The sequence below is a fragment of the Hymenobacter sp. genome (assembly GCF_036387835.1).
Classification (GTDB): domain Bacteria; phylum Bacteroidota; class Bacteroidia; order Cytophagales; family Hymenobacteraceae; genus Hymenobacter.
This window is the reverse complement of sequence record NZ_DASVSY010000088.1, coordinates 1-57,671: the sequence shown is the minus strand read 5'-3', so window position 1 is coordinate 57,671 and position 57,671 is coordinate 1. Positions and strand designations below refer to the sequence as shown.

At 57.2% G+C, this 57,671-nt stretch carries 43 protein-coding genes (1 of these 43 running past the window's edge); 25 read left to right on the top strand and 18 right to left on the bottom strand.

Annotated elements, in window-relative coordinates:
• Both VF639_RS17180 and VF639_RS17175 read right to left on the bottom strand, forming a co-directional pair.
• Positions 1 to 587: the 5' portion of an ATP-grasp domain-containing protein gene (locus VF639_RS17180; protein WP_331147163.1), read on the bottom strand. The gene continues 439 nt to the left of window position 1, outside the view; the window shows 587 of its 1,026 coding nt (coding positions 1–587); it begins with the start codon at positions 585 to 587; its stop codon lies beyond the left edge, outside the window.
• A 74-nt stretch (positions 588 to 661) separates the two neighbouring features.
• The gene (locus VF639_RS17175) at positions 662 to 1,366 is read right to left on the bottom strand and encodes an alpha/beta hydrolase-fold protein (RefSeq protein WP_331147162.1); all 705 of its coding nucleotides are present in this window, start codon (positions 1,364 to 1,366) and stop codon (positions 662 to 664) included.
• Positions 1,367 to 1,511: 145 nt separating this feature from the next.
• On the opposite strand from VF639_RS17175, the gene VF639_RS17170 reads away from it, so the two are divergent.
• Entirely contained in the window at positions 1,512 to 3,023 is a 1,512-nt protein-coding gene (locus VF639_RS17170; protein WP_331147161.1) for an alpha/beta hydrolase-fold protein, read from the top strand.
• 607 nt (positions 3,024 to 3,630) lie between these two features.
• On the opposite strand, the gene VF639_RS17165 is transcribed toward VF639_RS17170, so the two are convergent.
• The 4 genes from VF639_RS17165 to VF639_RS17150 form a co-directional block, all read right to left on the bottom strand.
• Positions 3,631 to 4,260 (bottom strand): ATP-binding protein, encoded by a 630-nt coding sequence (locus VF639_RS17165; RefSeq protein WP_331147160.1) that lies wholly within the window; start codon positions 4,258 to 4,260, stop codon positions 3,631 to 3,633.
• A gap of 214 nt (positions 4,261 to 4,474) precedes the next feature.
• A complete protein-coding gene (locus VF639_RS17160; RefSeq protein ID WP_331147159.1) occupies positions 4,475 to 5,350 on the bottom strand; it encodes an SDR family NAD(P)-dependent oxidoreductase in 876 nt (291 codons plus the stop codon).
• 162 nt (positions 5,351 to 5,512) lie between these two features.
• Positions 5,513 to 6,739 (bottom strand): hypothetical protein, encoded by a 1,227-nt coding sequence (locus VF639_RS17155; RefSeq protein ID WP_331147158.1) that lies wholly within the window; start codon positions 6,737 to 6,739, stop codon positions 5,513 to 5,515.
• Between the two features lie 251 nt (positions 6,740 to 6,990).
• On the bottom strand, positions 6,991 to 7,419 hold the full coding sequence (locus tag VF639_RS17150; protein ID WP_331147157.1) for a DUF3127 domain-containing protein: 429 nt from the start codon (positions 7,417 to 7,419) through the stop codon (positions 6,991 to 6,993).
• Between the two features lie 145 nt (positions 7,420 to 7,564).
• Here VF639_RS17150 and VF639_RS17145 point away from each other — a divergent pair, with 145 nt between their 5' ends.
• Entirely contained in the window at positions 7,565 to 8,548 is a 984-nt protein-coding gene (locus VF639_RS17145) for an isoaspartyl peptidase/L-asparaginase family protein (protein ID WP_331147156.1), read from the top strand.
• Between the two features lie 285 nt (positions 8,549 to 8,833).
• Here VF639_RS17145 and VF639_RS17140 read toward each other — a convergent pair whose 3' ends face one another.
• Together VF639_RS17140 and VF639_RS17135 are read right to left on the bottom strand one after the other, a co-directional pair.
• The gene (locus VF639_RS17140; protein ID WP_331147155.1) at positions 8,834 to 9,784 is read right to left on the bottom strand and encodes a cyanophycinase; all 951 of its coding nucleotides are present in this window, start codon (positions 9,782 to 9,784) and stop codon (positions 8,834 to 8,836) included.
• 189 nt (positions 9,785 to 9,973) lie between these two features.
• Positions 9,974 to 11,788, bottom strand: a complete 1,815-nt coding sequence (locus VF639_RS17135) for a M1 family metallopeptidase (protein ID WP_331147154.1) — start codon at positions 11,786 to 11,788, stop codon at positions 9,974 to 9,976.
• A gap of 364 nt (positions 11,789 to 12,152) precedes the next feature.
• On the opposite strand from VF639_RS17135, the gene VF639_RS17130 reads away from it, so the two are divergent.
• The 3 genes from VF639_RS17130 to VF639_RS17120 all read left to right on the top strand — a co-directional run bounded on the left by VF639_RS17130 (position 12,153) and on the right by VF639_RS17120 (position 16,022).
• Positions 12,153 to 13,937 (top strand): L,D-transpeptidase family protein, encoded by a 1,785-nt coding sequence (locus VF639_RS17130; protein ID WP_331147153.1) that lies wholly within the window; start codon positions 12,153 to 12,155, stop codon positions 13,935 to 13,937.
• A gap of 447 nt (positions 13,938 to 14,384) precedes the next feature.
• Positions 14,385 to 15,098 carry a helix-turn-helix domain-containing protein gene (locus VF639_RS17125; RefSeq protein ID WP_331147152.1) on the top strand — a complete coding sequence of 238 codons (714 nt, stop codon included), beginning with the start codon at positions 14,385 to 14,387 and terminating at the stop codon, positions 15,096 to 15,098.
• Between the two features lie 756 nt (positions 15,099 to 15,854).
• Positions 15,855 to 16,022, top strand: a complete 168-nt coding sequence (locus tag VF639_RS17120) for a hypothetical protein (RefSeq protein WP_331147151.1) — start codon at positions 15,855 to 15,857, stop codon at positions 16,020 to 16,022.
• Positions 16,023 to 16,199: 177 nt separating this feature from the next.
• Here VF639_RS17120 and VF639_RS17115 read toward each other — a convergent pair whose 3' ends face one another.
• Positions 16,200 to 16,697, bottom strand: a complete 498-nt coding sequence (locus tag VF639_RS17115) for a hypothetical protein (RefSeq protein WP_331147150.1) — start codon at positions 16,695 to 16,697, stop codon at positions 16,200 to 16,202.
• 202 nt (positions 16,698 to 16,899) lie between these two features.
• Complete coding sequence (locus VF639_RS17110) at positions 16,900 to 18,330, bottom strand: DEAD/DEAH box helicase (RefSeq protein ID WP_331147149.1); 1,431 nt, start codon at positions 18,328 to 18,330, stop codon at positions 16,900 to 16,902.
• A gap of 93 nt (positions 18,331 to 18,423) precedes the next feature.
• On the opposite strand from VF639_RS17110, the gene VF639_RS17105 reads away from it, so the two are divergent.
• Together VF639_RS17105 and VF639_RS17100 are read left to right on the top strand one after the other, a co-directional pair.
• Complete coding sequence (locus tag VF639_RS17105) at positions 18,424 to 18,723, top strand: hypothetical protein (protein WP_331147148.1); 300 nt, start codon at positions 18,424 to 18,426, stop codon at positions 18,721 to 18,723.
• The gene (locus tag VF639_RS17100; protein WP_331147147.1) at positions 18,714 to 19,226 is read left to right on the top strand and encodes an NUDIX hydrolase; all 513 of its coding nucleotides are present in this window, start codon (positions 18,714 to 18,716) and stop codon (positions 19,224 to 19,226) included. The genes VF639_RS17105 and VF639_RS17100 overlap by 10 nt, the downstream gene beginning before the upstream one ends.
• A gap of 143 nt (positions 19,227 to 19,369) precedes the next feature.
• Here the strand turns inward: VF639_RS17100 and VF639_RS17095 are convergent, their stop codons facing one another.
• Complete coding sequence (locus VF639_RS17095; protein WP_331147146.1) at positions 19,370 to 19,930, bottom strand: hypothetical protein; 561 nt, start codon at positions 19,928 to 19,930, stop codon at positions 19,370 to 19,372.
• A gap of 241 nt (positions 19,931 to 20,171) precedes the next feature.
• Between VF639_RS17095 and VF639_RS17090 the strand changes: the two genes are divergently transcribed.
• The 8 genes from VF639_RS17090 (at position 20,172) to VF639_RS17055 (ending at position 30,180) form a co-directional block, all read left to right on the top strand.
• Entirely contained in the window at positions 20,172 to 20,390 is a 219-nt protein-coding gene (locus VF639_RS17090; protein WP_331147145.1) for a hypothetical protein, read from the top strand.
• On the top strand, positions 20,387 to 21,280 hold the full coding sequence (locus VF639_RS17085; protein ID WP_331147144.1) for a UDP-2,3-diacylglucosamine diphosphatase: 894 nt from the start codon (positions 20,387 to 20,389) through the stop codon (positions 21,278 to 21,280). Before VF639_RS17090 ends, VF639_RS17085 begins: the two co-directional genes overlap by 4 nt.
• A gap of 239 nt (positions 21,281 to 21,519) precedes the next feature.
• Positions 21,520 to 22,542: a glycosyltransferase family protein gene (locus VF639_RS17080; protein ID WP_331147143.1), complete on the top strand. Its 1,023-nt coding sequence runs from the start codon at positions 21,520 to 21,522 to the stop codon at positions 22,540 to 22,542.
• A 145-nt stretch (positions 22,543 to 22,687) separates the two neighbouring features.
• Positions 22,688 to 24,169: a GH1 family beta-glucosidase gene (locus VF639_RS17075; RefSeq protein WP_331147142.1), complete on the top strand. Its 1,482-nt coding sequence runs from the start codon at positions 22,688 to 22,690 to the stop codon at positions 24,167 to 24,169.
• A gap of 202 nt (positions 24,170 to 24,371) precedes the next feature.
• Complete coding sequence (locus tag VF639_RS17070; RefSeq protein ID WP_331147141.1) at positions 24,372 to 25,424, top strand: hypothetical protein; 1,053 nt, start codon at positions 24,372 to 24,374, stop codon at positions 25,422 to 25,424.
• A complete protein-coding gene (locus tag VF639_RS17065) occupies positions 25,417 to 26,262 on the top strand; it encodes a class I SAM-dependent methyltransferase (RefSeq protein ID WP_331147140.1) in 846 nt (281 codons plus the stop codon). The genes VF639_RS17070 and VF639_RS17065 overlap by 8 nt, the downstream gene beginning before the upstream one ends.
• 67 nt (positions 26,263 to 26,329) lie before the next feature.
• Positions 26,330 to 28,516: a choice-of-anchor I family protein gene (locus VF639_RS17060; protein WP_331147139.1), complete on the top strand. Its 2,187-nt coding sequence runs from the start codon at positions 26,330 to 26,332 to the stop codon at positions 28,514 to 28,516.
• Between the two features lie 197 nt (positions 28,517 to 28,713).
• Entirely contained in the window at positions 28,714 to 30,180 is a 1,467-nt protein-coding gene (locus VF639_RS17055; protein ID WP_331147138.1) for a 3' terminal RNA ribose 2'-O-methyltransferase Hen1, read from the top strand.
• A 253-nt stretch (positions 30,181 to 30,433) separates the two neighbouring features.
• Here VF639_RS17055 and VF639_RS17050 read toward each other — a convergent pair whose 3' ends face one another.
• A complete protein-coding gene (locus VF639_RS17050) occupies positions 30,434 to 32,329 on the bottom strand; it encodes a glycoside hydrolase family 97 protein (RefSeq protein ID WP_331147137.1) in 1,896 nt (631 codons plus the stop codon).
• Between the two features lie 411 nt (positions 32,330 to 32,740).
• Between VF639_RS17050 and VF639_RS17045 the strand changes: the two genes are divergently transcribed.
• The gene (locus tag VF639_RS17045; protein WP_331147136.1) at positions 32,741 to 34,726 is read left to right on the top strand and encodes an OmpA family protein; all 1,986 of its coding nucleotides are present in this window, start codon (positions 32,741 to 32,743) and stop codon (positions 34,724 to 34,726) included.
• 307 nt (positions 34,727 to 35,033) lie between these two features.
• On the opposite strand, the gene tnpA is transcribed toward VF639_RS17045, so the two are convergent.
• Complete coding sequence (gene tnpA, locus VF639_RS17040) at positions 35,034 to 35,495, bottom strand: IS200/IS605 family transposase (RefSeq protein WP_331147135.1); 462 nt, start codon at positions 35,493 to 35,495, stop codon at positions 35,034 to 35,036.
• 217 nt (positions 35,496 to 35,712) lie between these two features.
• Positions 35,713 to 36,261: a hypothetical protein gene (locus VF639_RS17035; RefSeq protein ID WP_331147134.1), complete on the bottom strand. Its 549-nt coding sequence runs from the start codon at positions 36,259 to 36,261 to the stop codon at positions 35,713 to 35,715.
• Positions 36,262 to 36,310: 49 nt separating this feature from the next.
• Between VF639_RS17035 and VF639_RS17030 the strand changes: the two genes are divergently transcribed.
• The 4 genes from VF639_RS17030 to VF639_RS17015 all read left to right on the top strand — a co-directional run bounded on the left by VF639_RS17030 (position 36,311) and on the right by VF639_RS17015 (position 43,120).
• Positions 36,311 to 39,091 carry a polynucleotide kinase-phosphatase gene (locus VF639_RS17030; RefSeq protein ID WP_331147133.1) on the top strand — a complete coding sequence of 927 codons (2,781 nt, stop codon included), beginning with the start codon at positions 36,311 to 36,313 and terminating at the stop codon, positions 39,089 to 39,091.
• 291 nt (positions 39,092 to 39,382) lie between these two features.
• Positions 39,383 to 40,468 (top strand): alpha/beta hydrolase, encoded by a 1,086-nt coding sequence (locus VF639_RS17025; RefSeq protein WP_331147132.1) that lies wholly within the window; start codon positions 39,383 to 39,385, stop codon positions 40,466 to 40,468.
• 297 nt (positions 40,469 to 40,765) lie between these two features.
• Positions 40,766 to 41,821, top strand: a complete 1,056-nt coding sequence (locus VF639_RS17020; protein WP_331147131.1) for an SDR family oxidoreductase — start codon at positions 40,766 to 40,768, stop codon at positions 41,819 to 41,821.
• 234 nt (positions 41,822 to 42,055) lie between these two features.
• Positions 42,056 to 43,120: an arabinan endo-1,5-alpha-L-arabinosidase gene (locus VF639_RS17015; protein ID WP_331147130.1), complete on the top strand. Its 1,065-nt coding sequence runs from the start codon at positions 42,056 to 42,058 to the stop codon at positions 43,118 to 43,120.
• A gap of 21 nt (positions 43,121 to 43,141) precedes the next feature.
• On the opposite strand, the gene VF639_RS17010 is transcribed toward VF639_RS17015, so the two are convergent.
• From VF639_RS17010 to VF639_RS17000, 3 genes are all read right to left on the bottom strand, one after another.
• The gene (locus tag VF639_RS17010) at positions 43,142 to 43,336 is read right to left on the bottom strand and encodes a hypothetical protein (RefSeq protein ID WP_331147129.1); all 195 of its coding nucleotides are present in this window, start codon (positions 43,334 to 43,336) and stop codon (positions 43,142 to 43,144) included.
• 49 nt (positions 43,337 to 43,385) lie between these two features.
• Positions 43,386 to 45,098 carry a M28 family metallopeptidase gene (locus tag VF639_RS17005; RefSeq protein ID WP_331147128.1) on the bottom strand — a complete coding sequence of 571 codons (1,713 nt, stop codon included), beginning with the start codon at positions 45,096 to 45,098 and terminating at the stop codon, positions 43,386 to 43,388.
• A 97-nt stretch (positions 45,099 to 45,195) separates the two neighbouring features.
• Positions 45,196 to 46,149 (bottom strand): gliding motility protein GldB-related protein, encoded by a 954-nt coding sequence (locus tag VF639_RS17000; RefSeq protein WP_331147127.1) that lies wholly within the window; start codon positions 46,147 to 46,149, stop codon positions 45,196 to 45,198.
• 292 nt (positions 46,150 to 46,441) lie between these two features.
• Here VF639_RS17000 and VF639_RS16995 point away from each other — a divergent pair, with 292 nt between their 5' ends.
• Positions 46,442 to 46,909 carry a hypothetical protein gene (locus VF639_RS16995; protein WP_331147126.1) on the top strand — a complete coding sequence of 156 codons (468 nt, stop codon included), beginning with the start codon at positions 46,442 to 46,444 and terminating at the stop codon, positions 46,907 to 46,909.
• A gap of 70 nt (positions 46,910 to 46,979) precedes the next feature.
• On the opposite strand, the gene VF639_RS16990 is transcribed toward VF639_RS16995, so the two are convergent.
• Positions 46,980 to 47,222, bottom strand: coding sequence for a hypothetical protein (locus VF639_RS16990; protein WP_245118307.1), 243 nt, complete (start codon positions 47,220 to 47,222; stop codon positions 46,980 to 46,982).
• 489 nt (positions 47,223 to 47,711) lie between these two features.
• Here VF639_RS16990 and VF639_RS16985 point away from each other — a divergent pair, with 489 nt between their 5' ends.
• The 4 genes from VF639_RS16985 to VF639_RS16970 all read left to right on the top strand — a co-directional run.
• A complete protein-coding gene (locus VF639_RS16985) occupies positions 47,712 to 53,846 on the top strand; it encodes a carboxypeptidase-like regulatory domain-containing protein (protein ID WP_331147125.1) in 6,135 nt (2,044 codons plus the stop codon).
• A 137-nt stretch (positions 53,847 to 53,983) separates the two neighbouring features.
• On the top strand, positions 53,984 to 54,649 hold the full coding sequence (locus VF639_RS16980) for an HAD family hydrolase (RefSeq protein WP_331147124.1): 666 nt from the start codon (positions 53,984 to 53,986) through the stop codon (positions 54,647 to 54,649).
• Between the two features lie 94 nt (positions 54,650 to 54,743).
• Complete coding sequence (locus tag VF639_RS16975; protein WP_331147123.1) at positions 54,744 to 55,721, top strand: ADP-ribosylglycohydrolase family protein; 978 nt, start codon at positions 54,744 to 54,746, stop codon at positions 55,719 to 55,721.
• Between the two features lie 915 nt (positions 55,722 to 56,636).
• Positions 56,637 to 57,671: sugar transferase (locus VF639_RS16970; RefSeq protein ID WP_331147122.1), on the top strand; the 1,035-nt coding region annotated here is incomplete at its 3' end.

Genomic DNA, 57,671 nt, shown 5'->3' with positions numbered 1-57,671 from the left:
TCTTTGCCGCCGATGCAGTAGCAGCGGAAGTAGTCGGTGAAATCCACCGCTTCCTGAAGCAGCATCACCAGCTGGCCGGTTTCGTCGTAGGCGCGGTGGAAATCATGAATGTTATCGAGCTTGTACACGCTCTTCCAGCCGCCCCCGGAGTGGGGCTTCATATAAGCCGGAAAGCCGATTTTGGCGAAAGCCTCGTCCCAATTGGTCAATTCCAGGTTGCGAAACGAGTTGTGGCTAGTATCGGTGGGACGCTCTTTGGAAGGCAGCAGCAGGGTGCGCGGCACCGGCACGCCGAGCTGCACGGCCAACGCATTATTGAAGAACTTCTCGTCGGCGCTCCACCAGAACGGGTTGTTGATAACCGCCGTGCCCGTTAAAGCGGCATTTTTGAGGTAGGCCCGGTAGAAGGGCACATCCTGCGAAATCCGGTCTATGATAACAGCGTAATCGGTTGGTACGGCCTGCTCCACCTGGTTGATGCTAACAAACTCCGCCGCGAAGCTGCCGCCTGCTTTCTGGTTTACGCGGTCCACGAAGGCTTGTGGGAAGGTGTTTTCCTGTCCGAAAAGAATGCCGATTTTTTTCATAAGCTGAGCCCGAAAGGAAGAGTTCGGGCAGGGTTAAAGTGGAAAGTACAAGCGGAAATCCGCCAAATAAACTCTTAAATCTGTGACAAATATCGTGGAAACATCTCCCGCCACACCGGCCAGTCGTGGGTGCCGAAGGGGTTTACATCCAGCCAGTGCCGAATGCCTTTGCGGTGCAAAATATCCGACATCTGGTAATTCGAGTTTTTACAGAAGTCGTGTTCGGCGGTGCCAAGCACAATATTCATCTGGTAAAAATGCTCGTTTTGCGCATCCGGCATGAAGTCGGGCGGGTTGTTGTAGTAGACGTTCTCGTCGTAGTAACCATCCAGAAACTGCCGGATATCGAAGGCGGCGCCCATGGTGAACAGGTGGGCCACTTGCTCGGGATGGCGGAAGGCGAAGTTCATGGCATGAAAGCCACCGAAACTGCAACCGGCCACGCCTATTTTGTCGACTTGGCACTCGCGCTGCAACATGGGCACCAATTCCTGGCTCACCATCCGGTCGTAGCGAATGTGATTTTGCACGCGCTCGGCCGGATGCAGATGTTTGCCGTACCAGGTGTGCTTATCGACGCCATCAAGGCAGTAGAACTTGAACTTGTGTTTGTTGGCAAACCACTGCACGGCTTCTATGAGCTTGAAATCCTTGGCCTCGTAGTAGCGCCCCATGGAAGTAGGGAAGAGTACGATGGGGTAGCCAAGGTCACCGAAGACCAGCATCTCCACCTCATGGCCGAGGTTGTGCGAATAAAAGGGGCGGTAAGCTTCCTGCAAAATTGGGTTGGCTTAGGTGAACAACAACAATAAGAAAAGAATAAGTTGAAACTTATTGAAAATCTCTGCGCTATTCTTTTTTCCGCCTAAACGGCTAATACCAACGTGGAGGTTATTGTAACCATCAACAATTTTACTTTTGTGGATGTATTTGCCAATTGATTCTGAGCGCCGCAGCGCCCTGCAAGTAGTGCGCGACACCACGCTGCATTCCCGTTTCTTGGGTCGCCCCGTCGTGCTGGAGGTGGTGCTGCCGCCTGGCTACGACCCCGCCGCGCCTACCCGCTACCCCGTACTCTACCTCAACGACGGCCAGGATTTGCGGCGTCTGCGTTTGCCCGCCACGCTTCGGCAGCTCTACCGGCAGCGCCAGTTAGAGCCGTTTGTGCTAGTGGCCATTCATGCCCACGAGCGTATTCAGGAATACGGCACGGCCGCGCAGCCCGACTACCTCGGCCGGGGCAGCCGGGCCGGCCGGTACACCGAGTTTGTGTTGCACGAGCTGCTGGCTCACGTTCGGCAGCACTATTACGTTTCCTCCGACCCCAACCAAACCGTGTATGCCGGCTTCTCTTTGGGTGGCCTCACTGCCTTCGACTTCGTGTGGCACCACCCCGAAGTAGCCACGCGGGCCGGGGCCTTCTCCGGCTCGTTCTGGTGGCGCCGCCGGGCCATAGAAGATGGCTACACCGACGCCGACCGCATCATGCACCGCCTCGTGCGGGCCCGCCCCGCGTACCTCGACCACCGCTTCTGGCTGCAAACCGGCACCCTCGACGAAACCAACGACCGGAACCACAACGGCATCATCGACTCCATTGAAGATACCCTCGACCTGATGGCGGTGCTGGTTCGCCAGGGCCTGCCCGATGCCCGCATTCGCTACGTGGAAGTAGCTGGCGGCCGCCACAATCAGCATACGTGGGGCCACCTGCTGCCCGACTTCCTGCATTGGGCCTTCGGCACGCCGGGCACCCGGCCGCCGCTGCCCGTATTGCAGGTCGACAAAAGCCCGCTGACCAGCCCCTGGACTAATCGGCAACGGCTCAACCGGCGGCGGCACCACGGCAGTAAGGTTTTTTCTCAGTACTTAGAGGCCTCGGTTCAACCCATTGCCCCTATGTCGTCTTTTCTTCGCCCTGTCGCCGGCCAGTACAACGAGTACTATGACACCTACATTAGTTTAGTGCCTGAGGGCACCGACCCCTTAGTACAGCTCCAGCAGCAACCCCAAGTGTTGCGGCGCCTCATCAGCCACCTCACCGACGAGCAGGCTCTCTTTGCCTACGCGCCCGAAAAATGGAGCATCAAGGAAATGCTGGTGCACATACTTGATACGGAGCGCATTTTCGCCTACCGGGCCCTGCGTATCGCCCGCGGCGACCAGCAGCCTCTCGCCGGCTTCGACCAGGATGAGTACGTGCCCCTGTCAGGAGCCAACGACCGTACCTTGGAAAGCATTCTGAAGGAGTACGACACCGTGCGAGCTGCCACGCTGAGCTTGTTTGAGTCGTTTCAGCCCGGCGCCTACGACCGGATGGGGGTGGCCAGCGGCTTCCCGGTGAGCGTGCGGGCTTTAACCTTTATTTTGCCGGGGCACGAAGCTCACCATCTGCATATATTGCAGGAGCGGTACCTGCCACATTTGCCGGCGTAGCAAGCAACACGCCGCCCGCAGACTGCGTTATTTCTTTTACCTCACATTCCTAAAACCCTCACACCATGGCTAAAGCGCAAGACGCCCGCAAAGAAAAAAAGAAAGAGCCTGTTAAAACTACAAAGGAAAAAAAGGCGGCTAAAGAAGAGAAAAAGCAAACTCGCGCCCGGAAACAGGAATAACGTAAATAGTGGAAAGGCCTAAACTAAATTTATTGTTTAGGCCTTTTTATTCATTTCCAATGATATGTAATATCGAGAAAACATAGAGCAAGAGTAGTAAAACGAATAGGATATAAAATTTTATAAAACACTTGAAGGTCAGGGATTTGAAGGCAGGAAAGAATGAAGACCAGTTTTTTAGGCTAAGAAACTGCCGGGTAAATTCTAGAACGAATAAAACCATCTACAATTATTAGCCCTGAGAATTATTAGCCCTGAGAAAATAATAAAAAGATACTTGGGAGGTTGAAGTTTTTTGAATAGAGAATAATTGATTTGCTCTAATTGTTGTTGAGAATAAAAACTTCCTGGAAATAGAAAGAGAAAATTTAGCTACTACGCGCTGGGGGATACATAATCTGAAGCAAGCAGAATAGCAGAATAATTTATAGTGTGTAATACACTTCCTTCCCTTTATCGTGGTGTTTGATATAGCCGTGCAGTGTCAGCTTAATGAGCGTGCGGTAGGCGCGGCGCTGCCCGATGTTGAGCAGTTTCATGTATTGGGGCAGCGTAATGCGCGAATTCTGCCGCAGATATTCTAATACGGCCAACTCTTCTTTGTTGAGCGGTAGCTTCTCCAGGCGCGGAAAAGCTAACTCATTGCGCTTCAAAGCCTTTTCGGTGAGCTGGCTGGTTTGCACGCTTTCGTCGCGGACGCGCACGTAGCCGCGCCAGTCGCCGTCGGCTACTTGGGCGCGGTGAGGCTTATCGAGGCTTTCCGGTACCGTTACAACGAGTACTGTTCGGCCTTCTTCCTCTATTTCTTTGATTCTGAGCTTCAGGGGTGGGTCGGCGTAGTGCTCGGCAGCTTGGCGTAGCAGGTACATTTCCTCTTCGGCGTCGCGCACACCTACGATGCGGCCGTCATCGTCGACACCTACCAGCACCTGGCCGCCGTGGGTGTTGGCCAGTGAAACTAAGGTGCGCGAAATGCGGGTGGGGTGGGTGGTTTTCTTTTTGAATTCCAGTTGCTCCCCTTCACCCCGACGAATTAAAGCGTGCAGGTCAGACATGTAGCATAAGCTTTAGCTTGTGCCGTTGCGGCACGAAACGTACGTACCCCATGCGAAATAGTCCGTTCCTTGAAAACAACAAAAAGCCAGAACTGCCAGTTTCGGTTTGCCGAAGAGTTGAGAGCTAGCCTCCGTCAACGATTTCACTTCTTTATCTACGTGTTTCCAGCTCGGATAGGTTGGCGTGTATATCTAACGCACGCCGAATCGGGTGCTACAGCGCTAGTCCGGTTTCCTCTTCTGAAATTCGCCAAAGCCGCGCCGCGTCCGTGCGGTTTTGTGAGCGGGAAGAACTCCGGCCGGGCCGCGAGTTTTTAAAGTAGGAGCCGTTGACCTTGGCCACTTCCGGAGCGGTAGCCAAATACAAAGTAGTTTCGGCGCCTCGCTCCGGACTAACCATAAAAGGTTTGGCGGGCCACCAAAGCGCCTTCATGGCCCAAGGGCTATGCGCATGAATCAACCCCGTATCCACTAAACCGGGGTGCAGGCAGTTAGCGGTTACGGTGGTAAGTTCGAGGCGGTAGGCTAGCTCGTTGGTGAACAAGATATTTGCCAACTTAGAATCTGCGTAGGCAGTAAGCCAGCTGTATTTCTCGGGGGCGTTGCGAACTTCCTGCGAAAACTCAATCTCGCCAAACCAGTGTGCCTCCGACGATACCGTGACAATCCGCCCGGTTTCGGCCGCTGTCAAAAGGGGAAGCAGCAAATGAGTAAGTGCGAAGACTGACAAATGATTGGTCGCCCAACTCAACTCGTGGCCCTCCGAGGTGAGGACGTGCGGGCCCGGCATGATGCCGGCATTATTGACCAAAATATCCAGCTTGCTGTATTCGTGCGTCAGGTCGTCGGCTAGCTGCCGCACATTGGCCAGCAACGATAGGTCGCAGACGCGGACATCGAGTTGTGCGTGGGGAACGGCAAACTGAATGGCAGTGCGGGCGCGCTCAAGTTTTTCACGGTTGCGAGCCACCAAAATCACCTTGGCCCCGCGCCGGGCTAGCTCGCGGGCAGTTACCAAGCCAATGCCGCTACTAGCGCCGGTAACTAATGCGGTTTTATTAGTAAGAGAAGAAACCCTAGAAACAGCCATGTGCGGCGAATACGGTGGAAGCATAAGCAAGCAAGAACCTGCCTGCCAATATGGGGCTATTAACGAGAGAAAGCCGAACGAAAGTTTACTGGCTTCAAGCAAAAGCAATTGCTAGGCTAGTTCAAGTCGCAGGGTAGATAGAAGATGAAAACAGCTTTACTTTTAAAAAAAGCTTTTCGTGACAACTAAAATAGTTAAGTATAATAAGCCACTTACCAAGTTCAAGCCGATAGCCGCCCATAAAAAGTTTCTACGACTATATTCTGATGCTGAAGACGGCTGCCAGTTTAGAGCCGAAAGAATGATCATCCAATAAAGCAGGTGATTAGCGTAGAAGCATTGCCATAAAAAATTGCCGTGTTTAGCTCGTACGCCCGTTTCGTACACAAGCATAAACAGCAAAAAGCCGATTCCGGCGCATAGCAGAGAAAATTGGTGCGGAACGCGTTTCAGCCAGTCCGGACGCAAATAGTAGGCTAAAGCGGGAAGTGCGAAAGAGCTACAAAATCGGAGCAAGGCACGGCTCCAAGGCAGGTGAGGCATAGCGTAGCGCCAACCAGCAGGAAATGCCAAGGCCAAATGGATCTTCTCGCCAAGTGTAGTTTGTGAGTACAAGGCAAGCCATACTACTTGGCCAACTACCAGCAGCACAACAGGCAGTAGTGCGATGCCCAATGGCAGCACTAGCGTGTGCCACCGGTGCCAGGGCAACTGTGAAACGCGCAGTAGGGCGTAGGTAGGTATAAAAACAAAAGCAAAACTCGGTTTAAAGAACGCGCCTACCAGCAGTAAAACGCCAATATATGCTTCTGTTCGCAAGCTTTTAGCTTCGCCCTGCAACTGACGCAAACCCAGGCCAAAAACAGCAATAACCCATGGCAAGGCGCTGATCCAGGTGGAATTGTGGTATACATTGGGTGGGATCAAGCCGATGTAGAAGGGCGACCTCGACACGAGAACTGGAAATACCAGGCAGGAAGTAATAGCAGCTACTAAAACAGTAGCTGCTTTGGAAGCGGAAAGAGTTGCTGTAGCCCGGCCACAAATTATCTGCGCTCCCACCAAACCTGACAAGTAAACCGCTGTTCCCCAACAAGCACCAAGAAAAACAACCGCTATCTTTGAAAGCAAGGTGTAGTTGCAGGAGAAACCTGCTAGCAGCCACACAACAAGATAGAATCCGCCGTTTGCTGGTATGGTTTGATGGTCGGTGCAAACTTGCTGCGCCAAGTATTGCAAATGAATTTGGATATCTGTTGGTACATTCTCAACAAGAATGATGTACCAGTAATAAGCAGTCATCAAGCCGCCAAACAACAAACTGCTTGCCCACAGGCGTCTGCGGAAGCGGACAAGTAGCTGATATGGCAGATCGGAAGTGGAAGGCACTTAATGAGCGTAAGCTGTAAGGAGTATCGGCAAGAAGAATGAGTATAAGCTATTGCGCTGGCTACTGCAACACCATGGGTATCACTAAGTGGACCGCTACTATGCCACGTTTAAAATTTTACAGATTTTGCCGGGTAGAATTTGTCCCGCGCACTTATCACGAAACCCATACTGCCGAGCGCAAGAGCAAAAATGCCGCTTCCTTTTTGGAAGCGGCATTTTATAGATTGGCAAACGCCAACGGATCTAGCTTAGAAAGGCAGGTCGTTGTCGTCGTCTGAGGCAATTGGGGCGGCCGAAGCGCGCAGATTGGGGTTCTGGTTGGCGGCCGGCGCCGGCGCAGCGGCGCGAGGAGCTGCTTGCTGGTAACCACCACCCTGAGGAGCCGCAGCACCACCGCCAGCGGCGGGCTCGATGCGCCACGCTTCCAGGTTGGTGAAATACAGCATCTGACCATTTTTGTTGAAGCCGCGGCCCCGGAGGTTGAAGGCAATTTTTACCTCGTCGCCCACTTTGAAGGGGTCGATAAGGGCGGTTTTATCCTGCACCAATTGGAACTTGATATGCTCAGGGTACTGGCCATCTACAACTTCCAGCACGAACTCGCGCTTGCGGAATTTCTCGCTCACCTGCTGTTCATCGAAGATTTCGTGCAGGCGGCCGGTAGCATCGTAAGCCATAAGGTAAATATTTTGGGGAGTGAAAACAGTAATTCAAACGTACGAAAAAAAACGGGCTTAGGCCATCCAACTTGGCTGCGGTTGAGGTCAGTGGCCTGCGTACCTTTGGCTTATCTTTTCTTTTTGCCTCTGATTTTTACTGCGCATGAACCATCCTCTCGCCCTCGCCATCCACGGAGGTGCCGGCACTATTTCTCCCGCTCTCATGACGCCAGAAAAGGAATTTGCCTATCAAGCCGCTCTGCGTGAGAGCCTGGAAGCGGGCTACAACATCCTGCGCCAAGGCGGCCCCGCCCTTGATGCGGTAGAAATGGCGGTGCGTAGTCTGGAAGACAATCCGCTCTTCAACGCAGGGCGGGGGGCGGTATTTACCCATGAGGGGCATCAGGAAATGGATGCCGCTATCATGGACGGGCGCAACCGGGCGGCCGGCGCCGTGGCCGGAGTGCGTACTGTGCAGAACCCCATCCGGGCGGCGCGGCTGGTAATGGAGAAAACCGACCACGTACTGCTAGCCTATCCGGGCGCCGACGAGCTGGCACAGGAGCATGGTCTGCCTACGCAGCCCGCCGAATATTTTTTCACTGAGCACCGCTATGCTCAACTGCAGGAAGCCCTGCGCGAAGGCCGCATGCGCCTCGACCACAGCCAGGCTTTGGCGACAGCCGCACCGCTCGAAGAGCCAGCGGCTTTTCCCAACGAAGACCCGAAAAAGAAAATGGGCACCGTCGGCGCCGTAGCCTGCGACCAACTCGGCAACTTGGCCGCCGCCACCAGCACCGGCGGCATGACCAACAAGCGCTACTCCCGCATCGGCGATTCACCTATCATCGGCGCCGGTACCTTCGCCGACAACCGTACCTGCGCCATCAGTTGCACCGGCCACGGCGAGTTTTTCCTGCGTGCTATGGTAGCTCACGACATTAGTTGCCTCATGGAGTACCGCGGGCTGAGCTTGGCCGAAGCCTGCCGCGTGGTGGTGCACGACAAGCTGGCACCGGTAGGCGGTGAGGGCGGCCTCGTAGCCGTGGACGCGGCCGGTAACGTGGCGCTGCCTTTCAATTCTGAAGGTATGTACCGCGGGAGCATCACGCCCTCCAACCTCTACATCGGGATTTACAAAGACTAAGAGTTGATTTGAAAAGGAAAAAAGAACGTCATGCAAGGGCGCAGCCGAAGCATCTCGCCTGTTGATGTCTAAATTAGTAATTTAATGTCAGCGCGCGAGATGCTTCGGCAAGCGGATGCTAGATCGAGCATGACGTTCTATTCAAATAGACACTGACTTGGAGGGTTTTTCTGCACCCATATATATAAGGTATAGACTCCGAAGCAGCGACATGGTGTTTCCGCAACAAAAAGCCGCGTTTCCTGGCAGGAAACGCGGCTTTTTGTTGCGGAAATAGAAACTTGTCTATTGAACGTCCGTTGACACGGAAGGAGAGGGAGTAACAGTTGAATCAGCCGTGAGTTGATCCGATTCGGCGGCTTCAAGCAGCAGCTTTAGTTCGGGGTAGAATTCGCGTTGCGTGACATCGTACACGTTGCCCTTTACTAGCACGTGCAGCAGCATGTTTTCGATGGAAATGGCTTCGCCTTTGCGGGCGGCATGGGCATTGTTGTGTTCCAGCTTGTGCCCATCCATAATAACGACGAGGTTCGAGCCGATAGCTTCGAACTGATGGCCGCCCGTAATGAGTACCCCCGTGTCCTCCCCGAGCCCGATACCAATCAGCTTGGGATGCAAGGCCACCGCCTCAATAAGCCGCCCAAACCGGCCGCGCTTCACAAAGTGCGAATCGATAACCACGTTGTCAAGCAAACCTAGGCCGGTGCCCATCTTCACGGCTCCTTTCATCAAGGAATCTGGCACGCTGCCGCCCGCAATCATGGCCTGCGACATGGCCATGGCCCCGGCCGAGGTGCCCGCAATAACAAAGTTGGGCGACTCCTGGTAGCGCTGCTTCAACACCCGCAAAAACTCGGTGCCGCCAAACATTTGAGTGAGGCGCGACTGGTTGCCCCCGCTAATCATGACTACGTCGGCGAGGCGTAACCGCTCCACGTACTCGGGCTGCAGCGCGTCTTCGGGCGTGCGGACGTCCATGATGCCCACCTGATGGCAGTTGAGCATGGCAAACGAAGTCACGTAAATCTTGGCCACCTCTTCCGGAATCATAGAGGCCGTAGTGATAACCTCGATGCGCGGATCCTCTTTCCCTGATTCGAGTACCACCCGTTTTAGGATACCGAGCTCGAAAAAGTTGAGGTAGTATTTCTTTTTCGTACGAGGGTTAGGGTAAGTGCCCTTGTCTTCATTGCCGCCGATGGCAATAAGCTTACCCAATGGTTTGGAATTCTTCAACGCAAAAATCAAACTAGTACAACACAAAACAAGAAACCGGAGCTGCCCGGGGAGCAAGCTTCGAGCCAGGCAACTCAACGGTACCTACAAAAAACAACTCACCAGACCAGATTCCTAGCTAGTGGTAAAAAGATCACTACATTTTTATGTGGGCTATGGTGCCCATGTCGTTACCTAAGGTGCGTCTGATTAAGCTTGCCCGACTAAAGAATCGAAGGTACTGGTAGCAACGGAGTGGTAATTGGGGCGGGCTATAGCGTAAAGCCGCCGCGCCCGGTCCAAGCCAGCAGGAGTCGCCAACAGCGCCTTATAGAGCGGGGTTAAAAACTTGCGCCGGCCCACATGGGTCAGGAACTGGCGTAGGGCTTCGTCGGCAGGAGAGTAGCCGGCCCCGATGGTGTGGGGGAACCACGCCGCCAGAATTTCGGCATTGCCGGACTTCGTGAAGTTGAAAGCAGTGTCCAGGTCCGCTAGCTTTTCCGCCGGCAAGCCCTTCGGTAAGTTGTGCAGGAAGTGCACCCACTCGTGGCTGCTCCAGTTGGAAGTGTTTAAGGTGGTGGCTGGAGTGCCTTGCTGCCAGCTTTGCAAGGCGGCTTCCACGGCCTCGAAGCGCGATGAGCTTACGGGTGGAGCCACCGCCGGAATGCCGGGGCCGTTCACCCATGCCTCGAGTTGAAGCTTCTCTTCTAGGCTAGGCTGCTTGTCGAGCAGCTCGTGCCGCAGATAGGTCACAAACGAATGGGTGTCCATGCTCTGGAAGCTATGGCGGGCGAAGTATTCTTTAATAAAGGTATCGAGGGCGGGCCGGCCTATCAGGTGTTCGAGGGTGAGTAGGAGGTAGTCACCTTTCTCGCAGGCAATATCGTTGAGGCCTTCGTCGGGGTCGCGCCCGGCCAAGTCGAGGTGCAGGTGGGTGTCTTTGCTGTCGGGCCCAAGCTCCTTGATGGTGTGCTGCAAGCCGGTGTGGCCGAGCACTTGCAGCATGTCGGAGTAGGAGCGGCCGTATAGTTTTTCCATAATCCGCCGCTCGAAGTAGACCGTGAAGCCTTCGTTGAGCCAGAAATCATTCCAGGTGGCATTCGTAACGAGGTTGCCGCTCCAGGAGTGGGCCAGTTCGTGTGCTACTAGGCTGGTCAGGCTCCGGTCGCCAGCCAGGATAGTAGGTGTTACAAATGTTAAACGCGGGTTTTCCATTCCGCCAAACGGAAAAGAGGGCGGTAGCACCAGCAAATCGTATTGGTCCCACCGATAAGGGCCGTAAAGGCTTTCGGCTGCGGCTACCATGTTTTCCAGATCCTGAAACTCACTAGTGGCAACTGGCAGCGTTACAGGTTCGGCATAGATGCCGGTGCGGGCGCTTAGCGGCTCGAATGCTACGTCGCCCACGGCCAGCGCCATGAGGTAGGCCGGAATAGGCTGAGCCATTCGGAAGCTGTACTCGCCGGTGGCATTACGAGCCTGTGGGTTCTCGGCGCTCATCAGGGCGAGCAGTTCGGCGGGTACGTGCACATTGGCATCGTACGTGAAGCGCACACCCGGCGAGTCTTGACATGGTATCCAGGTGCGGGCCAGGATGGCTTGCGACTGTGTGAACAGAAACGGGTGTTGTCGTCCGGCAGTTTGCTCGGGGGTTAGCCACTGCAGCGCGGCAGCCCCGGGAGTGGTGCGGTAGCGAATCGTTGCCTGCTGCGTGTCGGGCTGAATGGCAATCCGCAATTGCTGCCCGAGTACGGGGTCCGCCGCGCCCAACGAAAATTCGGTTGGCTCCCCGTCCAAGCCACCGAGCAGAACGGCTTCGATATCCAGGTCGCGCGCATCGAGTAGCAGCTCGGTAGTGCCGGTATGATTGATTATTTGCCAGGTGGCGTGGCCGGCCAACGTGCGGGCCGCGAAGTCAACAACTAAGTGGAGGGCAAGGTGCTGTACGCTTACCTCGGCCGGCCGGGCGTGGCTGTGCGGATCAGGCGTGAAGTGCGGGGCTGTAGGAGCAGGGGTAGTGGACATAAGCGAAGCAGAAATGCAAGTAAAGGCCGTGATCCTAACGGAACCTAAAGAAGCCGCAAAGGTAGTTAAACCACTTGCGCCCGTCCGGATAGCTGTTCTTGGAAGTGAAGCCTGAAGGCCATGAGAGGTTAAGCGAAATGCAGGAGGCGCTAAGTGACGGCCTTTACAATAGCTGGTGCGAATAACAAGTGTATCGGCAAAACCCGCTAACTTGCAGGCAGTGGAGAATACTGCAAAACGAGCAACTTATCAACTCGGAAATCAGTAGAACGCGCAACTAACTGTTCGGTTGGTTTTGGATAGCTTTTTGCACCAGCCCCCGCAGTAGGTAATCGTTCGTTCTTGATTATTCCCACCTCTCTGCATGAATTCATTATTTAAACCTGCTTTCCTCTACACGCTGCTGTGTTGGCTGATTAGCCTGACAGTATTCGCGGCTGCGTCTTCGTGCAGCCAAGAGCAGAAAGCGCAGATAAAAGAGTCGTTGCCGAACCTGTCTGGTAAAGCGGGCGGCGCGCAACCCAAACTCGACAGCGTGTACATCGTTAAGTACATGAGTGCCGAGCCTAAGTTCAAAGACCAGATTGACTGGGCCAAGAAGTTCTACCGGGAACGGGGGTTCCGCCTCGGTTGGTTTCGCGACCATGAGCTGGTGCCCCAAGCCAAAACCATGCTCGGCGTGCTTGATAAGGCCGCTGATGAAGGGCTCGATCCGAAAGACTACAAAACCAAGGATTTCAACAAACTTTTCACTGATTTAGAAGCTGTTAAGAGCGATTCCACCAAGCGAAACGCCTTGGAGAAGGAGATTGATGTGGCTCTTTCCGGCACTTACTTCAATTGGGCTTCCGATTTCTATCGGGGCATCGTAGACCCGCGCAAAGTAAAGAGCGTGGCCTGGGATGTGAAGCGTAACAAAATTAAGTTGCACAAAGCCCTGATGACGATTCTGAAGGAGCGGGAAAGCACGTATCCGTACTACGAGTTCGAGCCCCTGCACCCGGAATACGACCAGTTAAAAAAGGCACTGGCCAACTACCGCGACATCCAACGCAACGGCGGCTGGCCTACTATTCCGGCGACCACCAAACTCAAACCCGGGCAGGCATCTCCGGCAATTGCGCTGCTGCGTCAGCGTTTGTTGGGAGAAAAAGCAGCGCCTAATAGCGCGCCTCCGGTAGCGTCCAACAGTTCGGAAACCCCCGTTCAAACGGTCGCAAATAAGTCGACTACGGCACCTGCCAATACGGCGCCCGCCGCGAAATATGAAGGAGATTTAGTGGCGGCCGTGAAGGCGTTTCAAACCCAAAACGGCCTTAAGCCCGATGGGGTAGTAGCGGGCGAAACCCTGCGGCTGCTCAACGTGCCCGTGGCTAACCGCATCGACCAAATCATCATTAATATGGAGCGGTGGCGTTGGGTTCCGAAGAAGTTCGAGCCCAACTATCTGCTCGTAAACATCCCCGATTACAAGCTCCACGTTATCGAAAATAACAAGGAAGCTTTCAACATGAAGGTCATCGTGGGCAAGACGCTTAACGCAACTCCGGTGTTCAGCGACAAGATGGAATCGGTGGTGCTGGCTCCTTATTGGAACGTGCCCTTCAGCATCATCGACAAGGAGATGCGCCCACGGCTGGCGGCCAACGCGCAAGCCGTTCTCGACCGTCTGGACATGGAAGTAGTGAAGGGTTGGGGCGCCAAAGCCACGCCCGTCGACCCCAACAGTATTGATTGGGCCAACGTAACACAGGCCACCTGGAAGTACACCTTGCGCCGCCGTCCGGGCCCCAAAAATGACCTCGGCGACGTGAAGTTTATCTTCCCGAATTCGCAGGATATCTACCTCCACGACACGCCTCACGACGAGTTGTTCAGCCAAGCCAAGCGGGGCTTCAGCCATGGCTGTGTGCGAGTGGAAGAGCCACTGAAGCTAGCCGAATATCTACTTCGCGACAAACCCGGCTGGGACTTGGCGCGGATAGAGGAAACTATTGCCGGCCAGCAGGAGCAGTACGTTAGTCTGCCCAAGCAAATCCCCGTGTACCTGGTTTACTTCACAACCTGGGTCGATGAAAACGGCAACGTCAACTTCCGCGATGATATTTATGGCCACGACAAGTCGCTAGCCAGAGAGTACTTTAATTAGGCGTCACCTACTTCGCAGCCTGTCTTTCCGATAAGTAAGTGTAAGCAGGTTGCTATATAAAGATCAACAAAAGCCCCACCTATTGCTTTAGCAGTAGGTGGGGCTTTTATTAATATAAATGCGGGTAGGATCCAGATATCGAAGTGCCTAGCGCCTAAATAACAATGATCCGCTGAGTTGAGGCAGCAGACTGTTGCTAGCAACATGGCAACACACAACAGCCAAGATAGCCTCCGCGTCAAAAAACAAGAACTCATAACGCTCACCAAACTCATGCTACAGCTGATTACATATGTATTACAATTGTAATCAGCTAGTAAGGCATATTTACAATTGACATTAGGCATATGTCTACGGGTTACTTAGTTTACATTGTTTAACTAAGAAGGCCAGCAGTAGCCTGAAGCATTATTGCTGTACATTTGTTAATCAATGCTTTTAGAGGCTATGGTTGACCGAATTCGACAAATTTTAAGTGCCCGCCAGCTCACGCCGACGCAGTTTGCTGATACAATAGGCGTAGCACGGCCTATCGTCAGCCACATATTGAGTGGCCGCAACAAGCCGAGCCTGGAAGTAGTGCAGAAAATAATAGCGGCTTTTCCTAAGCTGTCGTTGTCGTGGTTGCTAAGTGGCACTGGGACCATGGAGGCTAAAGAAACAGCAAGTACAGCCCTAGATGCTTCTGCCGCGGCGCCAACTGCCCGTCGTGGGGGTGCTAAAGCGTCAGAAGCTGCCCGTCCTGTCCCTGGCAAGGTCAAGACGCTATCGGATACAGCCGTGCTTGGCGTAAGTGCTCCAGAAGCGCCTATTGAAACTGATGCAGCTTCTTCCCTTTTACAGGAAGCGCCATCTCTGCCACTGTTCCCGACCTCCGCAACAGTACCCTATCCCTCTGGCCCTACCAATTCGGCTTCAAACAACCCGGCGCACGCTGCAATGAATATGGTATCTGTAGCGCCCGAACCTACTAGCGGCAATCCTGCGGCTGCTACTAAGGCAGCAGCCGCTGCTGTTGCTGCCGCTGCTATTCCGGCCGCTACATCTACCGCCGCAGCCTCAATTGCTCAGCCTTTTGCCGAGCCTGGTAAAGTCATCCGCCGCATCGTCATCTTCTATCAAGACAACACATTCACTGACTACCAGCCTGATAGCAAATAGAATCAGGCCTTGCCTTTGAACACATGTTGCAGCTTAACGGCTAGGGATAATAGTGCTAGGCTGTCAAGTGGTGGGTAGTACTGCACACTAGTACGTAGTGCAATTTGTCAGTCCTTCCTTTCTTGGTCGCAGAGGAGCAGGATATAGACCCTAATTTGCTGCTATATCTCAAGTAGATACGTTTAGGTGATGTTAGAATAGTGTAGAAGTGATGATAGTAGGTTCTAATTGGTGTTTTCGGGGTAAACCTAATCGTTAACTTTCTTAATTTCAGTAAAATAAGACGATAATATCAAGTAGTGATTTATGTAGTATAACTATGGTACTGTATTTGATTAAGTCAATAATATTTGTTACTAAAATGTTGCCGGTTTATTTGAGTGAATGCTAAGAGAATTAACATAGCCTGAGGTAGGGAAAATTAATAAAAGACAGATTGCTAGAGCCGCTAACAAGTTTAGCTATACTAAAGTATTGATGCACTAACTCGGGCAATTATAGTTTTCAGTCTAGGGCACCTATTATGCAGCAGAACGTTTTGTGGGGAAGCCTGAAATAACTCATCAACTTTTAAATTCTCTTTGCGTTGATAGTCTTATCCGGGAGGCGTTGGTAGTTGCCAGTGCCCGTTGTTTACAGATGTATATCTGTAAACAATTCGGTTTGAGGTCGGGTTACTTTGCCAGCCACGCCACTACAAATAGTTTAGCCAAGAGTAAGCTTGGCGATTTTCGGGGTGGTGCTTACCTTTGGGTTATGAAAAAATTCCGTTTGCTTTTCCTGCTCGTTGTCAGCGCCCCACTTTTCCTCTCGTCCTGCTCGCAGGCTCCCGATGCCGAAAAAGATCCTGATGCAGATGCTGCCTATAAGCGTGAGCACCGTCAGGCAGGCTACCGGGAGGCGCAACGCAGCAACGCCAACTAAGTCAGCGCCCAAGTGCTTGGTAGCTGCGCAAAGACCAACCTATGGCCTTCAAAGGCGTGGCTGCTGCAGTTTCTTTGCTGATATAACCGCAACTCTTCACCGCATGACAAAGCCCCACCAGACGCAAGTCTGGTGGGGCTTTATAGTTGTGCCTCAACAAGAGAGAGGTCAGTTGTATTAGCTGGCTAACACCGGACTGCCGGTAAAAGTAGCAACAGTGGCGCTAGGCAACAGGTCTGGCAACTGAATGCCAGCCAGCAACTGGTTCTCAAGCAGCGTGGCCCACGTGCGCAGATACAGCACTACGTCGTCGCGCTGGTTATGGCGTAGCGCATCGCGGCGCTCGAAAGGAATAGCACCCCGGATGGTTGGATCGGAGAGGCGCTCTAAGTGCGTTAGGTCGGAGCGGGTAAAGCCGAGGGCCAGCATTTCATCGATAGTAGTATCGATGGGCAGGCCGCTGGTGGGGCAGTAATCGATTAGTTGCCGCTCCCAATCGCCGTAGCGCTGCATGGCGCGCGCATGAATTTCACCTTTGGTTAGGTTCGTGATGGTTTGGGCCAAGTGGCCGCAATTGCAGCTGCCCATGTGGCCCCATTGGTACGGAGCCTGAGTAGCTAGGCGCTGAGCCGTGTCGCGGAGTGCCTGAATGACGGGAAGAGTGCTGTGAGCCATAAAACAAACGTCGTCAGAGAAATAGATACCAGCGGCTGTGTAGTCGCTGCTTGTAAAATACTAACTACCGCTGATTTGTTTCAATAAACAAGCTGTTTAGTGCCTCTTTGCTGCGGTACTACTGCCCCTAGCTTGAAACTAAAACAGCCCCGGCAAGACGCCGGGGCTGTTTCAACTTAATAATGGGGTAAGCGGCTTCGCGCTAGCGCTCGTTGCTGCTATTGCCGCCGCGGTAGGGCCGACGACCTTGGCCAGAATTAGCACTAGCGCCGCCCGCTGCCCGCTCGCCCGAAGGACGAGAAGAGGCGGCCGGCCGGTTGCCAGTGGCCCGGTTACGGTCGGGACCGCCCCGCTGGGCTCCGGCTTCGTGGCTGGGGCGCGAGCTACGGGGGGCATTTCCCTCCCGACCCGGCCGTGCGGGCCGGCCAGCCGGTCCTTTGGGCCGCTTAATAGACTCGCTACCATTCAGTAACACGGGCGCTACCGAGCGAGTGGCGTACGGATGGTTAGCTACGAGGTCAATCTGGCGGCGAATAAGCTTCTGAATGTCCTGCAAATAAGCACGCTCCTCGTCTTCCACGAATGTGAGAGCGGTACCGAAGGCCCCGGCCCGACCCGTGCGGCCAATACGGTGCACGTAGGTTTCCGGCTCGTTGGGTACTTCGTAGTTGATAACGTGCGTCAGGTCGTCGACATCGATACCACGGGCGGCAATATCGGTGGCTACCAACACGCGGGTGGTGCCGGCCTTGAAGTTGCTAAGCGCCCGCTGCCGGTGGTTCTGCGACTTATTGCCGTGGATGGCCTCGGCCGGAATGTTGGCTTTGGCCAGCGTTTTCACCACCTTGTCAGCGCCGTGCTTGGTGCGCGTGAACACCAGCACCCGCTTGATGGCTTCGTCCCTGAGCACGTGCTCCAGCAAGTCGGCCTTGTCGTTCTTATCGACCAGATAGACCCCTTGCGTGACCGTGTCGGCCGTGCTTGATACGGGCGTAACGGCCACTTTCACCGGGTTGGGCTTCAGAATGCTGTTGGCCAACTCCTGAATCTGGGCCGGCATGGTAGCCGAGAAGAACAAGGTTTGACGCGTAGTCGGCAGCTTGGGGAGAATGCGCTTGATGTCGTGGATGAAGCCCATGTCGAGCATCCGGTCGGCCTCGTCGAGGACAAACACTTCCACGTTGCGCAGGTCCACGAAGCCCTGGCTCATGAGGTCGAGCAGGCGGCCGGGGGTGGCAATCAGCACTTCTACGCCGCGCTTCAGGGTTTGAACCTGCGCGTGCTGGCTCACGCCCCCGAAAATGACGGTGGAGCGCAGCTTGGGCAAATGGCGGCCATAGGCCCCAAAGCTCTCGTTGATTTGAATAGCTAACTCCCGGGTTGGGGTGAGCACCAGGCAACGAATGCGGCCAGGCGCCCGACGCTCTACCTGCGCCGTTTGGTGCAGAATCTGGAGAATCGGGACGGTGAAGGCGGCGGTTTTGCCGGTGCCGGTTTGAGCCACCCCTAGCAGATCATGGCCTTCCAGCACCTGCGGAATAGCCTGCTGCTGAATAGGAGTGGGGGTCGTATAGCCTTCCTCGTGCAGGGCACGCAGGATAGGATCAATCAGGTTTAATTCGTCGAAAGACATCAAAAAGAAAAAAAGCGAGGCCGCGCCCTAATGGTGGCCAGATGGGCAGTGGGTACTAAGCAAGAATGCAAAGGTCGGTGGTTTTGCGGCGAAATGAACGACGTCGCCTTTTATCACCCTCATCGGCACCAAAAAATGCAGATGCAAAGCAGGTTTGAAAAACAAAAAAATGGCTCAACAGTAGTAATTGCGCACAAACTGAACGGCATCCTGGCAAGCAAAGAAAGTCGTATAAAAAATAAACGGAGTGCTGCTGCTGAGAAAGATAAGCTGGCGAAACAGCCGCTGTTTGATGGCTGGCTTCGCAGAATAGAACTTCATCAACACCTGCAACTGGATTTTCCGTTTACTTTTCTGAAAATTCTTAACATCTGCTTTGTCCCATGGAAATAATCAACCGAAAAACCGCCTACAATGGCCATTTTAAAGTGGGGTTGCTCACTGTACAAGATGGCGACGAGCAACTGAAGCGGGAGCGGTTCGAGCCGGGAACCGCCGTTGGGGCTCTCGTGTGGGATACGCAGCAGCAGCGTTACCTACTAACCCGGCAGTTTCGGGTAGGGGCGGAGTCAGAACTGGTGGAAATAGCCGCCGGCATGGTAGACGGCGACGAAACGCCGGAAAACGCTATTCGCCGCGAGATACAGGAAGAACTAGGCTACGACGTGGACCGGTTAGAGCAAATTGCCCGCATTTATCCTTCGCCGGGGGCTAATGCCGAAGTCATCACCATTTTCTTTGCCGAAGTCAGCAACAAGAGCGGCGAGGGGGGAGGGCTGGAAGAGGAGAGCGAGAAAATCGAAACCGTTGTTTTCACGCATGAGCAACTAGTAAAGCAGCAATTCGAGGACGCCAAAACGCTGATAGCCGCACAGTGGGTGCAGCTTCGAAAATGAAATAAGTATTAGAGAAACTCACGTTTCTATGCTTGGCCTACTTACGTAGCTTGTTACCATATGTGTAAAAAAATAACCCCTGGCTACTGCAGTAGTCAGGGGTTTATTAATTTATAAATAGCTAATTATAAGATAAATAAAATCTATTGGGTCTTTATGATGTACTCAAATGTTTGCTTGGTTTTGGCGTCGTTGATTAGAACCGTCAAATCCTGCGGGGTGTCAGTTTTAACAAATGGTATAGTACGTTTGCTCATATATAAGTCGCGGTTCCAGAAGCGGCCGTTGCCGGCTTCCAGGCCAGGCAGATTAAATAGTTCTTTGCCTTCCTTGTCTTTGGCCACCACGCTGAGCAGCGCCGGATCGGCGTTCGTGGAGCCGCGGCGGTACATGGTTACGCTGAGTTCGCCGCCGGGGGGCAACTGGCTGAACCGACGCTGATAGGTGGTGTCGGCCCAACTCTTGATTTTCTTGAGGGCATCGAGTTCGGTGAGCAAATCGGCGTAGGGGCGGTAGGCTACGCGGGTTACGCAAGCATCTACCTCGGCATCTTCGTCGGTGTTCTTAGTGACGTTGAGCACGTACTGGCACTCCTCGTCCTTCTTAGCCACCATGTATTTTTTGCGGGGCTTGCCCGGCATATATTGTGCCGAAGCCGATAGGGTACAAGTTAGTAGGGCAGCCAGGAGAATAATTCTCTTCATAGAAAAAGCGGTATTTACAACTGAAATAAGAGTTTCAGGCTCCTAAAGATAGGCAAGAGGTAAAAGCAGGCGGCTAGATTTCGTTTAAAAACGCGTTTCACCCGGTCGGTGAGGTTGGTTTACTGGTTGGATGAAGGATAACCTATGGTTTCGAGGAAACGTGACCTAACGGTAATATCCTCGTAAAGCCCGCTTCATAAGGGAACCCGAACTTTGAGCCGGGTAAAAATGGCTCTCGCTTATGCACGCTCCCCTCTCAATGCCCCTGTTGCGCCGAATGGTGCGCAGGCTGCCTTATGCATTCTTTCAACTCGCTCTAGGTCTGGCTTTTGCGCTCCGCTCGGTGGGGGCACTGCGAGTGCCTTTTCGGTTTCATAATGCCGACGAAGATTCGCAGGACGCTCCGCTCACCCGGCGCACCCTACCTAGCGCCCGCCTCCAACCACGCCCCGCCCTTTGACAGCGCCTACTACATCCGCCAAGAAGCGCCGCCGCGTGGAGGTAGCCGTAATTTCGGATGTGCACCTGGGTACTTATGGCTGCCACGCCGCCGAACTGCTGCGCTACCTTAAAAGCATAAAGCCGAAAGTGCTGGTGCTCAATGGCGACATTGTTGATATCTGGCAGTTCAGCAAAAGCTACTGGCCGAGCACCCATATGCGAGTGGTGCGCCACCTGGCGGGACTGGCCGCCAAGGGCACGCACATTCATTACCTCACCGGCAACCACGACGAGCTGCTGCGCAAGTTTGCTGGCACGCGCCTCGGGGCCTTCCGCATCGATAACAAGCTAGTGCTGGACTTACCCCACGGCAAAACCTGGCTTTTCCACGGCGACGTGTTCGACGTGACCATGCGCCACTCCCGCTGGCTGGCTAAGCTCGGCGCCCAAGGCTACGACCTGTTGATTCTAATCAACCGCTTGGTGAACTGGGGCCTGCACCGCTTGGGCCGTCCGCGGGTAGCGCTGTCGAAGGCAGTGAAGGACCGGGTGAAGAGCGCTGTAAATTTGGTAAGTGACTTCGAACTAACGGCCGCCACCATTGCTGCCGACCAAGGCTACCAACACGTGGCCTGTGGGCACATCCACTATCCTGAAATCAGGCCCGTCAGCACTACGAAAGGGGATGTGGTGTACCTGAATTCCGGCGACTGGGTGGAAAACCTCACAGCGCTGGAATACACCGCCAAAACCGGCTGGCAGCTTTACCGCTACGCCGACGACCCCAACATGCCTAAAGACACCGAACAAGTAATAGAAGAAATAGACGAGGAGGATACGGCGGCCGATATGCCCGTGGCCACGCTGCTCGACGGGCTGTTAGCTGAGTTTCAACTGCGCCGATCTTGAATTTAGTGCTTCGTTGTTAGTGCTTGGTGCTTAGTTGTTGGACTGAAACCGGCAACTATAGCAGTTCCCTGAACGATGTAGAGACGCGAACCGAAGGTCGGCAAAGCCAAATGGGGCGTCTTTACATCGTTCAGGAAACAACGCCGATGGCCTAATGTCTCTACTACCAACGAAACCTCAGGCCCTAAGCACTAACAACAAAGCACTAAGCACTACTAAGTAAGCACTACTAATTAAGAATGCCCCGAATTCTTTATGCCATTCAAGGCACCGGCAATGGCCACTTGAGCCGCGCCCTCGATATTGTGCCGCTGCTACGCGAGCGGGCCTCGCAGGTTGATTTGCTGGTGAGCGGACCGCCGGCCGACGTGCAGCTACCCTTCAAGGTACGTTACCGCTGCCACGGCATGGGCTTTATCTTCGGCAAGAAAGGCGGCATCAACTTCGTCAAAACCTTCTGGCAGTTGAATTCAGCGGCGTTTCTGCGCGAGATGCGTATGCTGCCGGTCGAGGACTACGACGTAGTTATCAGCGACTTCGAGCCGGTATCGGCGTGGGCGTGCCGGCTGCGCGAGGTGCCGTGCGTGGCGCTGAGCCACCAGAGTGCGGTGCTGAGCGCGGCTGCCCCCCGGCCCAAAGACGACGACATCGTCGGCCGGGCCGTGTTGCGCCATTACGCCCCCACGACGCAGCAGTTCGGCTTTCATTTCGAGCGGTACGAGCCGCATATCTCTACGCCCGTTATCCGGCAGCAGGTCCGGCAGATCACGCCCCAAAACGACGGCCACTATACCGTCTACCTGCCCTCCTTCGACGAAGAGACGCTGGTGAAGCGCCTGCGCTACCTCAGCCGCGACGTGCGTTGGGAGGTGTTCAGCAAGCATAGTCAGCAGGAGGCGGAGTACGGCAAGGTGCGGGTTCGGCCGGTGAGCGGGGCCGCTTTCACCGACAGCCTCGCCCGCAGCGCCGGGGTGCTGTGCGGGGCAGGCTTCGAGACGCCCGCTGAGGCGCTGTACCTGGGCAAGAAGCTGTTGGTGGTGCCCATGCGCAATCAATACGAGCAGAGCTGCAACGCCGCCGCGCTGGCGGGCATGGGGGTGCCGGTGGTGAAAAACCTCAAGGATAAAAGCCTGGCTGCCATCGACGAGTGGCTACAACAGGGCACGGTGGTACCCGTGGACTACCCCGATGAAACAGGCACGGTGTTGGATAGACTGTTGGCGGAAATAGGCACGCAAAAAATTATTGTTCACCCAAACTAAAGCGCCGCTACTTTTTCAACTGGATGACGTATCCGCCTTTTTGGTTGTTTGTAGCTCTGTTTTTCGAAGCCCGGGCAGCCAATTTCGTCTGGTGTCTGTCCTAGCAAAGTCTGGGGGCCCACCCTTGCCCCAGATTGTCTGTCCTATGTCTGCAACTGCTTTACCTGCTGCTTTTTTCCCGCCTACCACCCCCGCCAGCTTTTCCCGTTCCGACTTCGGGCCGGACTTTCGTTGGGGCGTGTCGGCGGCGGCGTATCAGACGGAAGGCGGTTGGAATCTAGACGGTAAAGGCTCGAGCATCTGGGACGATTTCGTGCGCCGCAAGGGCCGCATCAAACGTGGCGAGACGGCGCAGGTGGCCACCGACTTCTACCACCGCTGGCCGCAGGACCTGGACTTGCTGCAACAAATGGGTATCCGAGACTTTCGGTTTTCCATTTCCTGGTCGCGGGTGGTGCCGCACGGAATCGGGCTGGTTAATCCGAAGGGCATGGACTTTTATGACCGGTTGATAGACGGTTGTTTGGAGCGGGGCATCACGCCTTGGCCTACACTCTACCACTGGGATTTGCCTTCTACCCTGCAAGAGTTTGGGGGCTGGACCAACCGAGACATTGTGGGCTGGTTCACTGATTACGCCCAACGGGTAGGGGCCCGCCTCGGCGACCGGGTACAGAACTGGATGGTGCTCAACGAGCCAATGGTATTTACCGGAGCCGGGCACTTACTAGGCATCCACGCACCGGGTCGCCGTAGCCTGGGCGCTTTTTTGGCCGCTACGCACCACGCCACGCTGGCGCAAGCTGAGGGTGGCCGCGCTCTGCGGGCCGTATTACCGGCAGAAACTCAGATTGGGACCACTTTTTCGTGTTCCTACGTTACGCCCTGGCGGGCCAATCATGCCCGCGACGCCCGGGCCACCCGGCGCGCCGACGCGCTGCTCAACCGCCTCTTCGTGGAGCCGGCCCTGGGATTGGGCTACCCCGTTGCCGATGTGCCGCTACTCGGCTGGCTGGACCGCTACATCAAGCCCGGCGACGAAAAGCTGATGCCCTTTGACTTCGACTTTCTGGGGGTACAGAATTATACCCGCGAGGTAGTGCGCCATTCGCCCCTGGTGCCCTTGCTGTGGGCTTCTTTGGTGGGAGCCGCGCCCCGTGGGGTACCCCATACTGATATGGGGTGGGAAGTGTATCCGGAGAGTATTTACCATATGTTAAAGCAATTTGGGGCTTATCCAAATGCTCCACGCTTGCTGGTGACCGAAAATGGCGCTGCTTTTCCTGATGTGCTGACCTCGGATGGCCGTGTGCATGACGCCAGTCGGCAGGCCTATCTGCAAGCCTGCATCGGGCAGATATTGCGTGCCCGTCAGGAAGGTACCCGCGTGGATGGCTACTTCGCCTGGTCGTTTACCGACAATTTTGAATGGGCAGAAGGCTACGGCCCGCGCTTTGGCTTGGTGCACGTAGAATACGAAACCCAACGGCGCACCATCAAGGATTCGGGGAAGTGGTATAGTGAGTTTGTGGCAGGAGAAAAGCGAGACCAAGCGCCCAGAGCAGCTTCAACTCCGGCCAGTCAATCGGTGTATTTAACGCCTGGCTCTTCTGCATCGACTGTTTAGCCTAGCCCCGATACTATGTTAAATAGTTAACAAAGTAATTAAATAATTATTTGAACTTTCAATAAATATTGAAAATAAAAAAATATCTTTGAGGCAAGGCTGGTGAGGGTAAAACTGCGCTTACGTTTTCAACGGCGCGGGGAGGGAAGGTAACTGCATAGGACTAGCTGATTGGATTTTCCACGCCTTGTTCCTGCCTGTTATGTTAACTGAACTCAATGAGCCGCATTCTGATCCAGATGGTAAACCGCAGCTTTTCAAGAGGCCAGCAGTGGCACCGTGGTACTCCGGCTCGGCTGGTAGCGCGGTAGTGGCGGTAGGCGGAGCCGGTTTGCTGGGCGCTTTATTGATGGCTATTTCAACCCAGGGGTTCGAGGCATACGGCATAACGCTGTTTGTTTTCTCGCCTTTGGTTTGTGGGTTGGCCGCCTCTGTGCTCTACAATCTGAATCGGCCTGCCAAACAACAACGGTTTTTTCGGCCAGCACTGGCGGTGGTAGTCACGCTGGCGCTGCTTTGTACGATGGGGTTGCTGATCATGGGCGGCATTGAAGGCCTAATTTGTGTGCTGATGGCTTTTCCAGTGGGCCTGGTGATGGCCATATTAGGCGCCATCTTTGGGCAGGGTATTGCCGTTGCGTTGGGTGGAAGTACCCGGCGGCCGGTGCCGGTGCTGGCGGCGCTGGTGCTGGTATACCCCGCATTGCAATCATACGAAAGCCAGAACACGCCGCCGCCCCCACCGCATGAGGTGGTTACCCGTCGGATAATACAGGCGCCCCCCGCGCAAGTGTGGGCGGTGTTGATACAGCCGGTACACTATCCGAGGCGGGTAGGGCTGCTGTTCCGGGCTGGGGTAGCTTACCCAACGCAAACGGCGCTGCGCGTGGTTGCTGGCGGACGGCGTGAGCTTAGGGTGGCTTACTCGGGTAGTGCAGTGGCGCATTTGCCCGTTACGAGCTGGGTGCCGGGCCGGGAACTGCAGTTTGAAGTGCCCGTCACGCCTGAGCCCATGAAGGAGCTAAGCCCTTACCCCCGAATTCACGCGCCGCACTTGCACGGCTATTTTCAAGTGAATAGTGGCACGTTTCGCTTGCACCCGCTGCCCGGCGGGCGCACCCTGCTGGAAGCCCGCACAGTGTATCAACACAGTATTGGTCCGCGCGACTACTGGCAGCTCTGGAGCGATTATCTGCTCGACGATATGCACGCCCGGGTACTGACCACCATTCAGCGTGCGGCCGAATATGAATGAGGTCCTCCTAGCCGGAACCCCGGAGCAACAAGCGGCAACGTCCGCTCCGCGTCCGGTAGACGCGCTGCCCCGGCTCTACCAGCCCGCCGTTGTGCGCCACCTCTTCAATTCTATGGCGCTTACATACCGCTGGCACTCTATACCAGCGGCCGGCCTAACCACGTGGTGGCGCCGCCAACTGCTGGCCCGGCTCCCGTTGGCACCCGGACAGCGGGTAATTGATCTGATGACGGGCACCGGGGAGTTGTGGCCCCAACTATTGTCTCGGCTGGGGCCAATGGGCCGGGTACGAGCGGTGGATTTTTCTGGCGCGATGCTACAAGCTGCTGCCCGGCGCCGTACCCTGTTGGTGGGCAGCAAGCAAGTAAGCTTGCACGAAGCGGATGCTTGCTGTTGCGGACTAGCAACTAATTCCGCCGATATCGTAGTGAGTGCCTTCGGGCTTAAAACCCTGGCGCCGGCTGCTTATCCGGTACTGGCTACTGAAATAAACCGCCTGTTGGTGCCCGGTGGAACGGTGGCATTGGTAGAGCTGACGGTTCCTGTGCATGGCTGGCGGCGCGCTCTGTGCTTGGGCTACTTTAAGAAGCATTGGTTGCGTGTTGCGGGTAATAGGGGGGCCACTGGCGGCTCACGCTCATCTTCTAGACTATGCCCAGCGCTTCGCCACGCTGGAGGCTGTAGCCGCTTCCTGTCGGGCGGCGGGGCTGACGGCGGTACGCACCGAAAGGCTGGCGTTTGGGCTAGCCTCAGTGCTACTCGCACAAAAGCCGAAGAAAGCACCAGTAAACGATCAGCAACCACTAGCCGACTCGGGTTTGGCTTCACAATTCCATAATTAGCTGATAACTATGCCGTAACACTCTCCCGGTAGCTTTGAGGTACTAACTCTTAAATTCATTGGGATGCGACAAATTTTACTTGCAATAAGTAAAGTAAGCTTGGTAATGCTGGCATTGCAGACGGCTCCGGCCGCAGCGCAGAGTGTGCGCTTCACGGCAGCTACGGCGGTAGCCAACGAAAACGCGGGCACGGTTAGCATTCCAGTAGCTATTACCAACTCCGGGGCGGCCAGCACTGTGCAGGTAGCCTTAGTAACCGGCCTAAGCACAGCCACCGCGGGTACCGACTTCACGTATGCCGCTACCCAGACGCTGACTTTCCCGGCCGAGACGACCGTCAACCAGACACTGACTATTCCGCTGACCGATGACGCGCTGGCCGAAGGGGCCGAATACTTCACGCTACGCCTGCAAAATCCCGTCAACGCTACGCTCACGGCAGGTTCTACGGAGGTGCTGGTGTATATCAAAGACAACGATACGCAAGCGCCTACCCAGTCGCGCAACCTTACGCTTAGCCGATTAGGTTCGTATCAGAACGGGGCTTCGGGTACTAACTCGGCCGAAATAGTGGCCCACGACCCCACCAGCCAGCGCCTGTACGTAGCCAACTCGGTGGGCGGAAAGCTCGACATCCTGAGCATGGCCAACCCGGCAGCTCTGGCCCCCGTGGCGTCCATCAACATCGCACCTTATGGCGGCATCAATTCGGTGGCGGTGCGCAACGGGGTGGTGGCCTGCGCTATTGAAAACACCGACCCGCAGCAGAATGGCAGCGTGGTGTTTTTCGACCTGAACGGCGCTTTCCTCAAGCAAGTGACGGTAGGAGCATTGCCCGACATGATTACCTTTTCGCCCAACGGCCAGCTCCTTATTACGGCCAACGAAGGCGAGCCCAAATCCGACTACAGCGTGGACCCTGAGGGCACTGTATCGGTTATCGACTTTTCGGGTGGCGTAGCGGGCGTCACGCAGGCCAGCGTCACGACGGTAGGCTTCACCGGCTACAACAGCCAGGCGGCTACGTTGCGCGCGGCGGGCATCCGCCTCTACGGCGGCACCACCGCCGCGCCGAGTTCGGTGGCGCAGGACCTGGAGCCGGAGTACGTGGCCGTGTCGGCCGATTCGCGTACGGCGTATATCACGCTCCAGGAAAATAACGCCATTGCCACCCTCGATCTGACTACCCGGCAGTTCACCAGCTTGCGCACGGTGGGATACCAAGACCACCGCCAGGCCGGCTTCACACTTGATGCTTCCGACCAGACCCCGGACATTCTGCTGGCTAACTGGCCTGTCCGCGGCATGCGGGAGCCCGACGCCCTTGCGGCCTTCGAGGTGGCCGGGCAGCGCTACCTTATTACGGCCAACGAGGGCGACGCCCGCGAATACAACGCTCTCAACGAAATCAACCGTATCAGCGAAGCCGCGTACGTGCTCGATCCTACCGTATTCCCGAATGCGGCGCTGCTCAAGAACCCGCAGGTGCTCGGTCGTCTCAACGTAACCAACAAACTAGGCGACACCGATGGCGACGGCGACTTCGATGAGATTTACGCGCTTGGCGGCCGCTCCTTTAGTGTCTACAATGCTACCACCGGCGCGCTCGTCCACGACAGCGGCGACCTGCTGGAGCGCGTCACCAGCACCGACCCCACGTTTGGCGCCATCTTCAACGCCAGCAACACCACTGGCAACCCCGCCCGTAAGAACCGCTCCGACGACAAAGGCCCCGAGCCCGAAGGCATCACGACTGGCACGATCCGGGATACGGTGTATGCCTTTGTTTCGCTGGAGCGCATTGGCGGCGTGGCCGTATTCAACGTCAACAATCCTACTCAGCCGAGGCTGGTGCAATACATCAATAACCGCAGTACTACCAACGGCACCGGCGACCAGGGGCCCGAAGGGATTGTGTTTATCGCGCCAGCCAACAGCCCCACTGGCCAGCCGCTGTTGCTGCTCGCCAACGAAGTAAGCAGCACGGTATCGGTTTATACTATCCAGACCCGCGGCGTACTCAGCGCCAAAGCGGTCCGCAATGCCGAGCCGCTGCACCTCTACCCAAACCCGAGCCAGGGCGGCCGGGTGCAGCTAAGCCGGGCGGTAAGCGGTTCGCTCCACGACGTTTTGGGTCGACCAGTCCGCGCGCTGCGCAAAGCGCAGGAGCTGGAAACCGTGGGCCTCGCGCCGGGCGTGTACGTATTGCGCACCGAAGATGGTGCCAGCTCGAAGCTGGTGGTGCGCTAGAAATTGCTTTCGTGTTTTATCTCTCCCTACACTACCCCCGTATCATTATGAAAACGACAAAGCCCCGCCGGTTATCGGCGGGGCTTTTTATTGATTGAAACTAGATGCTGTTGATTTAGAACTCCGCGCCCTCTGCGGGCTAAAACACGCCAGATAAGTTACCGTATCTTGCCCACGTCCCTTGCCGTTCCAAGCATATGCTCCTCACCATCTCCACCACGCATCAGCCCGCCACCGACCTGGGCTACCTGCTCCACAAAAACCCGGCGCGGCTGCAATCCGTGGACATTGCCTACGGCCAGGCGCACGTGTTCTACCCCGAAGCCAGCGCTACCCGCTGCACCGCCGCGCTACTGCTCGACATCGATACGGTGGCGCTGGTGCGCAACCACCGCGGCCCGGCCGGCGAAGGATTTGCGCTGGAGCAGTACGTCAATGACCGGCCGTACGCCGCCTCTTCCTTCCTGAGCACGGCCCTGGTGAAGGCCTTCAATACAGCCATGAACGGCACCTGCAAGGACCGCCCCGAACTCCCCGAAACGCTGCTGCCCCTGGAAGTTACCGTGGCCGCCCTGCCCGCGAGCAGTGCCGAGCAACTGCACCGCTTGTTCGCGCCCCTGGGCTACGCCGTAGAAACCGACGCGCATCCTCTCGACCCCACCGTGCCGGAGTGGGGCGAGAGCCGCTACTACACGCTGCGCCTGCGCCACGCTGGCTGCCGCCTCCGCGACCTGCTCACCCACCTCTACGTCCTGATTCCGGTCCTCGACAACGACAAGCATTATTGGATTGGGCCGGCCGAAGCCGAGAAGCTGCTGCACCGCGGCGCCGACTGGCTGCCCCAACACCCCGACCGGGAGTTTATCACGCGCCGCTATCTGCGCTTCGCTGAATACGTAAACCCCACGCTGAAACGACTGCTGGCCACCGAGGGAGCCGCCACCGATGATGCCGCCGGAGTTGTGCTGCCAGCGGCAGAAATAACGGCCGCAGCTGACGAGGCCAACGAAACCGAGCAGGTGGTGCCGGCGAGTACCACGGAACCGGTAGCTGAAAAGCAGAAACTCCACGACCTGCGCCTGGCCCGCATAGCCGAAGAAATCAGGCGGGTAGGAGCGAAGCGGGTGCTGGACCTTGGGTGCGGTGAGGGCAAACTGGTGCGGCAGCTGCTACAGCAGCCGCAGATCGAGTTTATTTTGGGTATGGACGTTTCGTACCAAGAGCTGCTCCGGGCGCAGGACCGCCTGCACCTGGCCGAAATGCCCCCGCGCCAGCGCGAGCGGCTAACACTAGTGCAAGGCTCCCTGCTCTACCACGACCCGCGCCTGGCCGGCTACGACGCGGCCGCCGTAGTGGAAGTCATCGAGCACTTAGATGAAGGCCGGCTGGCGGCATTCGAGTTGGTGCTCTTTGCCCGCGCCCGGCCGGGCGTCGTGTTCCTGACTACGCCCAATGCCACTTACAACCAAAAGTTCGAGAAGCTCTCAGCCGGGCAGTTTCGCCACTCCGACCACCGCTTCGAGTGGACGGAACAGGAGTTTACCGCTTGGGCCACGGCCGTAGCGGAGCGTCACGGCTACCGGGTGCGGGTGGAGCCACTTGGGCCAGAAGACGCCCAAGTAGGAGCTCCTTCACAAATGGCCGTGTTTGAAAGAGCAGTGTAAAGCCGAGGTAGCGCGGAAGTCATAGAAAGCCACAGGAAATCCGTTCCGCGACGAGCAACGCGAGTTCCTACTTGTATGAGCTACACGGGGCAGTACCGGATACGCGCGTTGCTCGTCACGGAACGGAAGCCACAGGATTTCCGCGCTACCCTGCGCTTACGGGCTTTACAGCCTGTCGTACTACCTCATTTGGCGGCGTGTGACCAAGTAAATAGATGCTTCCACAAACGGGCGCCAGATCAAACAGGTCAAGCTAATCTAGCTCCAGGACGAAACCTCCGTGGGTTTTTACAAGCAGCGTCAGCTTGCTGCCATCGAAGTGGCGGGAAGTGAAGTCGCGGGAGGTCCTGCCGTCGGTGATGAGGGTGCCGCCTTTGGGGGCGCCGAGTGCCGAGAGGTCGAGGGTGAGGGTTTTGTCGATGGGGGTGCCGTTGATGCCGGCCACGTACCATTTGTTGTTGGCTTGACGGGCAATGACGGCATACTGGCCGGGGTAGCCATCTAGAAATTTCACATCGTCCCAATGCGAAGGGAGGTTGCGCAGGAAGTCAACTACGTAAGGCGGCTGCTTTTTCATGCTTTCCGGCACTTCCACGTAGTGTTGAATGCCCGATTGAAACAACACCGACAGCGCCAGCTCGAACCCGTTGGTGGTAAGGCGGTTGTGATTGGGAATTTCGGAGAAGCACACCGGCGTGAAGTCCATGGGCCCTACGGCGTTACGGGTGAAGGGCAGCACGGCGCAGTGCGTGGGCTCCTGGTCGGTGTTGGCTTGCTCGAAGGTGAGGAACTCGAAGCCGCGCACGGCTTCCATGGTCAGCAGGTGGGGGTAGGTGCGGGTCCAGCCGCGGGGCAGGGTGGTACCGTGGAAATTCATTAGCAGCTTGGCCTGCGCGGCATCGTCGAGCAGATCTTGGTAGTAATTCATCATCGACTGCCCGTCGCCGCCGAAAAAGTCGATTTTTATCCCCTTTATACCCATTTGTTGTAAGCGGGCGAATTCCTTTTTACGGGTTGCCGGGTCGTAGAGCCTATTGATGGGCGTTTGGGGTGCTTTGTTCCAGTTGCCGTTGGAGTTGTACCAGAGCAGCAGGTCTACGTTTTTCGAGCGGGCATATTGGGCTAGCTCGGTTACTTTGTCGTAGCCGATGTGCTTGTCCCACAGGGCATCAATCAAGCAGTAGCGCCACTTCATGTCGGCGGCGTAGTCGATAAAGTTTTTCTGCACCTCGTAGACGGTGGCGCCGTCTTTGAGCAAAGCCCAACTCCAGGCGGCCTTGCCCGGTTTGATGAAGGCTTGGTCTTTTAGGTTGGTTGGCGCGCTCAAATCCGTGGTCAGCGTAGATTCCACGATGGTGCCCAAGGTTGGGCCGAGCACGATAACGCGCCAGGGAGTACTCCAGGGCAACGTGGATTCGGGCAGCACCGGGGCCGTGGGGGTGGTGCCTTCCTGTGGCTGCGCCAGCGCCACGCCGTACTCGCTGTCGGGCGAGAGGTGGGCCAGGTGGGCCCCGCAGTAGTTGCGCCCCATGTCGGTTTCCGTCAAAAGCACCCAATGGCCCGCCGCTTCAAACAACGCCGGAAACGACCAACCCTGCCCCAGGTCCGAGGGCGTACCCGCGGCCAGGCCCATCTTGTAGTATTCCTCGTAGGAAGGCTGCGTGTTGGCCCATCCCGACTGCGCCACCGCGTGCGGATGCAGCCAGCCCTTGGCGGCCGCCGGCAAGTGAAACGTGGTTTTCTCGGCCACTACCCGCTTCACTTCCTTGGTTTCACCCGGCAGCAGATAGCGGAAAGCCGCGCCGTCGTTGGATACCTGAAACACGACAGTCAGTTGGTCGCCTTTGCTGTTGGAAAGCGCCAGCACCCGCCGGTTGGCCTGGTAGCGGCACGTGGCGCGCTTGTCGTTGGTTAGGGTGTAGGTGTCGGTAACCAACTCCACCTTGCTGGCGCTGCCGAGCTGCAGGTCCTGCGTGAAATCTGCATCAGCCAGCTGCAAACCTAACCGGGAAGACCGAATTAACTCAGTGTCCTTATAGGCAACCGAGTAAACCGGCGTGCCTTGCTCGCTCAGGCGTACCGTAACCCGCACGGCACCATCGGGGCTGCTGATAAGAATAGGATCTTGCTTGCCTGCCCATGCCAGCATACTTGAAAGGAATAACGCCAAGGTTAACGATACTTTTAGCAGGAATACGGAAAGGAAGAGGATATGTCGGGGCCGGTGCGGGCATCAAGCAGGCCGACTTGCTTGGGCGCGAGCAGCGGCACTACTTCGGTGGGCTTGATGGCCGGAACCATATTTTTCGGGCGTTTTTGTAGGTTGCCTGTAGGATTGGCCCCAATATTACGGCCTCCTTGGTGGGTTTAAAATCTTTGATTCCTGGCAATCAGCCCTTTAAACCGACCCAAACTTTATTTGCCTTTGATGGTGGTGCAAGAAAGCGCTAATGAACGTTAACGGGAAGAAAGCCACAGAAGCCAACGCCTGCTAACATCGGCGGCCACTATGCCGCAGGGTTCTTTACTTTCAACATCTATTTCCTCGCCTGCTTTGCTTATGAAGGTTTTGCTGACGCTGATACTGGCAGTAAGCTGGCTGACGCTGTACGCGCAGGAGCCCGCAGCTCCTACAGTGTACACCGATGCCAAGGCGCACTACCAACTCACGTACCCCAGCTCCTGGCAGCGGCATCAGACCGAAGACAAAACAACGGTAACGTTCGACGCCGGTGGCTCCGACCGCGGGGCCGTGGTAACGCTCACCATCCGCCCGCTGCCCGGCACTCAAAGCGCTACGGCCAGCCTGCTAACTCAGGGGCAGTTAGATTCGGTGCGGCGCAGCATCCAGCGCCAACCCAAAGCTCAGGTGCTGCGCCTCGCCCAACAAGCTGCCGGCGATTACGAGGAAGTGCGCTACCACTACACCTACGCGCCCAAACCAGCCCCTACGGCCCGCATTCGCGTAGTAGGGCGCCAGCTGTGGCGCGGCGGCACCGAGTTTCGCCTGGAATACACAGCCGCGAGCAGCCAGGACGACCGTTATCTAGAGGAAGGCGAACAGTTGCTGGAGTCGTTCCGCTTCACGGGCAAAGTAGGCAAGCCGCCCGTTGCGGCCCCGCAGTGCGACGACAAGATGTACGGCATTGCGGCCCTGCGCTACGACAACGACACGTGGGAAGACGACTGCCGCACGATTCACGAATTTTCCACCGCCGACCTCACGGCGGCCCCAAAGATTCATCGGCAGGCGCTGCCATTTCAGTCCTACGCCCTGGCCAAAGGGTTCGACAATTGTCTGTATTCGGCCACCAAAGCGCCCACCAACCGGCCCGAGTACGTGTACCGCTACAACCCCACCACCCGCAAGGGCGAGTACACCTCCTGGAAGCTGCCGGCGCAAGGCTCCGAGAACGTCTGGATTTCAGCCGCCACCGATGAGAAGGGCGACTTGTACTTCATGACCTCGGATGCCGGTATGTTGGTGAAAGTCAGTCCCGCCGATAGCTCGGTGACAACCGTCTGGACAAAAGACCCGCTGCGGAAGGCTCCTTATTACCCAACCATCGGGTTTGCGGGGGCAGGTTCGCACGGCAACTTTTGCCTCGATGATGCGCACACTCTCTACGAGGTCTACAGCACTGACGGCTCGGTGCTGCGCGTGGACCTGACCACCCGCAAGCCCGCCCCGGAAATCACCAAGCTCGCCGGGCTCCCCGAGCGGGGCGGCTACAGCGATTTGCTGCTGCAACTAAACGAGGAAGGCCGCCGCACGCTCTACCTGGCCGGCCCCAAAGCGCTATACCGCGTCGATATGGAGCAGGGCCAAGCTTACCGGGTGCGCCGCGGCGTGTATACCGACCTGGCGGGCTGCAACCTGTTTCGCGTCGTACCCCCGCCTCAGGCACCGAAGACGCCTGGGGCGCCACCCACTGCCACGGCGGCTACCACCTGGCAGGGCCGGGTGCTCGATGCCGTCACGTTTCAGCCCTTGCCCCAAGCCCAGCTGCGCCTGAATGGGGGCGGAGCGGAAACCAAGGTGCCCCTCACCCCCGAGGGTACGTTTGCCGTGCCTGTTAGTCCTGACCGGGCCTACAGGGCACATGCTCAGCTCGTCAGCTACCTGCCCACCGACAGCATCTATACCACCCTGACCGGCCCCTACGTGCAGGATATCCTGCTCCAGCCCCTCACCGTTGGCACCACGCTCCGCCTGAAAAACGTGCAGTTCGACCAAGGCACCACCCGCATGCTCGCGGCTTCCTACGCCACCCTCGACCAGCTGCTAACCGTGCTCAAGGAAGACCCCAGCCTCCTCATCGAGATACGCGGCCACACCGACAACGTGGGGCCGGCCGAGAAAAACCAGATCCTAAGTGAGCAGCGGGCCGCCGCCGTGAAAATCTACCTTGTCGGGCTTGGTATTTCCGAGCAGCGTATCAGCAGTGTAGGCTTCGGCGGGAGCCAGCCCCGCGCCAGCAACGCCCGCGAAATCACCCGCCAGCTCAACCGCCGAGTGGAGTTCCGCGTGACAGGTGGACGGTGAAAAGATTATGCCGGGGCCTGCATCACATAGCTGTGCTAGCATAACAAGCGTCTCTGGCACCGCTACGCGGCGCGACCTCACACGACCAGTTCAGGGCTACAAACCTTCAGTCGATACGCGGCTACTCCGTAACTTAAGTTAACTAAAAAAACACATCTAGTGGTACTTAGAAAGTGCTAAGACTGCTACAAGAATAGAAGTGTGGGGGTTTGGGCCGCATAGCGGCCACAGGTTTGTAGTTAATGGATATATGAACGTCTCGCGCCGCATAGCGGTGCAAGAAATAGTAGATGCTTATTCAACGGCATTACACAATCCATTCAAACAAATACCGCTCATCGTACTCCACAGCAAATTTTTGCAGCAGTGCAACGTATTCATCCCGGAAGCTAGTGCGGGTATGATGCTCTGGCTGGCGCTGAATGTACTGCACAACCGCATCTAGCTGCGACTTAGCGTAGGAGAAGGCCCCATAACCCCGCTGCCATGCAAAATGCGTCGGCAGCAGGTGGTTGGCATTGATCCAGGTGCTGGAACTGCCTTTTATCTCGCGTACTAAATCTGCAATGGCTTGATCGGGATGAAGTCCTATGAGTAGGTGGAGATGGTCAGGCATGCAATAGATAGCCAAGGGCTTGTGACGATAGTCACGGACAATCCCGCAGATGTATTGCTGCACCCGTTCCCGAATGTGTTCCCGAATTAGTCGGTCGCGCCCATGCACGGCGAAGATTAGGTGGATGTATAATTGGGTATACGTATTGGCCATAATGCGCCTGAGAGATTCTGGCACCGCTACGCGGCGCTGTCGTTCGGTAAATCGGATTTGCTACAAACCTGTCACCGCTACGCGGCGTGCAGATGGAAAAACGGCTGGTATAGTCCGGCAACGGCAGGCCGCACAGCGGCCACAGGTTTGTAGCCAAAAATGTGAACGATTAGCGCCATGTAGTGGTGCGAGAGATACAACAATGCAGCCCTGAGAGCTATTCAACTATCAACTGCGCTGCAATAATCTGCCGGGTGTTTTTGCGCTCCTGTTTGCGCCGCTCAGATTTGACTTTCAGCGCATAGCTTCTTTGGTCCGAGCAAAAGTGCATTCTCCCGCCATCTGCTAAACGGGAGCCTTGCCGAATCATCAGGCCCTTAAGGTGGCAATCATCATACCCGCAAAGGTGCTTAGAATATGTACCGAAGTTCCGATGTTTCAGCCTTTTGGTCTTAAGTATCCTCTGCTGGTTGAGGCGAATATCTTTCCAGGCTTTGCTGCTGTCAGCTTCGGTCAGAGTCTCGCCCAGAGTGCTCAACTCGAAGTACGTGACAGGATCTTTCAGTTGCAGAAATTCAAACGTCTTGCGGAAGGAGGCCACCGCATACTCTCTAACTTCGACTTTCTGCTCGCCGGTTAGCTCTGTGCTTTCGACAATAGCCCGAAACAGGCCAAGTGTGTTGAAATCAGTAAACCTTTTGTGATTTTCAATAAGGTGGATATACTCAGAATAAGTGAGCGTATTAAACTTTTTATTGATTTTCATGGCTGTATCCTAGCGGCTATTCCCAAATATATAAGATAACAATCACCGCATGCCCCTAACCACCCTCAAGCTTCCTGAACTCTCCCTGGTCCTGCTCATTGGCACGTCGGGGGCGGGCAAGAGTACCTTTGCCCGGCGCCTGTTTAAGCCCACCGAAATCGTGTCGTCGGACCAGTGCCGGGCGCTGGTGGCGGACAATGAGAACGACCAGGGCGCCACGCCCGACGCGTTTGCGTTGCTGCATTACCTGGTGGGTGTGCGCCTCAAGCGCGGCCTGCTCACGGTAGTAGATGCGACCAACGTGCAGCCCGAAGCCCGCAAGACCCTGGTGCAGCTGGCCCGCGACTACCACGTGCTGCCCACCGCTATCATCCTCGACGTACCCGACCACGTGGCCGAAAGTCGCAACCGCGCCCGCGCCGAGCGTCGCCACCTCGGCCGCCATGTGGTGCCGCAGCAGCGGGTGCAGTTGCGCCGTAGCCTCAAGAGCCTGAAGCACGAGGGTTTCCGCAACGTTTTCCATCTGCACGGCCCCGAGGAAATCGACGCTGTAACCACTATCGTGCGCGACCCGCTCTACAACAACCGCAAGCAGGAAACCGGCCCCTTCGACATCATCGGCGACGTACACGGCTGCTACGACGAGCTGGTACAACTGCTGGCGAAGTTGGGCTACGTAGTCGAGCCGGAGCCAGTAACGGATGCGCGGGATTTGGGCGTGCGGGTTACGCGAAAAGTTGCCTCACCCCCCGGCCCCCTCTCCTTCAGAGAGGGGGAGCTGAACGATTCAGTTCCAACCCATACGTCTGGCTCCCCCTCTCTGAAGGAGAGGGGGCCGGCCCCGGAGGGGTCCCGTGAGGCGCGCCGTGTCATCTTTCTTGGCGACCTGGTCGACCGGGGGCCAGCCTCCCCGCAAGTGTTGCGGCTGGTGATGCGCATGGTGCAGGACGGGCTGGCGCTGTGCGTACCCGGCAACCACGACATCAAGCTGCTGCGGCACCTCAACGGCAAGAAGGTGAACGAACAGCACGGTTTCGCCGAGACGCTGGCGCAGCTAGCCACCGAGTCGGATACGTTTAAGAGCCAGGTGCGGCAGTTTCTGGATGGGCTTGTGAGCCATTATGTGCTCGATGGGGGCAAGCTGGTGGTGGCCCACGCCGGTTTGCGCGAAGACATGCAGGGGCGGGGTTCGGGGGCGGTGCGCTCCTTCGCGCTGTTTGGCGAAACTACCGGCGAGATAGACGAATTCGGCTTGCCAGTGCGCTACAATTGGGCTTTGGAGTACCGCGGCCGGGCCATGGTAGTGTACGGCCACACGCCCGTACCCGAGTCGGAATGGCTTAACAACACCATTGATATTGATACCGGCTGCGTGTTCGGCGGCCAGCTTACGGCCCTGCGCTACCCCGAGCGAGAACTGGTAGCCGTGCCCGCCGCCCGCGTCTATTGCGAGCCGGTCCGCCCGGTGCGGGTTGCCAGTTATCAGTTGCCGGTTGCCAGTGAGTTGGCGGCAGGCCAGCAGAACGAACCGGCAACTGGCAACCGGCAACTGGCAACTGACCTCACCGCGCAACAAGAACACGATGCTCTGCTCGACATCCGCGACGTGACAGGCAAGCAAATTATCCGGCCGCGCCTGTTGCCTTCAGTTACTATTCGGGAGGAAAACGCTATTGCGGCCTTGGAGGTAATGAGCCGCTTTGCGCTCAACCCCAAGTGGCTGCTCTACCTGCCGCCCACCATGTCGCCGACGGAAACCAGCCCGCTGCCCGACCTGCTGGAACACCCCACCGAGGCCTTCGACTATTACCGCAAGATGGGCGTGGAGCGCGTGGTGTGCGAGGAAAAGCACATGGGCAGCCGCGTAGTGGTGGTGCTGGCGCGCGACGAAGACGTGGCGCGCCGCCGCTTCGGGGTGGTAGGCGAGGGGCCCGGCAAGTGCTACACCCGCACCGGCCGCAACTTCTTCACCGACCCCAACCTGGAAAGCGCCTTCCTGACCAAGCTGCAAGAGGCCCTAACCGGCGCCGGGTTTTGGGAGAAACACCAAACCGACTGGCTCTGTCTCGACGCCGAGCTGCTGCCGTGGTCGGCCAAGGCGCAGGACCTGATTAAAAACCAGTACGCCGCCGTGGCTGCCGCGGCCAGCGCCGCGCTGCCCCTGGCCGAAGTTGCGCTAGCGCAAGCCGCCGCCCGCAACCTCGACGGTCTTGAAGCCCTGCTGGCCCGCACCACCGCCCGCCGCACCGCCGCCGAGCACTATGCTGAAGCCTACCGCCGCTACTGCTGGCCGGTGGAGAGCCTCGCCGATTTGCGGTTGGCGCCCTTCCACCTGCTCGCCACCGAGGGCCGCACCTACTTCGACAAAGACCACGCCTGGCACATGGAAACCCTGCGCGCCCTCAGCCTGCAAGACCCCGGTCTGCTCCGCGCCACGCCCTACCGCGTAGTCGCCACCCAAGACCCGGCGGAAGTGGAAGCCGCCATCCAGTGGTGGACGGACCTCACGGCTGCCGGCGGCGAAGGCATGGTGGTGAAGCCCTACGACTTCATCCCGAAAGGCGACAAAACCCTGGTGCAGCCCGCCCTCAAGTGCCGGGGCCGCGAGTACCTACGCATCATCTACGGTCCCGATTATCTGCTGCCCGGCAACCTGGAGCGCCTCAAGGAGCGCGCCATGAAGGCCAAGCGCAACCTGGCCCTGCGCGAGTTTGCCCTCGGCGTGGAAAGCCTGGAACGCTTCGTTGCCGGCGCCCCGCTACGGGAGGTACACCAGTGCGTGTTCGGCGTGCTGGCCCTGGAAAGTGAAGCGGTGGACCCGCGGTTATAGAAGAACGATGTAGAGACGCGACACTTCGCGTCTCTTCGTTGAACGACTTGTAAAGATCTTGTTTTAAAGTAGTTAAATAGCGTGTCGTTCAACGAGGAGACGCGAAGTGTCGCGTCTCTACACAGGCTTTATCATCAAGGCCCTCGGTACTGAGCTCAATAAAAGTGTGCTTACAGTCGACTTCTCTTTTCTGTTGAATTCCGTATGAACGCAGCTTGAGCAGCGGATAGAGGGCGCAGATGCGTCCTTTATGATGACCTGCCCAAGGAAGCGTCCAACAGCAATTACTTCATGCAACAGAAAACAGCGGCTCTTTTACTGGCACCGGTCCTGACGGTCGGGGTCCTGACGTGGATTTGGCGGAGCAAACCCTACACCATTCAAGCAGACAATTGCGCTACTATCACCACGGCGGGCCGCATTCGGTTGGCTTTGCTGCGCCAGCTCATCAAGCGTAACGGACCTTCGCGCCGCAAGCTTGGCGTCCCAAAAGAAACGATGCGCGCCATTGAGCAGCGGGAGGTGGCCACGGGATACGGTGCGGCGCCCGTTACGTTTTACTGGCCCGAAGTCTCCAACGAGCCCCTGCCGGTGTACGTCAACTTTCATGGCGGCGGCTTTGTGCTCGGCTTCCCTGGTCAAGATGATTTGCTGTGCCGGTACCTGGCGCACCATGCACAGTGCCTGGTTGTTAATGTCGATTACACGCTGGCGCCGGAAAACCCATTTCCGGCGGCCGTCTACCAATGCTACGACGTGGTGAAATGGGTGCACGAGCAGGCGTCGGTCTTGGGCTACGACGCCAGCCGCCTGGCCGTCGGCGGCCACAGCGCGGGCGGCAACTTTGCGGCGGCGGTAGCCTTACTCGTGAAAGAGCGTCAGGAGTTTGCCCTGGCCTTGCAGATTCTGGATTATCCGTCGCTCAACCTAGCCGAGCGCACCGACCACAAGCACGTGCTGCGCCGCAAGAAGCAGGTGCTTCCCGTCGAGCTGGCGTCGTTTTTCAAGCACATGTACGTGCCTTGCCCTGCTGACCGCCTCAATCCGCTGGCTTCACCCTTGTTGGCCGAAGATTTAACCGGTCTGGCACCCGCTCTCATTATCACGGCCGAATACGACCTGCTGCGCGTTGATGGCAACGAATACGCGCAGAAACTGCGGGAGCAGGGCGTGGCCGTCACCCACGAGGAGTTTAAAGGCGTAGATCATGCTTTCACCCACTTCGGCCCCAAAGAACCCGCCCACCGCGCCTGGAACCTGATGCTTGCTACTCTGAAGCAGGCCCTGCACGGTTCAGCTCAACCCACTACAGCCACAGAATCAACTGCGGATTCGGCAACCGCCTCCGCGTTGAATGCCGTACTACCAAAGCCCTGATTTCCAATCAAGGAAAAAGAACGGTCATGCTCATCTGGCGTCCGCGCAGGCGCAGCCGTAGTCGAAGCATCTCGCTAGTGTGGTAAACACTACTCCCGCGTCAGCACGCGAGATGCTTCCTCTCGTCAGCATTACAACCTCAGCACGCGAGATGCTTCGGCTTCGTTGCCCTGCGCTCAGCATGACAGTCCCTTCCTTAGTATCAGTACGCGAAATGCTTTGACTACACTTTGGGCTTCGCGCAGCAGACGGTCTTTGGGCCTATTGCTATAAAACTCACTTCTGCTTTCAACCCCCATGCCTACTAACACCATTCTGGTAGTCGGCGGCAACGGCATTATTGGCCGCAACGCTGTCAGCTACCTGCTCGCCACCGGCAACTGGAATACCCTGGTCACGTCGGCGTCGGCGCTGGACTATGAAACCTTGGCGCACTATGTGCAGCTGGATTTGCTGGACCCGCAGGCCGTAGCGGGACAGGCCGAGCAATTGCGGGAGGTTACGCATGTGCTCTACGCCGCTTACATCGAAGGCAAAACGCTGGCCGCCCAAACGGACGTGAACGTGGCGCTGCTGCGCAACCTCGTAACCGGTCTGGAGCAGATAGCCCCCAACTTCCGCCATGTCACCTTCATTCAGGGCGGTAAGGCCTACGGTGCCCACCTCGGCCGCTACAAAACACCCGCTCTGGAAACCGATCCACGCCATTTTCCGCCGAACTTCTACTACAGCCAGGAAGATTTTTTGCGCGAGCAGTCCGTGGGCAAGGCGTGGAGCTGGACGGCCGTGCGCCCCGATATTGTGGTAGGATTTGCCGTGGGCAACCCCATGAATCTGGCCAACCTGATTGCCGTGTACGCCAGCTTGTGTAAGGAACTGAAGGTGCCCTTCCGCTTTCCGGGCAGCTTGCAAGCCTACCAAGTGCTGGTGAACGTAACCGATGCCACGCTGCTAGCCAAAGGCATGGAGTGGGTGGCTACCCACGACGAATGCCGCGAGGAAATTTACAACGTCACCAACGGTGACGTTTTCCGCTGGAGCCAGCTCTGGCCGAAGTTCGCCGAGTATTTCGGAGTGGAATACGCCGAGCCTATCACGTTTCCGCTGCAAGAGTACATGGCCGACAAAGCGGACTTGTGGCAGCAAATGGTGCAGAAGTACAACCTTGAACCCCACACCCTAGACGAGCTAGCGCAGTGGCCGTTCGGCGACTTCATTTTCAACGTGGAAGCCGATGCCTTCTTCGACGTCAACAAACTGCGCCGCGCCGGTTTCCACGACATGCACCTTGACAGCTTCACCTCTTTCCGTAACCAATTCGAGTTGTTGAAAGCGGAGAAGATAATTCCGTAGCCGAAGCCTTGGTAAGGAATCAAGGTCGATCATTCGGTTATGTGCTTATTGTTAAAGTAATTGCACGAAGGCTGTAGCGCGAAGCCTGCGCTTTACCGACAGTACAGGGAGGTTGCTTGTTAGAAGCTTCTAACTTAGTGTCCAGCTGCTAGGGCGAGCAATAGCCGCGCTTCAGTACTAGGCCACAAGCTGTGGCACCGCATTATTTGAAGCTTTAAAACCTGATTGTACTTGATGGCAACTGTATTACCTGTTCATGCGCGGTTAGCTGCAAAAGCAGTAGCCTTTTGCATTCAATTGCTTGGTTTTATTGGGGCGCTGGTTGTTTGTCCGGTTGTTGCGCAGGCGCAGACGGCCAAAACGTTGCAGGGCGATATCCGGGTCCACGACCCCGTCATGATCAAGCAGGGCGATACGTACTATATCTTTCATACTGGCAAGGGCATTCCCATCAAAACGTCGAAAGACAAGGTGCATTGGAAAAATGCGGGTAATGTATTCGCCCCCACGGCGTTGCCGGCCTGGCACAAGCAGGACATTCCCGAGCAGGATGGCGCTCTGTGGGCGCCCGACATTCACTACCGCAACGGCAAATACCACCTCTACTACTCGGTATCGGCCTGGATGAACTTCAACTCCAGCATCGGCTACGCCACCAACACCACCCTCGACCCCACCGATCCGGCCTATAAATGGGTTGACGAAGGCCAGATCATCAACGCCCGAAACGGCGGCAAAGGCGTCAATGTAATCGACCCCAACATTTTCGTCGATACCGATAAGAAGGTGTGGCTGTTCTACGGCTCCTACAAAGCCGGTTTGCGGGCCGTAGAGCTGGACCCCAAAACCAGCAAGCTGAAGAGCGAGACGCCGGTGCTGAGCGAAATTACAACCGCATTGGGCGAGGGCGTTTTCGTGCTGAAAGGACCGAAGTACTACTACATTTTTGCCTCCCGAGGCATCTGCTGCAAAGGCAACGAAAGCAATTACCAGGTGGTCGTCGGCCGCTCCACGAGCGTGACCGGCCCTTACCTCACCAAAGAGGGAAGCAACTGGCACGACAACAACTATACGGTGCTACTAGCCGGTGACACCGCAGAGCCCGGCCGCGGCCACAACGGCTTCTTCACCGAGGGCGACTCCACGTTTATCGTGTACCACGCCTACACCCGCGCCGCCGAAGGAGCCCCACAACTCCGAATCCAGCCCATGTATATGGACAAGGACGGCTGGCCCTCGCTGGACCCAACGGTGAACAGGTTGTTTGCCGTCAAATCACCCTTGAAGAGCAAGAAGTAACCGCCCTATACCGATTGCGCCTTAGGCTCTTTGGTACACCGTTTGGCGCAGCCGGGGCCAATCCACCGTGCGGCGCTCCAGCGAGTACGTCTCCAGCAGCGTCAAGCTCTTGTCCAGAAAAATCTTAACGGAATCGGGGACCGGGACCGGGGTGGTTTGGTACTGAGCCGAGCGAGTAGCAACGAACAGCAGCACCAATGATCTGAGTTTCTTCATGCAGCGAAGATGCGGGTTGTGGGCGCAGGGTTGGTTGTGGAGCGTGGATTCACTTCCCGCCCATACTTTTGTCTCGTGCGCCTTTGAACTCCGAGCCGGTGCGCCACTGCGGGAACGTAGTTTCACTGGCGAGGCGCTGGCCGACGCGGAAGTAGAGGTGAGCATCCTGGGCAATGCCCGACAGGTCCCAACTGGGGTCGAACTGGTCGGCGGGCTTGTGGTACATGTTGGTGGTGTAGTTCTGGCGCTGCTGGGCAATGTACTCCTTCCCGCGGGTACGGCTCTCGAAACCGCCGCTGGCGTAGAGCGAGGGCACGCCTACGTGGGCGAAGTTGAAGTGGTCGGAGCGGTAGAACATACCGGTTTCGGGTGTTTGGTCGGGCAGCACGTAGCGGTCTTGCTCCTTGGCCGCCGCGCGGGCGTAGTCCTCCAGTTCTGATTGGCCGTAGCCGATGACCGTGAGGTCTTTCATCTCGCCGTAGGGCCAGAGCATGTCCATGTTCAGATCGGCCACGGTTTTGTTGAGGGGGTAGGGCGGATGCTGGGAATAGTAGGCCGAACCGAGCAAGCCTTGCTCTTCGCCGGTTACGGCCAGAAACACAATGCTGCGGGCAGGCTTCTGCGGAGCTTTCTGAAAGGCTTCGGCGATGCTCAGCAAAGCGGCCAGGCCGGTGCCATCGTCCACGGCGCCGTTGTAAACGGAGTCGCCGGCAATAGTTTTGCCCACTCCGAAATGGTCCCAATGGGCCGAGTAGACGATGTATTCGTTGGCGCGGGTGGTGCCGGGCAATACGGCCAGCACGTTGCGGCTGGTTTGGCGGCGGCGCTTGTTGGCAATGCTAGCCGTGAGGGTAAGGTCGCCGAGCGGACGGGCGCGGAAGCCGGGCTTGTTGGCGGCAGCATAAAGCTGGTCGTAGTTCTGGCCGGCAACCTGGAACAGCTTCTTGGCGGCGTCCAGGGTCAGCCAGCCTTCCACGGCGCACTTATCGGCGCCTTTGTTGGGCGTTTGGGCGCGCAGCTTCGGGCCGACGGCCCCACTGAGCACCACCGACCAAGGATAGGCGGCCGGCTTGGTGTCGTGCACGATGAGTAGGCCCGCGGCCCCGTGGCGGGCGGCTTCTTCGTATTTGTAGGTCCAGCGGCCGTAGTAGGTCATGGCCTTGCCCTTGAAAAAGGTGGTGTCGTTGCCGGCGTTGCCGGGGTCGTTGACCAGCACCACCACGGTTTTGCCTTTCACGTCGAGGCCAGCATAATCGTCCCATTTGTATTCGGGGGCTACTACGCCGTAGCCGGCAAACACCAGCGGCGAGTTGCTGACGGCAACTTGCTCTTGTTCGCGCTGCGTGAAAGCCACGAAATCGGTTTTATAGTTGAAGCTCAGGTTTTGGCCTTTGCCCTTGATTTGCATGGTGGCTGCGGGCGTGCCCGTAATTTCCACCATGGGCACGGCCTGGAAGTAGCTGCCGTCGGGGCCGGGCTTGAGGCCGAGCTGTTTGAACTGATCGGCCAGGTACTTGGTGCTGCGCTCTTCGCCCACTGTGAACGGCTTGCGGCCCTGCATGTCATCCGAGGAAACGGCTTGCAGGTACTTGCCGATGCTGGCCGCGGTAATGGCTGCGCCAGCAGCAGGGGCAGACGAATTAGTATTGGAAGCCTCGTCAGCACTTGCGTTGGGCTTCGATTGGCAGCCGCTCAAGGCCAGGCCAAGTAGCAGTGTCGCCATCAGCGGACGGCCACCAGAAAACAGGCAGGAAAAAATCATAAAGGCGTTTAAATAGCGGGTACGGCTGCCAGGATGTAAAGCAAAGCTGCGCGGGAACTCAACTCTGGAAATGTAAGGTAAACTGCCGCTTTACGCGCTACTGCTTGCTGAATTTCCCCTCGTAGCCACTCTCGGCGAGGAAACCCTTGAAATCTTTGGTAGTCAGCATAGCAGCCAGGGCCTGCTTCTTGTCGGAGGCTTTGGTATAGTAGGCCTGGCAGATTTTGTAGCCGACGTAGTAGCCAAGGTCACAGGGCTTTTCAGGCGTTTCCTGTTCGGAGTTGGCCAGCCAGTTTTTAGGGTAAGTCCCGTTCATTTCCTGGCGGAAAGCAGTCCACAGCTCCCGCTCGTGGGCGTTGCCGTACACGTGCAGCCGGGTGTTATTGCCCATAGTGCCCGTCACCAGCTCGGCCACGAAATCGGCCATGCCTTCCCGGATGGCGGCCCCGAGCAAGGTGCCGTCGTTGGGCTGCTGCACGTTGTGCGTCATTTCGTGCGTCACCAAGTTCGGCATGTTGGTTACCGAGCCGCAGCGGTTGCGCTGCACCAGCGTCAGCTCCGAGGTATCGACGCCGGGGCCGTTGGCAGTTTGGTCGGCCCCGATGAGCAGGCCGGGTGGCTGGGCGGTGCTACCCGCAAAGCCACCTACTACAAAGTAAATGTTGTTGAATTGCACCGGGGGATACAGCTCCTGTAGTCGCCGGAAAGCCGTCAGTATCCGGGGCTTCTGCTTGGCTATGGCCAGCGTGGTTTGCCGCACCGAGGCGTAGTAGCGCGGCCGTTGCGTGATGCGCCGGGCAAAAAGCCGGGCATTGCCTTTGTATTTCCGTTGGAAATAGTCTCGTAAGCCAGGCGAGGCTTTGGCGAAATACTGCTCCTGGAAAACTACGTCGGCCCGCGCCGTGTCGCGCATAGCGGCCGGGTAAGCCCGCCAGAAGTTATCGATGTCGTTGGTGACAAGCTTGATATTTTCTACGTGTCGGAGGCTGGTGCACTGAGTGGTAGAGAGGAGCAGCAAGGCAAGCAAGCCGAAAAGCAGCAGGTGGCGCATAAGAACAGACAGCAGGAGAAAGCAAGTATAGGAAATGAAGCCCTGACTTTTTACCGTGAGCGTTGTCTTTTCTTCTTTGCAGGAAAGGAGAACTGCGCGTCGGAGACAATGCCAGCCAAGCAGGTTTACGCCCCGAAAAGGTAAGCCAGCATTGCTAGTGCAGAAGACAGTGTTAGTTTTCTGCCTCTACTGCTTGTGCATGGTACCATACCACAAATAGTAGGATGAATGCCTTATTCATAGCTTGGACCTTTGGTAACATACCAAGCTGCGCCACAGCTACCGGGGCCTGGTGCGCGACCCGGAAACTTCGCAGGACGTGCAACTATCGGCGGTGCCGAAAGGAGAGGAGCCGGTGGCGTACTTGAGTTTCAACCGCAACGGCTACAGCACTTACTGCCGCGTGTTTCGCGAGTACCACGAGTGGGTGGCCAAGCGCAACGTGGAGCGCTACCAGAACACGGTGCAGCACGGCAAAAACTACGACGCCAAAAACATGCTGCACGTGTTTCGGCTGCTACGCATGGCCGAGGAAATTGCCCTTACCAGCCAGCTCCAGGTTCGCCGACCTGACCGGGAGTTTCTGCTGGCTGTCCGCCGGGGCGAGTTCGAGTACGAGGAACTGGTGCAGCAGGCCGAAGCGCTGGTGGAGCGCGTAGAAGTAGCCTTTGCCGCATCCAGCCTGCCCGAAGCCCCCGATAAAGCCGCCACTGAGCTATTGCTGATCCAGACGCGGCGCGCGTGGTATGCTACCAAATAACAAAGGCCCTTCTCCTAGTGAAGGAAAAGGGCCTTTGTGTAGCGGAAATTACTTAAGTGCCAGGGTATGCTCAGATGCGGCTGGAGCGGGTCTGGGTGCGCTTCACTTTGGCCCGGCTGCCCTTGAAGTTGAACAAGCTACGATGGCCGCGTTTGCGGTGGCCTTTGTAAATTTTGTAGCTGGGGCGGTGGGTGTACCGCTTGGCCTTCATTTTGGCGCGGGCGTAGGCAGTGGGGCGGCCCGCTTCGGCCGGGGTTGATTCAACGCCACTTACGAGTAGCAGGGCAAAAAACAGCAGCAGAGTCCGGATCATAGGAAGTGAAGTTCAGGTTAGTTACGATCCTATAAACTCAAGACTGGGGCCAGAAATTGTGCTGCAATCAGAAGGCTTTGAATTTTAATGTTGCAAATAATTACAAATCCCTTGATCTATGACAAATAGCCCTTTTTCGAGGCTGAAAAAAGTTTCATCAAGTTGATGAGATTAAATTTCACCGGCTTGCAGGGCGTAATGGGCTGCTATTACAGGGTTTCGAAGAGGAAGGCATATAGCGAGCGCACCAGGTTTGTTGAATCACGTTGCCTTGTGGGGCAGAGCGGTATGGAAGGCCCCTGCCTGTTTTGTATTGCTAGGTGGCACTAGCCTGCTTTAAAACTAGTGGCAAACCCTGGAACGCTACGCCACTAGCTTACCAGGTGAGCTGCCAGGAGGCAACGGAAGCGGCCAGAAAAAAAAGCCTCGTCTGTATGGAATGCTAAGGGAAGCGGCATCGGTAGAGAAACACTCTAGCCGCTCCCGTCTATGTCCCGATTCCTGCACGCCCTGCTGCTCCTATTTTGGCTGCTCCCCCTGACGCTGCCGGCGCAGCAAAAGCTGGCCCGCGCCCGTCAGCGCAGCTACCTTACCAAGGTATTTCAACTCACCGATGCGCAAACCCGGCTACTGTACGAGCGGAGCCTGAGCGCCGCCCGACCCGAGTTCTTCACCCAGCCCGTCGACTCCTTCCCGACGGATAGTGTTCGGATGGCTTTTCAGCGCCCGTTGCCGCCCGGCTACTATTTGGTGGCGCACACCGAAGGCCCGCAGTTGGTGTACTGGCTGCGTTCCGTCACCGACCGCCAACTTACCATCATCGACAACCAGGTGGACCTGACGGTGCTGGTGCGCGACTCGCTCGGGCGCGTGCTGGAAGATGCCCGCGTGACGCTACCCAAAAACCGACCGGTGCCGTACGATGCCGCTACCCGGACGTACCGCCTGCCCGGTAAGGCCGGCCGGCCGGGGCTGCTGGCCGTAACGCACGGCGGGCGCACCACTTACCACGCGCTAAACCAAACGTTTCCGTACCCGCAGCAAGGTGCGCGCCGCCAGCTCCTAACCTGGCGCCGGGTGGTGGGGCGCGTGGTGTACGGTTTCCCGTTGGGCTACCTCACGCGGCCAACGCGCAATCTGGTGTACAGCCTGCTACATCCTTCCTACGCAACTACCGGGCTGGTGGGCTTGTTGCGCTCGGTGTTCAACGAAAACGTGCGCGACGAGCGGCAAGCCCGCCGCCAAGACAAGGAGGATGGGGAGTGGGCCAGCTACCTGGCGCTAAGCAAACCCCGCTACCGACCCTCCGGCGATACCCTGCGCCTGAAGGCCCGCATCCTGCGCCCGCACGATGGCCGACCCTACCGCAAGCCGCTGGAATTGCGCCTGTCCGACGGCTACCCCGCCAAACCCCGCACCATTGCCGTGCTACAACCCGTGCGGCCCGGTTCCTACGAATACGTACTGCCACTGACCGACACCCTCGGCTTGCGCTCCGACAAATTGGTGAGCGTGCAGCTAGTGCAGCCCGGCAACCGGGGTAAGACGTTGGTAGAGGGTAGTTTTCGGCTGGAAGACTACGAGCTAAACAACACCCGCTACACCCTGCGCGCCGCCGAAACCCCGCACCGGCGCGGCACCACGCAGGCGCTGTTTCTGCGCGGCCAGGATGCCAACGAACTGAATCTGCTCGACGCCCGGGTGCGCCTGAGCGTGACGCCCGCCAGCGTGGGCAACTTCCCCGGCCGGCAGGTGTTCGTGCCCGATACCCTCTGGACCCGCGCCCAACCCCTGGATGCCACCGGCGAAACCCGCCTCAACCTCCCGGAAACCAGTTTGCCCCCTGCCAGCCTGACCTACCAAGTACAGGCCACGTTCCTCAACGGCGACAACGAGCGGCGCGTCGAATCAACCTCGGTGCCTTACGAACTCGACCCCGGCGAAATCACGCTGACTCTGCAACACGATACGGTGGCGGCCCGCTACCTGGTGCGCGGTAAAGAAAGCTCGCATACGGCTACGCTGGAGGTACAAACCGTCAACTTCAATGGCACCACCTCGCAGGCAAGCAGCGCCGTAACATTGCCGTTCACCCGCCTCATCGACCCGCGCGCTACCAGCTACCGCCTCACCGACGCCACGGGCCACCAGGCTGTGCTGAACCTGAATGAGAGCAACGCTGACTTGCTGCTGCGCTCTGACCGTTCAACCGATTCGGTGGTGCTGGCCGTGGAGAACCCGCGGCGGTTGTCGTTCTGGTATTACCTCTACCGGGGCAACGAGCTGGTGCGGCGCGGCTACAGCCCCGACCTGGCTTTGGCGTTGCCCGCGCCGGGACCGGAGCCCTGGTATGTGTCGTTGCACTACTTCTGGGCGGGCGCACTGCGCAGCGCCGAGTACAATGTGCCGTTGCCGCAGCACCGTCTGCTGGTGCAGGCCGAGCAGCCCGACGTGGTATATCCGGGGCAGCGGGTACAGCTACGCTATACCGTCACGGACGGGGGCGGCCGGCCCGTGCCCAACGCCGACCTCACAGCCTATGCCCACACCAGCAAGTTCGAAGTGGCGGAAGCACCGGAAATACCGAATTTCGAGTTGGCGGTGGCGGGGCGGATGTCGCTCAGGCGGTTTCAGTTGGGGGCCAGCTTCGAGAACAAGGCGGATAACCCCGGCCGGAAACCCCTGGAATGGGGCGCGTGGCGCCAGCGCCTTGGCCTCGATTCGTTGCGGTTCTACCAGTTTCTGTACCCCGACTATGGCACATTTCACGAATACCAAACCGCACCCGGCGGCATCACCCAACTCTCGCCGTTCGTGGTAGATTCGGGGCGGGTGCAGCCCACGGTAGCCGTGTACGTGGATGGCGTGCCAGTGTACGTGGCGGCCGTCAACCGCGAAGAGCCCTTCGCGCTGGTAGCCGATAGTGGGCAGCATACTGTGGCTATCCGCACGCCCAACCGCCTTGTTACCTTGCGCGGCGTGTACCTGCGGCACCAACACAAGCTCACCCTCAGCATCGACCCCCACCGGCCCTGCCACGAGCTAACCGTGGAAAAGCGCGGCCTTCTAACGCCGACGGAAGTGCAGGAACTGCAACGGTACCTGCTTCTGATAGACCGAAGCGCGGTGGACGAGCGGGTGCTGCTGCGCCAGGGCAACCGGCTGCAACCCCTCGGCGCCGGCCGGCCCCTGGCCGCCAACAGCGGCGCCGGCCAACGCTACGACTACACGTCCTACGGCCACAACAGCAACCAGACTTACCTTGCCGGTCCGTTCCGGCCCGATTCGGTGTTGCTGCGCCGCACTGATGGCCTGCGCCGTCGGTTCCTGCTGGAGCCCATGTACCGCTATACCTTCGAGGCGGGGCTGTTGAAAATGCGTTGCGTGCAGGGCAGCGAGTTCGGTGGAATGGCGGAGGCTAATGCCTTCAATCAGCTGCCCTTCGGCGACTTCGCCTACATCGAGGCTGATATGAGGCCGCGCCCCGCCACCAGCTTCTATCGCGCCGCTAGCCCCGAGCCGGTGCTCAACAACCCGTTCAGCACGCCCACCGGGCAGGGCCGGTTGGTGCTGCGCTTGCCCTTGCCGAAGGCGGATAGGCGCGAAACCCTGCCGCCGGTGCTTTACACGCTGGTTTGGCAGCCCGGCAACGCCACGTTCGTGCGGCTGGAACGGTATCTGCCCCAAACCATTCACGCCCTGCCCACGGCCCGCTACCGGGTGGCCCTGCTGCTGGCCGACAGCACCGTGCTAGCCCCCAATGCGGAGGTGCGGATTCAGCCCAATGGCGCCACGTATGTGCAGCTCGAACTTGCTGGTTTGCTGCCTAAAGGCATTGCCAGCCAAGCGTTGCGCCGCCGGTTTGGGCGGCTGGTGCGCGAGCGGCTTCCCAAGCCCGTGCCGTCTTTCAAGCTGAAACTTCAAGAGGAACGCCGCGAAATAAAGGTAACGGTGCCCGTAGTGCCGCAGGCTGGCTGGCGGGTGCAGCGCGGCCGGGTGGAAGACAAGGAAAACGGCCAAGGCCTGCCCGGCGTAACGGTGCTGCTGAAGGGCACCACCATCGGCGTCTCTACGCAGGCCGATGGCAGCTTCGAGCTGAGCGTACCTCCAACGGGCGCACTCACGTTTTCCTCAGTTGGCTACGTGTCACAAGACCATCAACTCGACGGGCGCGACATCGTGGTAGGCATGGCCACCGATACCAAGCAGCTGAATGAAGTGATGGTAGTAGGGTACGGAACGCAACGGCGCAGTCAGCTTACCGGCGCTGTCTCGACTGTAACCAGCAGCGCCCTGCAAGGCCGGGTGGCGGGCGTCCAGATTCGGGGTATAAATTCCAGCATCAGCAACCAGGAGCCGCTTCTGATTGTAGACGGACTACCGTTCATAGGCAAGCAGTCCGACCTCAACCCCGCCGACATCAGCAGCATCAAAGTGCTGAAGGGTGCGGACGCCGCGGCAACCTTCGGCTCGCGGGCCGCCAATGGCGTTGTCATCATCAGCACCAAATCTGGTATCGGTGGCCGCACAGCAGCGGGCCTTACCTCCGCCGAAGCCACCGGCCCCGATGGTTTGCCGCTGGCTGGCCGCGACCCGCGCCTGGCGCTGCGCCGCCGCTTCTCCGACTCCGGCTGGTGGCGCCCCACCCTCGTCACCGACCAGCAGGGCCGCGTCAGCACCGAAGTAGTGGTACCCGACGACATCACCGGATGGGACACCTTCGTGCTGGCCTCCGACGACCACGCTCGCACCGGCAGCTTCACCGCGCTCATGCGTTCCTTCAAGGCGGTAATGGCAGAGCTGGCTGCCCCGCGCTTCCTTGTTCAGGGCGACCGGGCGCAGCTTGTCGGCAAAACCCTGAACTACCTCCCCGACACTGCGCAAGTCACCACCACCTTCCGGGTAGGCGACAATCCGGCCCGCACGCAGCGCCACCAGGTAGCTGCCGCCGTGCTCGACACCCTGACCTTTACCGCGCCTACCGGCGTTGATTCCGTGCAAGTTAGCTTTGCGCTGGCGCAGCCTAACGGCTACCAGGACGGCGAGCTGCGCCATATTCCGGTGCTGCCGGCTGGCACGCGGGAGCGGGTTGGCACCTTCGCCGTGCTCACCGCCCGCGACACCACCCTTACGCTGCCCGTGCGGCCGGAGCTTGGCGAAGTGACGGTGCGCCTGGAAAGCGACCCGCTGCCCGCTTTGCTCGAAGAAATTCGCCACGTCCAGCGCTACGCCTACCTCTGCAACGAGCAAGCTGCGTCCAAGCTTGAAACGCTGCTGCTCGAACAGCGCATTCGGGAAATCACCAAGCAGCCTTTCACCGGGGAGAAGGACGTAAATCGCCTGATCCGGCATCTGCTGCGGGGCCGCCATCAGCCCGAGGGCTTGTGGGGCACCTGGCCTGACGCCGACGTAAGTCCGTGGGCTACGCTGCACGTACTGGAGGCCCTGCTCGACGCCGAAAAGCAAGGCTATACTGTGAAGCTCGACCGGGACGCTATTCGGCTCTATCTGCTTAAGCAGCTTGATAATGCCTTTGCTGATGCGGCCGTCCGGCTGTCACTGGCCTCGTCACAGGCCGGGCGGCGCCTTGGTTTCAACGAACTATACTTCCGCTCCGACGACGACCGTATCCGGCTGCTGGAAGCCCTGCACCGCCTCGGCGCGCAGCCCGACTTCCGAGTCTACGTGCTGCGCCTGGAGCGCGAGCACAAAGGCCGCCAGCCCCTCGACCGGTACCTGGCCCTCACCAACCTGCGCCAGCAGCTCGGCCTGCCCTACCAGCTCGACACGCTGTGGCGCTACCGGCTGCGCACCGAACTAGGCGGAGTATTCTATGCCGACACCCTGCGCACCGGTTCGTACTTCCGCTTTCTGCTGCCCGACCGTATCGGCAACACGCTGCTGGCTTATCGGCTGTTGCGCGCCAAAGGTGGGCAGGAAATGGAGCTGACGCGCATCCGCACCTACCTGCTCAACCAGCGCCGCGCCGCCGGCCACTGGAGCAGCACCTACGAGGCCGCGCAGATCCTGGCAACCATAGTCTCCGATTTGCTGGTACCGGGCGGTGGGGGCCTGGCAGCGCGGGCGCAGCTCAGCGGCGCGCTCCAGCAGGAAGTGCGCGAGTTTCCGTTTGAAGTGAAGATTCCGGCGTCGGCAGGTCCGCTGACGTTGCGCAAGGAGGGCGGGCTGCCCGTGTATGCCACCGCGTATCAGTCGTTTTGGAATGCCGCGCCCGAGGCCAAAGCCGCGCCGTTTATCGTCAGCACCAAGCTGGCCGGGCAGGAGGGAAGCCGGGTGAAGCTCCGCGCCGGTCAGCCCACCGAGCTGCTGGTAACCGTGGACGTGAAAGCCGAGGCCCGCTACGTGCTACTGGAAGTGCCTATTCCGGCCGGCTGCTCCTACGGCGAGAAGGAGCGCGGCAACTACTTCGAAGTGCACCGCGAGTACCTGCGCCACCAAACGGGCATCTTCATGGATGTGCTGCCCATTGGCCGCCACACCTTCCGCATTGCGCTGCAACCGCGCTACCGGGGCCGCTACACCGTCAATCCAGCCAAAGCCGAGCTGATGTACTTCCCCACCCGCTTCGGCCGCTCCGCCAGCAAGCAGGCGCTGATAGAGTAAAAGGTGAGATGGTGAGATGGTGAGTGGTGAGATGGTGAGGTGGTGAGTGGTGAGTTTGACGTTCTAATGGCGCCGCTTGCGCATATTGCGCCGCTAGAACGTCAAACTCACCATCTCACCACTCACCATCTCACCTTTTGCCTTACTCCCTGTTGCTCTTCGACTACGACGGTACCCTTTGCGATACGCAACGAGCCATCAAGCATTCCATGCGTCGCACATTTGAAATAATGGGGTACCCGACTCCCAACGAGGCCCTGATGGACGAGGCAGTAGGGCGGGGGCTGTTGCTGCCTGAGATGCTGCTCTGGCTGCACGCGCCCGGTACGCCGCCGCTGCCCGCGGTGTGGGTCGACACCTACCGCGCCATCTACAATACCGAGGCAGAAGAGTTGGTTACACTGTTTCCGGGAACCGAGCAGGTGTTAGCCGCCACGGCGGCCAACAACCAGACACTGGTTGTTGTCAGCAACAAAGGGTTGCCGCTGCTGGAAAATTCGCTTAGCCGGTTTGGCTTGCGTCACTACTTCAGCCTCGTGCTCGGCGACACGCCAGATCGGCAATTGCCCCTCAAACCCGACCCGGCCATGTTCACCCACGTGATTCAGCCCCGATTCTCGGCCATCGGCCCCGGTGCCACGCTCATGATAGGCGACACGACACCCGACCTGCGCTTTGCCCGCAATTGCGGCATTTCCTCGTGCTGGGCCAGCTATGGCTTCGGGCTGGAAAACGATAATCTGCCTCTTCAGCCCACCTACCGCATCAGTTCCTTGCCGGAGCTGCTGCCGCTACTCCAATAATGAACCGTCCTTGCTAGCTTTTACACCAGCTTCTTGCTTGATGAGCACTTGGGTGGAATACAGGCTCTTACTTATATAACTTATCGACAAGGAAATGCCTACTGCTTTAGAAACACAAATCCGTGCTGCCTTACTCGGGCTTGCGGTTGGCGATGCGCTAGGCGTACCCGTGGAGTTCCAAAGCCGGGCCGCCCGCCGCCTCGACCCGGTGGTGCACATGCGCGCCTACGGTACCCACAACCAGCCGGCCGGCACCTGGTCCGATGATGCCTCCCTCACGTTCTGCCTGGCCGAAAGCATAGCCCGCGGATATGATTTGGCGGACCTGAGCCGCCGTTTCATTAATTGGTATGAGTATGGTTATTGGACCCCTCATGGTTCTGTTTTCGATGTTGGCGTAGCTACTGCTGCGGCTATTCGCCGCTTACAAACAGGCGTTTCGCCAACGAAGTCGGGAGGTGCGGGAGATTATGATAATGGGAATGGCTCCTTGATGAGGATTTTACCGCTTGTGTTTATTAGTAAGCATCTGCCTATTGCTGAGCGTTTTGCAAAAACATGTGAAGTGTCTTCTGTTACTCACGCTCATATACGTTCTGTTTTAACCTGTTTTATTTATTTGGAGTTAGCACGGCATCTTTTGCTAGGGAGCAGCAAAGAAGAAGCTTACCAGAAAATGCAACAAGATATAAATGAGTTTTGCGTGACGACAGGAGTAGCCTCTGAAGCGGAAATCCGTAGGTTTCACCGTATTTTGGAAACACCGTATGAGGGTTATAATATTCGGCCCCTGACTTCCTATTCGAGAGAGGAAGTCGACAGCGGCGGCTACGTCATACATACTCTGGAAGCGGCCTTCTGGTGCCTGCTCCGCCACGATACCTTCGTCGAAACCGTGCTAGCCGCCGTCAACCTCGGCGACGATACCGATACGACCGGGGCCGTAGTGGGCGGCCTGGCCGGAATCTATTACAGTGAGGCTGCCATCCCGGCTGAGTGGCTGGCCGTGCTGGCGCGCCGGCCCGACATCGAAGATCTGGCGGCTCGGGTGGCTACTCAGTTACATGAATAGCTTACGCTCATGCAAACAACTGCAAATAAGATAGTTGTTAAACTCTGCTCTTGCCATTAAGCAGGAGACCGATAGTTGTTTTGCGTCGACTTCGCTTTGAGAGCAGGAAGCAGGACCGAGCCTGCCTTTGGCGAATCAATTCTTACGGCAACCATACTGTGGAAACAAGTAGCTTCTGCTGATTGTAGCGTTGCACCCGTAAACAAGTGGTATTACAGAAATAAAGAGAGATGCTCTTCGCCAGCAACAGCTGATTTTATGGTACATAAATTAGTGTAACAGGTCGTTTGCATCCTTCGAACACCCGCGCCAGTTGGTTGCTATACTTAACAGTAGAGGTGTTGCTAAAATTATATTATAACGCTCTTGAAAATACTTTTATACGGTACAGATTCTATATGATATATCATAGAAATATTGCTAAATGAGGGCGAGTTTCAGCAAGCTATTCTAAGAAAAAACTAGAGCCCTGGTAACCTACTGGTGTGGCAGAGAAGCTATTTTTCTTTAGTGGAATTTTGTGGTAGTGCGCAATTAAACCCCTTGTTTTATACCTGATATGCTTATTACCAACGCGTTACGAAATAGCTGTTTCTAGCCTGCACAAGCAACATTTACTTCATAACCAGCAATCCACCTCTCAACTTACTGCGTAGGTAGTAGAAAGGTGATAAAAAAAGTAATTTAAGTCAAATTTATCAGGATGTGCCCTGTAAGGAGTCAAGATTACTAGATTTTTCCAGTATTAATATTGATTCTCTTAGCCTGTGAGAGGATCCACTAATTGAATAATATACTTTCTGCTCTACGCTTAGCTCACCTCATGCAAACTACTGTTGCTCTCCTCTATCTGCTTCGTGGCCCGCTCCATTCCACCCAAGGCTTTCTTTTCTCTTAAGCTTTCGCCCTTTTGTAATGGAACACTATAAGCGCTACACTGACTCTTCACGGGTGCTATTTCCTGTGATGGACGCTTTGTTCATCTTCGGCTCTTTCCGGATAGCTAGTCATCAGGTGCAGGGTAACTGGAAATTTGAGGGCGTTTATCCCCTTTTATTTGCTGTTTTTGCCCTGCTGTGGTGGACCCTGTCACGGCAACAAGTCAATGTCTACCGCACCGACCGCTTGTTGTCGTACACCGAGAAGCTGATGAAGCTTGTACATGGCTTTTTGTTGCACGCGCTTTATTTTTTGGCTAGTGTAGTTATACTAAATCTTAACTGGTTGTCTGATAAGTATTTATCTATAGTATATGGCTTGTCTATCGGCAGTATCATCATGGGGCGTTTCCTGCTTACCTACTTGCGGCGTGCATATCGTCGTCATTTGGCGCAGCCCTACAACCGGTTTGTAATCATCGGGGCTAGTACCAGTGGCCAGGAACTGTACCGTTTTCTAACCTCGCACGACCCGGTTAGCAACCAGTTCAAAGGCTATTTCACTGACAGTCCAGTATCTAAAGAGGTACGGCAATTAGTGCAGGGTAGCCTCAAGGAATTAAAAGCCTACTGCAAAAACGAGAAAATCAACGAAATCTATTTCGCGCTGCCCCTCGATCAGCACGAGCTTATTCAAGAAATTTCTCGCTTTGCCGACGACCATTTTATTTCTTTTCGGATCGTTCCGGACTATCAAGGTACTATGCGCCAAAACGTTAGTGTTTATTACTACGATCACCTGCCCGTTCTGACGATCCGGCAGGCCCCCCTTGGTTTCCGAACGAATCAGGTGCCGAAGCGGGTGTTCGACATTGCCTTCTCGCTGTTCGTTATTCTGGGCATTTTTCCAATCATCCTGCCGCTTTTGGCCTTGTTGATCAAGCTCGACTCGCCGGGGCCGGTGTTCTTCCAGCAGCTGCGCCCGGGCAAGCGCCACCAACTCTTCCCCTGCTACAAGCTGCGCACCATGCGCGCCGACCACGGCCGCGCCGAGCTGCAGGCCACCGCCGCC

What these genes read in the sequence shown, in the direction of transcription:
- VF639_RS17170 (WP_331147161.1), top strand. Translation starts at nt 1,512, where the DNA reads ATGTATTTGCCAATTGATTCTGAGCGCCGCAGCGCCCTGCAAGTAGTG.
- VF639_RS17165 (WP_331147160.1), bottom strand. Translation starts at nt 4,260, where the DNA reads ATGTCTGACCTGCACGCTTTAATTCGTCGGGGTGAAGGGGAGCAACTG.
- VF639_RS17160 (WP_331147159.1), bottom strand. Translation starts at nt 5,350, where the DNA reads ATGGCTGTTTCTAGGGTTTCTTCTCTTACTAATAAAACCGCATTAGTT.
- VF639_RS17150 (WP_331147157.1), bottom strand. Translation starts at nt 7,419, where the DNA reads ATGGCTTACGATGCTACCGGCCGCCTGCACGAAATCTTCGATGAACAG.
- VF639_RS17145 (WP_331147156.1), top strand. Translation starts at nt 7,565, where the DNA reads ATGAACCATCCTCTCGCCCTCGCCATCCACGGAGGTGCCGGCACTATT.
- VF639_RS17135 (WP_331147154.1), bottom strand. Translation starts at nt 11,788, where the DNA reads ATGTCCACTACCCCTGCTCCTACAGCCCCGCACTTCACGCCTGATCCG.
- VF639_RS17130 (WP_331147153.1), top strand. Translation starts at nt 12,153, where the DNA reads ATGAATTCATTATTTAAACCTGCTTTCCTCTACACGCTGCTGTGTTGG.
- VF639_RS17125 (WP_331147152.1), top strand. Translation starts at nt 14,385, where the DNA reads ATGGTTGACCGAATTCGACAAATTTTAAGTGCCCGCCAGCTCACGCCG.
- VF639_RS17120 (WP_331147151.1), top strand. Translation starts at nt 15,855, where the DNA reads ATGAAAAAATTCCGTTTGCTTTTCCTGCTCGTTGTCAGCGCCCCACTT.
- VF639_RS17115 (WP_331147150.1), bottom strand. Translation starts at nt 16,697, where the DNA reads ATGGCTCACAGCACTCTTCCCGTCATTCAGGCACTCCGCGACACGGCT.
- VF639_RS17110 (WP_331147149.1), bottom strand. Translation starts at nt 18,330, where the DNA reads ATGTCTTTCGACGAATTAAACCTGATTGATCCTATCCTGCGTGCCCTG.
- VF639_RS17105 (WP_331147148.1), top strand. Translation starts at nt 18,424, where the DNA reads ATGAACGACGTCGCCTTTTATCACCCTCATCGGCACCAAAAAATGCAG.
- VF639_RS17100 (WP_331147147.1), top strand. Translation starts at nt 18,714, where the DNA reads ATGGAAATAATCAACCGAAAAACCGCCTACAATGGCCATTTTAAAGTG.
- VF639_RS17095 (WP_331147146.1), bottom strand. Translation starts at nt 19,930, where the DNA reads ATGAAGAGAATTATTCTCCTGGCTGCCCTACTAACTTGTACCCTATCG.
- VF639_RS17090 (WP_331147145.1), top strand. Translation starts at nt 20,172, where the DNA reads ATGCACGCTCCCCTCTCAATGCCCCTGTTGCGCCGAATGGTGCGCAGG.
- VF639_RS17080 (WP_331147143.1), top strand. Translation starts at nt 21,520, where the DNA reads ATGCCCCGAATTCTTTATGCCATTCAAGGCACCGGCAATGGCCACTTG.
- VF639_RS17075 (WP_331147142.1), top strand. Translation starts at nt 22,688, where the DNA reads ATGTCTGCAACTGCTTTACCTGCTGCTTTTTTCCCGCCTACCACCCCC.
- VF639_RS17070 (WP_331147141.1), top strand. Translation starts at nt 24,372, where the DNA reads ATGTTAACTGAACTCAATGAGCCGCATTCTGATCCAGATGGTAAACCG.
- VF639_RS17065 (WP_331147140.1), top strand. Translation starts at nt 25,417, where the DNA reads ATGAATGAGGTCCTCCTAGCCGGAACCCCGGAGCAACAAGCGGCAACG.
- VF639_RS17060 (WP_331147139.1), top strand. Translation starts at nt 26,330, where the DNA reads ATGCGACAAATTTTACTTGCAATAAGTAAAGTAAGCTTGGTAATGCTG.
- VF639_RS17055 (WP_331147138.1), top strand. Translation starts at nt 28,714, where the DNA reads ATGCTCCTCACCATCTCCACCACGCATCAGCCCGCCACCGACCTGGGC.
- VF639_RS17050 (WP_331147137.1), bottom strand. Translation starts at nt 32,329, where the DNA reads ATGCTGGCATGGGCAGGCAAGCAAGATCCTATTCTTATCAGCAGCCCC.
- VF639_RS17045 (WP_331147136.1), top strand. Translation starts at nt 32,741, where the DNA reads ATGAAGGTTTTGCTGACGCTGATACTGGCAGTAAGCTGGCTGACGCTG.
- tnpA (WP_331147135.1), bottom strand. Translation starts at nt 35,495, where the DNA reads ATGGCCAATACGTATACCCAATTATACATCCACCTAATCTTCGCCGTG.
- VF639_RS17035 (WP_331147134.1), bottom strand. Translation starts at nt 36,261, where the DNA reads ATGAAAATCAATAAAAAGTTTAATACGCTCACTTATTCTGAGTATATC.
- VF639_RS17030 (WP_331147133.1), top strand. Translation starts at nt 36,311, where the DNA reads ATGCCCCTAACCACCCTCAAGCTTCCTGAACTCTCCCTGGTCCTGCTC.
- VF639_RS17025 (WP_331147132.1), top strand. Translation starts at nt 39,383, where the DNA reads ATGCAACAGAAAACAGCGGCTCTTTTACTGGCACCGGTCCTGACGGTC.
- VF639_RS17020 (WP_331147131.1), top strand. Translation starts at nt 40,766, where the DNA reads ATGCCTACTAACACCATTCTGGTAGTCGGCGGCAACGGCATTATTGGC.
- VF639_RS17015 (WP_331147130.1), top strand. Translation starts at nt 42,056, where the DNA reads ATGGCAACTGTATTACCTGTTCATGCGCGGTTAGCTGCAAAAGCAGTA.
- VF639_RS17010 (WP_331147129.1), bottom strand. Translation starts at nt 43,336, where the DNA reads ATGAAGAAACTCAGATCATTGGTGCTGCTGTTCGTTGCTACTCGCTCG.
- VF639_RS17005 (WP_331147128.1), bottom strand. Translation starts at nt 45,098, where the DNA reads ATGATTTTTTCCTGCCTGTTTTCTGGTGGCCGTCCGCTGATGGCGACA.
- VF639_RS17000 (WP_331147127.1), bottom strand. Translation starts at nt 46,149, where the DNA reads ATGCGCCACCTGCTGCTTTTCGGCTTGCTTGCCTTGCTGCTCCTCTCT.
- VF639_RS16990 (WP_245118307.1), bottom strand. Translation starts at nt 47,222, where the DNA reads ATGATCCGGACTCTGCTGCTGTTTTTTGCCCTGCTACTCGTAAGTGGC.
- VF639_RS16985 (WP_331147125.1), top strand. Translation starts at nt 47,712, where the DNA reads ATGTCCCGATTCCTGCACGCCCTGCTGCTCCTATTTTGGCTGCTCCCC.
- VF639_RS16975 (WP_331147123.1), top strand. Translation starts at nt 54,744, where the DNA reads ATGCCTACTGCTTTAGAAACACAAATCCGTGCTGCCTTACTCGGGCTT.